The organism is Paracoccus sp. R12_2 (genome assembly GCF_017744015.1).
Taxonomy (GTDB): domain Bacteria; phylum Pseudomonadota; class Alphaproteobacteria; order Rhodobacterales; family Rhodobacteraceae; genus Paracoccus.
Genome location: NZ_JAGHRA010000016.1, coordinates 57,177 through 105,167 on the forward strand (window position 1 = coordinate 57,177; position 47,991 = coordinate 105,167).

48 protein-coding genes and 1 tRNA gene (1 of these 49 cut by a window edge) are annotated in these 47,991 nt (G+C 65.0%); 24 read left to right on the forward strand and 25 right to left on the reverse strand.

Annotated elements, in window-relative coordinates; translation table 11 throughout:
- Positions 1 to 1,552 carry the 3' portion of an exodeoxyribonuclease VII large subunit gene (gene xseA / locus J7359_RS16405; RefSeq protein ID WP_209058243.1) on the forward strand. Its footprint begins 5 nt before the window's first position, so only the last 1,552 of its 1,557 coding nucleotides appear in the window; the start codon falls outside the window, past its left edge; it ends in the stop codon at positions 1,550 to 1,552.
- 7 nt (positions 1,553 to 1,559) lie between these two features.
- Here xseA and J7359_RS16410 read toward each other — a convergent pair whose 3' ends face one another.
- The 3 genes from J7359_RS16410 to J7359_RS16420 form a co-directional block, all read right to left on the reverse strand.
- Positions 1,560 to 2,750: an MFS transporter gene (locus J7359_RS16410; protein WP_209058245.1), complete on the reverse strand. Its 1,191-nt coding sequence runs from the start codon at positions 2,748 to 2,750 to the stop codon at positions 1,560 to 1,562.
- Positions 2,751 to 2,764: 14 nt separating this feature from the next.
- Positions 2,765 to 3,409, reverse strand: a complete 645-nt coding sequence (gene eda, locus J7359_RS16415; RefSeq protein ID WP_209058327.1) for a bifunctional 4-hydroxy-2-oxoglutarate aldolase/2-dehydro-3-deoxy-phosphogluconate aldolase — start codon at positions 3,407 to 3,409, stop codon at positions 2,765 to 2,767.
- Between the two features lie 132 nt (positions 3,410 to 3,541).
- Positions 3,542 to 4,204 carry a hemolysin III family protein gene (locus tag J7359_RS16420; RefSeq protein WP_209058247.1) on the reverse strand — a complete coding sequence of 221 codons (663 nt, stop codon included), beginning with the start codon at positions 4,202 to 4,204 and terminating at the stop codon, positions 3,542 to 3,544.
- A 297-nt stretch (positions 4,205 to 4,501) separates the two neighbouring features.
- On the opposite strand from J7359_RS16420, the gene rpsB reads away from it, so the two are divergent.
- Positions 4,502 to 5,299 carry a 30S ribosomal protein S2 gene (gene rpsB / locus J7359_RS16425; RefSeq protein WP_209058329.1) on the forward strand — a complete coding sequence of 266 codons (798 nt, stop codon included), beginning with the start codon at positions 4,502 to 4,504 and terminating at the stop codon, positions 5,297 to 5,299.
- A 95-nt stretch (positions 5,300 to 5,394) separates the two neighbouring features.
- A complete protein-coding gene (tsf, locus tag J7359_RS16430; RefSeq protein ID WP_209058248.1) occupies positions 5,395 to 6,273 on the forward strand; it encodes a translation elongation factor Ts in 879 nt (292 codons plus the stop codon).
- 322 nt (positions 6,274 to 6,595) lie between these two features.
- Here the strand turns inward: tsf and J7359_RS16435 are convergent, their stop codons facing one another.
- Entirely contained in the window at positions 6,596 to 7,339 is a 744-nt protein-coding gene (locus J7359_RS16435; protein WP_209058249.1) for a helix-turn-helix transcriptional regulator, read from the reverse strand.
- Between the two features lie 175 nt (positions 7,340 to 7,514).
- On the opposite strand from J7359_RS16435, the gene J7359_RS16440 reads away from it, so the two are divergent.
- From J7359_RS16440 to J7359_RS16450, 3 genes are all read left to right on the forward strand, one after another.
- Positions 7,515 to 8,111 (forward strand): d(CMP) kinase, encoded by a 597-nt coding sequence (locus J7359_RS16440; RefSeq protein WP_209058331.1) that lies wholly within the window; start codon positions 7,515 to 7,517, stop codon positions 8,109 to 8,111.
- A 91-nt stretch (positions 8,112 to 8,202) separates the two neighbouring features.
- A complete protein-coding gene (locus tag J7359_RS16445; protein ID WP_209058250.1) occupies positions 8,203 to 9,324 on the forward strand; it encodes a Ppx/GppA phosphatase family protein in 1,122 nt (373 codons plus the stop codon).
- A gap of 1 nt (position 9,325) precedes the next feature.
- The gene (locus J7359_RS16450) at positions 9,326 to 10,081 is read left to right on the forward strand and encodes an RlmE family RNA methyltransferase (protein ID WP_209058251.1); all 756 of its coding nucleotides are present in this window, start codon (positions 9,326 to 9,328) and stop codon (positions 10,079 to 10,081) included.
- Here the strand turns inward: J7359_RS16450 and J7359_RS16455 are convergent.
- Together J7359_RS16455 and miaA are read right to left on the reverse strand one after the other, a co-directional pair.
- Positions 10,069 to 11,127 carry an AraC family transcriptional regulator gene (locus tag J7359_RS16455; RefSeq protein WP_209058253.1) on the reverse strand — a complete coding sequence of 353 codons (1,059 nt, stop codon included), beginning with the start codon at positions 11,125 to 11,127 and terminating at the stop codon, positions 10,069 to 10,071. The genes J7359_RS16450 and J7359_RS16455 overlap by 13 nt on opposite strands.
- Before the next feature lie 104 nt (positions 11,128 to 11,231).
- Positions 11,232 to 12,116 carry a tRNA (adenosine(37)-N6)-dimethylallyltransferase MiaA gene (gene miaA, locus J7359_RS16460; RefSeq protein WP_209058333.1) on the reverse strand — a complete coding sequence of 295 codons (885 nt, stop codon included), beginning with the start codon at positions 12,114 to 12,116 and terminating at the stop codon, positions 11,232 to 11,234.
- Positions 12,117 to 12,208: 92 nt separating this feature from the next.
- On the opposite strand from miaA, the gene pyrH reads away from it, so the two are divergent.
- The 9 genes from pyrH to J7359_RS16505 all read left to right on the forward strand — a co-directional run bounded on the left by pyrH (position 12,209) and on the right by J7359_RS16505 (position 21,750).
- Entirely contained in the window at positions 12,209 to 12,943 is a 735-nt protein-coding gene (gene pyrH, locus J7359_RS16465) for a UMP kinase (protein WP_209058256.1), read from the forward strand.
- A gap of 12 nt (positions 12,944 to 12,955) precedes the next feature.
- Positions 12,956 to 13,747: an ion transporter gene (locus J7359_RS16470; RefSeq protein ID WP_209058258.1), complete on the forward strand. Its 792-nt coding sequence runs from the start codon at positions 12,956 to 12,958 to the stop codon at positions 13,745 to 13,747.
- 196 nt (positions 13,748 to 13,943) lie between these two features.
- A complete protein-coding gene (frr, locus tag J7359_RS16475; protein ID WP_209058259.1) occupies positions 13,944 to 14,507 on the forward strand; it encodes a ribosome recycling factor in 564 nt (187 codons plus the stop codon).
- Positions 14,508 to 14,515: 8 nt separating this feature from the next.
- Positions 14,516 to 15,250 (forward strand): polyprenyl diphosphate synthase, encoded by a 735-nt coding sequence (gene uppS / locus J7359_RS16480; RefSeq protein WP_209058260.1) that lies wholly within the window; start codon positions 14,516 to 14,518, stop codon positions 15,248 to 15,250.
- A complete protein-coding gene (locus J7359_RS16485; RefSeq protein ID WP_209058263.1) occupies positions 15,247 to 16,098 on the forward strand; it encodes a phosphatidate cytidylyltransferase in 852 nt (283 codons plus the stop codon). Before uppS ends, J7359_RS16485 begins: the two co-directional genes overlap by 4 nt.
- Positions 16,099 to 16,101: 3 nt before the next feature.
- Positions 16,102 to 17,259, forward strand: a complete 1,158-nt coding sequence (gene dxr, locus J7359_RS16490) for a 1-deoxy-D-xylulose-5-phosphate reductoisomerase (RefSeq protein WP_209058264.1) — start codon at positions 16,102 to 16,104, stop codon at positions 17,257 to 17,259.
- The gene (gene rseP, locus J7359_RS16495; RefSeq protein WP_209058266.1) at positions 17,256 to 18,587 is read left to right on the forward strand and encodes an RIP metalloprotease RseP; all 1,332 of its coding nucleotides are present in this window, start codon (positions 17,256 to 17,258) and stop codon (positions 18,585 to 18,587) included. Before dxr ends, rseP begins: the two co-directional genes overlap by 4 nt.
- 137 nt (positions 18,588 to 18,724) lie before the next feature.
- Positions 18,725 to 20,992, forward strand: coding sequence for an outer membrane protein assembly factor BamA (gene bamA, locus J7359_RS16500; protein WP_247740485.1), 2,268 nt, complete (start codon positions 18,725 to 18,727; stop codon positions 20,990 to 20,992).
- A gap of 11 nt (positions 20,993 to 21,003) precedes the next feature.
- Complete coding sequence (locus tag J7359_RS16505; RefSeq protein ID WP_209058268.1) at positions 21,004 to 21,750, forward strand: OmpH family outer membrane protein; 747 nt, start codon at positions 21,004 to 21,006, stop codon at positions 21,748 to 21,750.
- On the opposite strand, the gene J7359_RS16510 is transcribed toward J7359_RS16505, so the two are convergent.
- Entirely contained in the window at positions 21,747 to 22,685 is a 939-nt protein-coding gene (locus J7359_RS16510; RefSeq protein WP_209058272.1) for a nucleoside hydrolase, read from the reverse strand. The genes J7359_RS16505 and J7359_RS16510 overlap by 4 nt on opposite strands.
- A 105-nt stretch (positions 22,686 to 22,790) precedes the next feature.
- Complete coding sequence (locus tag J7359_RS16515; RefSeq protein ID WP_209058274.1) at positions 22,791 to 23,840, reverse strand: Glu/Leu/Phe/Val dehydrogenase family protein; 1,050 nt, start codon at positions 23,838 to 23,840, stop codon at positions 22,791 to 22,793.
- Positions 23,841 to 24,461: 621 nt separating this feature from the next.
- Here J7359_RS16515 and J7359_RS16520 point away from each other — a divergent pair.
- Complete coding sequence (locus tag J7359_RS16520) at positions 24,462 to 24,944, forward strand: GNAT family N-acetyltransferase (protein WP_247740475.1); 483 nt, start codon at positions 24,462 to 24,464, stop codon at positions 24,942 to 24,944.
- Positions 24,945 to 24,993: 49 nt separating this feature from the next.
- On the opposite strand, the gene metK is transcribed toward J7359_RS16520, so the two are convergent.
- From metK to J7359_RS16560, 8 genes are all read right to left on the reverse strand, one after another.
- Positions 24,994 to 26,172, reverse strand: a complete 1,179-nt coding sequence (metK, locus tag J7359_RS16525; RefSeq protein WP_209058276.1) for a methionine adenosyltransferase — start codon at positions 26,170 to 26,172, stop codon at positions 24,994 to 24,996.
- 3 nt (positions 26,173 to 26,175) lie between these two features.
- Positions 26,176 to 27,567 carry an adenosylhomocysteinase gene (gene ahcY, locus J7359_RS16530; RefSeq protein ID WP_209058277.1) on the reverse strand — a complete coding sequence of 464 codons (1,392 nt, stop codon included), beginning with the start codon at positions 27,565 to 27,567 and terminating at the stop codon, positions 26,176 to 26,178.
- A 262-nt stretch (positions 27,568 to 27,829) separates the two neighbouring features.
- Positions 27,830 to 28,474, reverse strand: coding sequence for a TetR-like C-terminal domain-containing protein (locus J7359_RS16535; RefSeq protein WP_209058278.1), 645 nt, complete (start codon positions 28,472 to 28,474; stop codon positions 27,830 to 27,832).
- 415 nt (positions 28,475 to 28,889) lie between these two features.
- The gene (gene typA, locus J7359_RS16540; protein WP_209058285.1) at positions 28,890 to 30,710 is read right to left on the reverse strand and encodes a translational GTPase TypA; all 1,821 of its coding nucleotides are present in this window, start codon (positions 30,708 to 30,710) and stop codon (positions 28,890 to 28,892) included.
- A 111-nt stretch (positions 30,711 to 30,821) separates the two neighbouring features.
- Positions 30,822 to 31,745 (reverse strand): glutaminase, encoded by a 924-nt coding sequence (locus tag J7359_RS16545; protein WP_209058286.1) that lies wholly within the window; start codon positions 31,743 to 31,745, stop codon positions 30,822 to 30,824.
- A gap of 88 nt (positions 31,746 to 31,833) precedes the next feature.
- The gene (locus J7359_RS16550; protein WP_209058338.1) at positions 31,834 to 31,998 is read right to left on the reverse strand and encodes a hypothetical protein; all 165 of its coding nucleotides are present in this window, start codon (positions 31,996 to 31,998) and stop codon (positions 31,834 to 31,836) included.
- 15 nt (positions 31,999 to 32,013) lie between these two features.
- Entirely contained in the window at positions 32,014 to 32,769 is a 756-nt protein-coding gene (locus tag J7359_RS16555) for a TIM barrel protein (RefSeq protein WP_209058289.1), read from the reverse strand.
- 8 nt (positions 32,770 to 32,777) lie between these two features.
- Positions 32,778 to 33,326 carry a DUF1285 domain-containing protein gene (locus J7359_RS16560; protein ID WP_209058291.1) on the reverse strand — a complete coding sequence of 183 codons (549 nt, stop codon included), beginning with the start codon at positions 33,324 to 33,326 and terminating at the stop codon, positions 32,778 to 32,780.
- A 64-nt stretch (positions 33,327 to 33,390) separates the two neighbouring features.
- Here J7359_RS16560 and J7359_RS16565 point away from each other — a divergent pair, with 64 nt between their 5' ends.
- From J7359_RS16565 to lpxB, 8 genes are all read left to right on the forward strand, one after another.
- The gene (locus J7359_RS16565; protein ID WP_209058293.1) at positions 33,391 to 34,398 is read left to right on the forward strand and encodes a MoxR family ATPase; all 1,008 of its coding nucleotides are present in this window, start codon (positions 33,391 to 33,393) and stop codon (positions 34,396 to 34,398) included.
- A gap of 7 nt (positions 34,399 to 34,405) precedes the next feature.
- Positions 34,406 to 35,290: a DUF58 domain-containing protein gene (locus J7359_RS16570; RefSeq protein WP_247740477.1), complete on the forward strand. Its 885-nt coding sequence runs from the start codon at positions 34,406 to 34,408 to the stop codon at positions 35,288 to 35,290.
- Entirely contained in the window at positions 35,290 to 38,040 is a 2,751-nt protein-coding gene (locus J7359_RS16575) for a DUF4159 domain-containing protein (RefSeq protein WP_209058294.1), read from the forward strand. The genes J7359_RS16570 and J7359_RS16575 overlap by 1 nt, the downstream gene beginning before the upstream one ends.
- On the forward strand, positions 38,037 to 40,235 hold the full coding sequence (locus J7359_RS16580; protein WP_247740478.1) for a hypothetical protein: 2,199 nt from the start codon (positions 38,037 to 38,039) through the stop codon (positions 40,233 to 40,235). The genes J7359_RS16575 and J7359_RS16580 overlap by 4 nt, the downstream gene beginning before the upstream one ends.
- Positions 40,236 to 40,294: 59 nt before the next feature.
- Positions 40,295 to 40,774, forward strand: a complete 480-nt coding sequence (gene fabZ, locus J7359_RS16585) for a 3-hydroxyacyl-ACP dehydratase FabZ (RefSeq protein ID WP_209058295.1) — start codon at positions 40,295 to 40,297, stop codon at positions 40,772 to 40,774.
- Positions 40,774 to 41,562 carry an acyl-ACP--UDP-N-acetylglucosamine O-acyltransferase gene (lpxA, locus tag J7359_RS16590; protein ID WP_209058296.1) on the forward strand — a complete coding sequence of 263 codons (789 nt, stop codon included), beginning with the start codon at positions 40,774 to 40,776 and terminating at the stop codon, positions 41,560 to 41,562. The genes fabZ and lpxA overlap by 1 nt, the downstream gene beginning before the upstream one ends.
- Complete coding sequence (gene lpxI / locus J7359_RS16595; RefSeq protein WP_209058297.1) at positions 41,559 to 42,356, forward strand: UDP-2,3-diacylglucosamine diphosphatase LpxI; 798 nt, start codon at positions 41,559 to 41,561, stop codon at positions 42,354 to 42,356. Before lpxA ends, lpxI begins: the two co-directional genes overlap by 4 nt.
- An 85-nt stretch (positions 42,357 to 42,441) precedes the next feature.
- Positions 42,442 to 43,602 carry a lipid-A-disaccharide synthase gene (gene lpxB / locus J7359_RS16600; RefSeq protein WP_209058298.1) on the forward strand — a complete coding sequence of 387 codons (1,161 nt, stop codon included), beginning with the start codon at positions 42,442 to 42,444 and terminating at the stop codon, positions 43,600 to 43,602.
- On the opposite strand, the gene J7359_RS16605 is transcribed toward lpxB, so the two are convergent.
- From J7359_RS16605 to J7359_RS16645, 9 genes are all read right to left on the reverse strand, one after another.
- Positions 43,580 to 43,930 carry a RidA family protein gene (locus tag J7359_RS16605; RefSeq protein ID WP_209058299.1) on the reverse strand — a complete coding sequence of 117 codons (351 nt, stop codon included), beginning with the start codon at positions 43,928 to 43,930 and terminating at the stop codon, positions 43,580 to 43,582. The two genes, lpxB and J7359_RS16605, sit on opposite strands and share 23 nt — an antisense overlap.
- 4 nt (positions 43,931 to 43,934) lie before the next feature.
- The gene (locus J7359_RS16610) at positions 43,935 to 44,690 is read right to left on the reverse strand and encodes a sulfite exporter TauE/SafE family protein (protein ID WP_209058301.1); all 756 of its coding nucleotides are present in this window, start codon (positions 44,688 to 44,690) and stop codon (positions 43,935 to 43,937) included.
- A gap of 221 nt (positions 44,691 to 44,911) precedes the next feature.
- Positions 44,912 to 44,996, reverse strand: a tRNA-Leu gene (locus tag J7359_RS16615).
- Positions 44,997 to 45,096: 100 nt separating this feature from the next.
- A complete protein-coding gene (locus J7359_RS16620; RefSeq protein WP_247740479.1) occupies positions 45,097 to 46,017 on the reverse strand; it encodes a tyrosine-type recombinase/integrase in 921 nt (306 codons plus the stop codon).
- Between the two features lie 98 nt (positions 46,018 to 46,115).
- The gene (locus tag J7359_RS16625) at positions 46,116 to 46,319 is read right to left on the reverse strand and encodes a hypothetical protein (protein ID WP_209058305.1); all 204 of its coding nucleotides are present in this window, start codon (positions 46,317 to 46,319) and stop codon (positions 46,116 to 46,118) included.
- The gene (locus J7359_RS16630) at positions 46,319 to 46,891 is read right to left on the reverse strand and encodes an MT-A70 family methyltransferase (protein ID WP_209058307.1); all 573 of its coding nucleotides are present in this window, start codon (positions 46,889 to 46,891) and stop codon (positions 46,319 to 46,321) included. The genes J7359_RS16625 and J7359_RS16630 overlap by 1 nt, the downstream gene beginning before the upstream one ends.
- On the reverse strand, positions 46,888 to 47,526 hold the full coding sequence (locus J7359_RS16635) for an HNH endonuclease signature motif containing protein (protein ID WP_209058309.1): 639 nt from the start codon (positions 47,524 to 47,526) through the stop codon (positions 46,888 to 46,890). Before J7359_RS16635 ends, J7359_RS16630 begins: the two co-directional genes overlap by 4 nt.
- Entirely contained in the window at positions 47,523 to 47,762 is a 240-nt protein-coding gene (locus J7359_RS16640) for a hypothetical protein (protein ID WP_209058311.1), read from the reverse strand. Before J7359_RS16640 ends, J7359_RS16635 begins: the two co-directional genes overlap by 4 nt.
- A gap of 3 nt (positions 47,763 to 47,765) precedes the next feature.
- Positions 47,766 to 47,991 (reverse strand): hypothetical protein (locus tag J7359_RS16645; RefSeq protein WP_209058313.1); only part of this gene is annotated, 226 nt, incomplete at its 5' end.

Here is a 47,991-nt window from a genome sequence, read left to right on the forward strand (position 1 = left end):
TCTGCTGGAAGACGCGCCGGGCAGCAATGCCCATGAATTCACTGTCACGGAACTGTCGGGGGCGGTGAAACGCAGCATCGAGGACGGCTTCGGGCGTGTCCGGGTGCGCGGAGAGATCGGACGCGTGTCGCGGCCCGGCTCGGGGCATCTGTATTTCGATCTGAAGGATGATCGCGCCGTGCTTGCGGCGGTGACGTGGAAAGGTCAGGCGGCGCGTCTGACCCAACGACCCGAGGAGGGGATGGAAGTCATCGCGACAGGGCGCATGACGACGTTTCCCGGCCAGTCCAAATACCAGCTGATCGTCGATCAGATCGAACCCGCCGGTGTGGGCGCGCTGATGGCCATGCTGGAAAAACGCCGCAAGGCGCTGGCCGCCGAAGGTCTGTTCGATCAGGATCGCAAACGCGCCTTGCCATACCTGCCGAAGGTGATCGGGGTGGTGACCTCGCCTTCGGGGGCCGTGATCCGCGACATCCTGCATCGGCTGCGCGACCGGTTTCCGACCCGCGTGCTGATCTGGCCCGTTGCGGTTCAGGGCGAGGCATGCGCGGGCCAGGTGGCTGCGGCGATCCGGGGCTTCAACGACCTGCCGGAATCTGGCCCGCTGCCGCGCCCGGACCTGCTGATCGTGGCGCGTGGCGGCGGCAGCCTAGAGGATCTGTGGGGTTTCAACGAGGAGATCGTCGTTCGCGCCGCCGCCGACAGCCGAATTCCGCTGATCTCGGCGGTCGGTCACGAAACAGATACGACGCTGATCGATTTTGCCTCGGATCGCCGCGCGCCCACGCCCACCGCCGCAGCCGAGATCGCCGTGCCGGTGCGGTCCGATCTGGCCGCGCGACTGGTCGAGGCAGGTGCCCGAATGACCCGTGCCGGCGCCACGCGGATCGACCGGCCGCGTCAACGGATCCGGGATCTGGCCCGCGCGATGGGGCGCCCTTCCGCGTTGACCGAGGGCGCGCGGCAACGGCTGGACCTGTGGGGCACAAGGCTGGAACCGGCGTTGCGCGGTTTGGTCCGGGCGCGGCGGCAATATCTTCTGTCCCGGCCCATGCCCGCCGCGACGCTGCGCCAGTTCACCGCAGCGCGCCGTCACGATCTGGATCGCGCCGCCATGCGGCTGGACGTGGTGGGCGCGCGCCGACTGGACCGCCGCCGCGATCGCCTTTCGGGGCTGAACGAACGGCTTGAGGCGTCGTTGGCGCGGGCCGCCGGAACCTCGCGCAAGGCGTTGACCCAGCAGGCGGAACGGCTGGATCTGATCCTTCGCCGGTTGGAACATGCCGGAACGCGCATGGTTGCTGTCCGCCGCGATGCGCTGCACAGGCTGGATCGGACCCGCCAGACCCTTGGCTATCACGAGACGCTGAAACGCGGCTTCGCGGTCGTTCACGGTGCTGATGGGTTGCTGACCGCGGCCGAACAGGCGCGGACCGCTGCCCGGTTCGAGATTGAATTTGCCGATGGCCGTGTCGCGGCGTTGCCCGAAACCGCCCCGCCAAAGCCCGCGCGCAAGCGCAAGCCGCCCGAGCAGAAAACGCTGTTCTAGGCGCGCATCAGGCCTGCTGCGGGCGCATGGTCAGCCAGATCAGCGCCGCCCCGGCCAGGACCAGGAAGGGCAGCATCGCCAGGTTGACCGCGCTCCATCCGGCCTGGGCCGAACCGCCAAGGCAATTCATCAGCCCGCCCGACGACAGCGAGGCCAGAAACACGCCGCCGAACACGAACAGGTCGTTGACACCCTGCACGCGGCCGCGCTCTTCGGGGCGATGGGCGCGGGTCAGCATGGCCGTTGCGCCGATATAGCCGAAATTCCAACCGATCCCCAGCAGCACCAGCGCCCCGAAGAAATGGCCAAGCTGTACCCCGGACAGGGCCACGGCCCCGGCGCAGGCAAGAATGACAAGGCCTAGCCCGACGATCCGTTCGGCCCCAAACCGCGCGATCAGCGCGCCGGTGAAAAAGCTGGGCGCGAACATCGCCAGGACATGCGCGCTGACGATATCGGCGGCATTGTCGGGGGCGAAACCGCAGCCGACCACCGCCAGCGGGGTCGAGGTCATCACCAGGTTCATCAGCGCGTATGAAACCATCCCGCAGATCATCGCGACACCGATCTGGGGTGTCCGCAGCAGTTCCAGCATCGGACGTCCCGGCGATTGGCCCGGTTCCGGCGCTGGCGGCTTCGGGATGTCGAGGAACGCGAACAGGAATGGTCCCAGAAGGTTCAGACCGATGATCGCCAGATAGCTGGCCATGAAGGGAACTGCGGTCAGATTGTCGGTGGTCCGCACGATCATCGGCCCGATGATCGCAGAGGCAAGCCCGCCCGCCATCACCCAGGATATCGCGCGGGGGGCAAAGTCCTGGTCCGCCGTGTCGGTCGCGGCAAAGCGAAAGAACCCCTGCGCGGACATGTAAATGCCGCTCAGCAGTGATCCCAGCAGGAACAGGGCAAAGGATCCGTACCACAGCCCGGCGGCCGCGATGGCTGCGCCAAGTCCGCTGGCTGTCACGGCCAGCAGAAAACCCGCGCGGCGTCCATGATGCTGCATGAAGCGCGCCAGTGGTCGCGCGGCGATCGCCGAACCCAGCACGATCATCGAGATCGGCAGCGTGGCCAAGCATGCATTCGGCGCCAGAATCTGTCCGGCAAGGCCACCGATGATGAAATTGACGGGCATCTGCGCGCCCAGAATGGCTTGCGCCGCGACCAGAACCGCGACGTTGCGATGTGCCCTGTCCATGATCCTGCGCCCGTTCAGTCCCTGCGCAGCGCCGCCGCGGTGCGGGCCCGGCCTTCGATCGCGGACCAGTTGCCATCGGCCACGTCCTGATCGGTCACGATCCAGCTGCCGCCGACGCAGACCACGTTGGGCAGTGAAAGATAGCTGTGGGCATTGTCGGGCGATACACCGCCGGTCGGGCAGAAACTGATCGTCGGCAACGGACCTGCAAGGGATTTCAGTGCCGGCGCGCCGCCGACAGCCTCGGCGGGAAAGAATTTCAGCATGTCGAACCCGGCATCTGCCGCCCGCATCACCTCGGATGCGGTGACGGCGCCGGGCAGAAGCGGCAGTTCCAGATCGGCGCAGGCATCGATCAGCCGGTCGGTCAGCCCGGGCGAAACCGCGAACTTGGCGCCCGCGTCCTTGGCGCGCTTGGCGTCGTCGGGGGTCAGCACGGTGCCGGCCCCGACCTGGCCACCCTCGACCCCCGCCATCTGGCGGATCGCGTCCAGCGCGGCATCGGAACGCAGCGTCACCTCCAGCACAGGCAATCCGCCCGAAACCAGCGCACGGGCAAGATCCGCGGCTTTCGTGGCATCCTTGATCACGATGACCGGAATCACCGGAGCCATCTGGCACAAGGCGCGGGATTTCTGCGATTGTTGCTGCGGGGTCATGGCGGTGCCTCTGTCTTGCATGTCAGCCGCAACCTGACCCCACTCGACCTTGGATGCAAGAAGATTGCCAGTCTGCCGCCGTCCTGTGGTGAAATTTTGTTAACGCTATCGGCGGCGCGTCCGCTGGTCTGGTCAGAGCGGCATCTGGCGAAACACGGTCAGGACCGCACCGTAATGCGCGGCCGCCGCTGCAACCACGAAACCGTGCCAGATCGCGTTCTGAAAGCGCAGCCGTTCCCAGACGTGAAAGATCACCCCGGCGGAATAGATGACGCCGCCGACAACGATCAGGATCACGGAAAGCGGTGGCAGATGCGCCGCGATGGGGCCGATGGCGACCAGCCCGCTCCAACCCATCAGCAGATACAGAATGACTGCCAGCCGGTCATGGCGGCCGGGCAGGGCGCATTTCAGGGTGACGCCCAGCCCCGCCATCGTCCAGATCGCCACAAGCATCGCAAAGACCACCGGATGGCCGATCCCGGGCTGCAGGAACGGCGTATAGGTCGCGGCGATCAGGATGAAGATCGCCGAATGATCCAACCGGCGCATGATCCATTTGGCGCGTGAGGGCGGCAGCATGTTATAGATGAATGACACCGCCAGCGCGCCCACCAGCCCCAGCCCATAGACCCATGCGGCAAGCTGTGCGCCGGTGCTGCCCCAGGCGCTGGCCTGCAGGATCAGGACGGCTGTGCCGATCAGCGCCAGCAGCACGCCGATCGCATGAACGATGCCGTCGGCCAGAAGCTCTTGAAAGTCGTAATGTCTGCCGAATTTGAACTGGCTGCTCATCTGGGTCTGGGCCTGCAAGGCTGAAACTGCGTCATGAGGTGATGATGAAGGCGAGGTCGCCGGGGTTCAATTGGTTCTTTTGGTCAAGGCGCGTGCGGGCGCGCGAATGCCGCTTATCGCGCATCCTGCACCAGAATTCGCGGCGTTGCCCCTTGCATTGCGCGGCCGCAGGGTCTATCTGCGCGCTCACTTCACAGGCAGGGGAGGGCTTTGCGGACAGACATCCCGCAAGGTCCACCGGTTGAGGCAAAAGCCTTCAGAACCCCTGCCAAGGCGCAAACCGGAAAGGACATGGATATGGCGCTTCCCGAATTTTCCCTGCGTCAGCTTTTGGAAGCTGGCGTTCACTATGGTCACCAGACGCAACGCTGGAATCCGCGCATGGCGGAATTCATCTATGGCGACCGCAACGGCATCCACATCGTCGATTTGACGCAGACCGTCCAGATGCTGGACGCGGCACTGCAGGTCGTGCGTGACACCGTCGCCAAGGGCGGCCGCGTGCTGTTCGTCGGCACCAAGCGTCAGGCGCAGAAGCCGATCGCCGATGCGGCCGAACGTTCGGCGCAGTTCTACATGAACCATCGCTGGCTGGGTGGCACGCTGACCAACTGGAAAACGGTCAGCCAGTCGATCAATCGCCTGAAGGCGATCGACGAGACGATGGCCGCCGGTGCCGAAGGCATGACCAAGAAAGAGCGTCTTGGTCTGGAACGCGAGCAGGCCAAGCTGCAGGCCTCGCTGGGTGGTATCCGCGACATGGGCGGCCTGCCGGACCTGCTGTTCGTGATCGACGTGAACAAGGAAGACCTGGCGATCCTGGAAGCCAAGAAACTGGGTATCCCGGTCGTCGCTGTCGTCGATACCAACTGCTCGCCCGATGGCGTTGACTACATCATCCCGGGCAACGATGACGCTGCTCGTGCCATCTCGCTGTATTGCGATCTGGCCAGCCGCGCCGCCCTGGACGGCATGACCGCGCAGATGGGCGCGGCGGGCGTTGATGTCGGTGCTCTGGCAGAGACCGCCGAAGAAACGCTGGACGACGGCGAGGCGGAGGCAAAAGCCGACGAGCAGGCCACCGCCGACGCCTGATCCGGTTCACGGATCGAATTTTACCGTATGTTTACGGAATTGTCGTCAGGCGGGGATATTCCCCCGCCTGACGTGTCGAACAAAGGAGACGGATCATGGCTATCACCGCCGCGATGGTGAAAGAGCTGCGCGAAAGCACCGGCGCAGGGATGATGGATGCCAAGAAGGCGCTGACCGAAACGGACGGCGACATGCAGGCCGCGCAGGACTGGCTGCGCACCAAGGGTCTGGCGAAAGCCGCCAAGAAATCCGGACGCGTCGCCGCCGAGGGGCTGGTTGCCGTCGCCGTGCGTGATGGCAAGGGTGTCGCGGTCGAAGTGAACTCGGAAACCGACTTCGTTGCCAAGAACGAAGAATTCCAGAACATGGTCCGCAAGATCGCCGGTGCCGCGCTGGACGCCGGTGACGTCGAGGCGCTGAAGGCAGCGCCGCTGGACGGCAAGACCGTCGCCGATGTCGTGACCGATGCCATCGCCAAGATCGGCGAGAACATGACCCTGCGCCGGATGTCCACGGTCGAGGCGCCGCTGGTGGTGTCCTATGTCCACAACTCCGCTGCCGACGGCATGGGCAAGATCGGCGTGCTGGTCGGCCTGGACGGCGGCAACGAGGAAATCGGTCGCCAGATCGCGATGCATGTCGCAGCCACCGCGCCCGCCTCGCTTGGTCAGGACGACCTTGACCCGGCACTGGTCGAGCGTGAGAAGCAGGTTCTGACCGAACAGGCCCGCGAGTCCGGCAAGCCCGAGGCCGTGATCGAGAAGATGATCGAAGGCCGGATGAAGAAATTCTTCGAAGAGGTCACGCTGACCGGTCAGAAATTCGTCATCAATCCCGATATCACCGTCGAGGAGGCTGCGAAGGAAGCTGGCGCCAAGATCGTGGGCTTCGCCCGTGTCGAAGTCGGCGAAGGCATCGAGAAGCGCGAAGAGGATTTCGCGGCAGAGGTCGCCAAGACGCTTGGCGGTTCCTGATCCCGACAAGCTTTCGGGAACATCGTGAAACGAACAGGACGCCGGCCGGCAAGGCCGGCGTCTTTCCGTTTCAGGCGACCATGCGCGTAGCTGATGCCGGATCACACCCATTGATGACGCCGCCCCGCCGCGCGGCGCGAAGCCGGCGACAGAGCGGCCGGGACAAGCCCATGGTGCCGATCCGGGCAACAATCGGATCCTGCGGCACCGCGTTCCTGGCGCCCGAAAGCACCATCACTCATGGAACGGCACAGGTTAACGCCTTTCGCGCGGACGAATGAAAGTCGGGAAATCCATACCTGTGCTGGGGTTTCGGCCTTCCTTATGCGAAAAGCTGCTGCGTCAGATGCGCCGTCAGAATGGCTTGTCCGGTGTTTCTTGCGCCAACCGCGTCGCGGGCGAGGCGAAGATGCTTCTCGACGGTTGCGGCCGAGATGCCCAGGATGATCGCAGTTTCGGCCACGGTCTTGCCGGCCGAACTCCATTCCAGAACCTGAATCTGACGCTCGGTCAGACGTGGCACAAAAGTCGGGCGCCGGATCGAAGCCATCCGCATGTGCATCACGTTGCTCAGCACCATAACTTCGCGCTGATGCCGGGTCCAGACGCGGTCTTCGTCGTCGTGACTTGCGCCTGCATGCGGGTTCAGCACGACAGCGCCATGACTGCGCAACACGCAGTTCTTCAGGCTGACCAACCGTGCGGACAGAAGACCGTAATCGCGGGCCAGCGAAACGGACTGGGTGGCGGCGTCTTCGCTTGCCCGGTCTGACCCGCATGCCAGCAGATCGCGGGTCGAGATGCTGCCGGTATTCTGCCGCGACCAGCTGGCCCAGGGGGAGGCGAGGATCAGGTTGCGTGCCGTCAGCGTCTTGACGAAATCCTGCGGCATGGTGCTGAAAATTTCGATCCTTTCCTGAAGCACGGCGGGGGGCACGGCCATCATGAAGCGTGCCGCGTAGAAGATGTTCCGGAACCCGAGCCGCGCCATCGCGCGGCGATAGGATGCCTGAATCTCGGCGGTGGTGGTGGCGTTAACGACGGCTTCAAAACTGGATATCGGCATGGAAACGAACGGAAGTTGCTGAAATACCTGCAGATAAAACGGCACCATGGCTGGTTTTCCAAGGGCTAAATTCAGGGGCGGGCGGTGGTGCCATTGGCCCATCTGCGCTGGACCTTTCCCCGCCAGACATGCAATGAGGGTCGCACATCGCATCAGACAGCCCTTGACGACAGACATGCCTTTCATCATCGCCATCGACGGCCCGGCGGCATCGGGCAAGGGCACCATCGCCCGCGCGCTTGCATCGCATTTCGGGTTCCATCATCTGGATACAGGTCTGCTGTATCGCGCGACCGGCGCGAAAGGCGGAGATCCGATCGTCTCGGCGCGCGACCTGACGCCCGATGATCTTCAGCGCCCCGATCTGCGCAGCGCGGCGGCCGGCCAGGCGGCCAGCCGGGTGGCGGCGATCCCCGAGGTTCGTGCCGCGTTGCGTGATTTCCAGCACCGCTTTGCAAATCAGGAACCCGGTGCGGTCCTCGATGGTCGCGATATCGGCACGGTCATCTGCCCCGATGCGCAGGTAAAGCTGTATGTCATTGCCTCGGACGAGGTGCGCGCCACACGCCGCGCCGCCGAACTGGGGGCGGATGTCGCGGACATGCTGAACGAACTGCAGCAACGTGACCGTCGCGACAGCGAACGTGCAGCGGCACCGCTGCGTCCCGCGACGGACGCCATCGTCATAGATACGACCGATCTTGCGATCGAACAGGCCGTCGCGACGGCCATCGCTGCCGTGCAAAGCGCCCGCGAGCTGCAACCTCGCTGACGCCTCGGCGCACGATCCTGTGCAAGCGCCCTTGATCGTGCCGGTGCGGGACGTTACCTTTTGTTCAACTTGTCATCGGAGGGCGTGTGTCATGGCGCCCAAGCGTCCAGCGGGTGCGGACGCGTTCCCGAAACTACCGGTCGAGCCGTCGGACACCCGCCAATCCGAGGAGGGGGCGCTGTATGCTGCCCTCGATCTCGGCACGAATTCTTGCCGGATGCTGATTGCCCGTCCACGCGGCAATCAGTTCCAGGTCATCGACAGCTTCTCCAAGCCCGTGCAGCTTGGACTGGGGCTGGAGGCTTCGGGGCGACTGTCTCGTGGCTCGATGGCGCGTACCGTTCATGCATTGCAGGTCTGCCGGCGCAAGCTGGAACAGCACCGGGTGCGGAACATGCGCCTTGTCGCCACCGAGGCCTGCCGCCGCGCGCGCAACAGCCGTGATTTCCTGCGCACGATTCGCCGCGAGACCGGCCTGCCGGTCGAGATCATCGACGCCGAGGAAGAAGCGCGGCTTGCCGTGATCTCTTGCGCGCCGCTGGTCAGCCAGATGACCGAGACCCTGATGGTCGTCGATATCGGCGGAGGTTCGACCGAGCTGGTCTGGATCGACCTCGAGGATGTCGCGCCCAAGGAGCGGCCGCGCGCAATCATGCGCCTGTCGGACGGGTTCGCCAATCCGATCCCGGGTGGTGCGCGGGTGGTCGACTGGATCAGTGTTCCGTTGGGCGTCGCCACGCTGCGGGATCAGTTTGCCGATGTCGAGGACGATCAGGGGCGCTTTGCGCTGATGAGTTGGTATTTCGAGGAGTTGCTGGCCGATTTCGCACCCTACGCCGACGGTTCGCCCGATGAGGGGTTCCAGATCATCGGCACTTCTGGAACCGTCACCACGGTCGCGGCAAGCCATCTTGGGTTGCGACGCTATGATCGGACCAAGGTGGACGGGCTTGAAATGACCACCGAACAGATCGATCGGGTCATCCATTCCTATCTTGCGCTTGGTCCCGACGGGCGTCGCAGCGATCCCCGGATCGGGCGCGAACGCCATGCCCTGATCATGTCGGGCGCCGCGATCCTGCAGACGCTGATGCGGGTCTGGCCCACCAGTCGCCTCTCGGTCGCTGATCGCGGCCTGCGCGAGGGGTTGCTTTATGCCCAGATGGTGCGCGATGGGGTGCTGACACCCGATGGTGTGAACGGAGTGGCATGAGATGACGAAGAAACCGGCCAGCCGGGCGGGCAAGACCAGTGGACGCGGGCAGCGCGACCTGAAGGTTCGGGTCAAGACCGCCAAGGGGCGCAAGCTGTCCAGCAAGCTGTGGCTGGAACGGCAACTGAACGACCCCTATGTGGCGCGCGCGCGTCGCGAGGGCTATCGCGGCCGTGCGGCGTTCAAGATCCTTGAACTGGACGACAAGTACGGCTTTCTGGTCCCCGGCGCGCGTGTCGTCGATCTGGGATGCGCGCCGGGGGGATGGTGCCAGGTGGCCGTTTCGCGCGTGAACGCACTGGGCGAAAAATCGGGAAAGCCGGTCGGTCGCGTGGTGGGCGTGGATCTGCAAGTCGTCGATCCGATCCCGGGTGCCGAGATCCATCAGCTTGATTTCCTTGACGATGGTGCCGATGATCAGGTCAAGGCATGGCTTGGCGGGCCGGCGGATGTGGTGATGTCGGACATGGCGGCCTCGTCATCGGGGCACAAGGGGACCGACCATCTGCGGATCGTGGCGCTGGTCGAGGCGGCGGCGCAACTGGCCTTCGACGTGCTCGAACCCGGCGGAACCTTTGTCGCCAAGGTGCTGGCCGGCGGGGCCGAGGCCGAGATGCAGGCGATGCTGAAGCGGAATTTCGACAAGGTCGCAAATGTGAAGCCGCCGGCAAGCCGCAGCGATTCATCCGAGAAATTCGTGGTCGCAACCGGATTTCGCGGGCGTGGCCCCGAGGCAGGTCAGGATCAGCAGGGCTGAGCGCGGAACATTTCCGGCGTGCGGCCCGTGGCGGCCACGAAGGCGCGGGTGAAATGGGCGTGGCTGGAATAGCCCAGGTCCGACGCGATGCGCGACGGGCTGCGCTGGCTGTGCCGCAACAGATCGACGGCCCGTTCCAGTCGCAATTCGTGCAGCACCTCGACCGCGCGTCGTCCGCGTGCCGCAAGACATGCGCGATCCAGCGCGGCGACGGTGGTGCCCAACTCGTCAGCAAGATCGCCCAGTGAACCGTTCTGCCCCAGCCGCCTTCCGGCCAGGTCCAGGAAACCGTCCAGCAGCGCATGGCCGGTCTGCGCCTGCGGATCGCCCGCCTCGACTGGCCGCAGGCGGTCAAGCTGGCGCAGGCGCAGCGACAGCAGGTTCAGCAGGCAGCCGGTCGTCGCACTGTTTGGATCTGCCGATTCCGCAGCCAGATCCGACAGCACGGCCAGGATCTGTGTGCCGTGTCCACCGACGCTGGCGGTCAGACCGGCATCGGGCAGGAGAGGAATGGCAGCGGCAGCCATCTGCGGCGCGATCAGCGCGACATGCCCTGCGGCATCCGGCATCGGCAGGATCGCGAAGGCGGTGCCAGCGACGATCAGGCGCAGTTCGCCCGCCCTCAGATCATGGTGCTGGCGCGGGAAGGACAGTCGAACGCTGCCTGCGGTCACCCAGATCAGCATATGATCGGTGCGGGTCCGAGGTGAGGCGGCACGTCCATTGCCACCCTGAAACACATCGCGCAATTGAAACAGGCGCAGGCCGGCTGGCTGGGACGTTGCCTGGCGAAGGCGTGCCGGGCTGCGAAACGGCGCGGTGACCTTGCGTTCGGCGCCGCTATCTTGCGCACGATATCCCGCGCCTGACAGCGCGGGACCGGCGGATTGCCGCGCATGCCCCTGCGGAATGACGGCGCTTGTGACATTCGCGTGGCGCAGCCGGGCATCCTGTGCAGGCGTTGCGCCCGGCAGGGTGATGTGTTGCAACAGGCTGGTTCCGAACGGAAAGCCGTTGCGGATCTGGCCCTGCTGATACGCCGACATTATCCGTTACCTGCCCGCAAGAAGAATAAGCGAATTATCGCCTATCTCAGTGGGGGACTCAACTGAGATAACGTCCATTTGTGCAGGGAAATCTTAAAATGGCGTTAATCCGGGCCGGCCTGCCAGGTTTGCCAATCGCGCATCCTGCCACGGAACCAGATGCGTTGCGCCTTGGCATATTGGCGCGTCGCCACGATGCCGCGCTGTGTCGCGGTCGGCAGGTCGATCTGTCCCTGCAGATAGGCGATCAGGTCAGGCGCGCCGATGGCGCGGGCCCATTGGCGGGCGGGATCCCATTGCGGCAGCATCGCCCGCACCTCTTGGATCGCCCCGTCTTCAAGCATCTGGTGAAACCGGCGCGCGATACGGTCGGCCAGCCAGTCGCGATCGGCCTGGATCAGCACCCGCTGGCCATCATCCGGCCCGATCAGCGGCGGTGGCGTGTCGGCCTGCCAGTCGCGCAGCCCGCGCCCGGTGGCGCGCAGCACCTCCCACGCGCGCTGGACGCGGGCCGGGTTGCGGGTGTCGATATTGTCGCGGGTGGCTGCGTCCAGTTCGGCGGTCATCCGGGCCAGTCCGTCCGGTTCGGCGATCCTCAGATCGGCCTCGGACCGGATCTGCGTCGGGGTCGGTGGCACATAGGCCAATCCCTGCGTCACTGCGGTCAGATAAAGCCCCGTCCCCCCGACGATGATCAGGCGCCGGTCCATCAATCCACGCACCTCGCGCAGCCAGTCGCCGACCGAATAGCTGCGATCCGGTCCGACATGTCCATACAGCGCATGTGGCGCCGCCACTTCGTCCGCGGCCGGGGGGCGGGCCGTCAGCACCCGCCAGCACGACCAGATCTGCAGCGCATCGGCATTCACGATCAGCCCGCCCTGCGCCTGCGCGACGGCAAGCGCCAGCGCCGATTTGCCGCTGGCGGTCGGGCCGGCGATCAGCAGGTGGCGCGAGGCGTCGATCCGTGTCAGATCGGGGATATGCATGGGCAGTTCCGGCAGGTTGAACCTGACCGCCTTTTGCGACATTTTGCGCCGCGATGAAAGCTGCGGGCCGCCCGCCCAGGAAAGGACAGGACATGACCGATCAGAAGGGCGTCACGCCCGCGCAGTACAGCCGCGTGATGCTGAAGATCTCGGGCGAGGCGCTGATGGGGGACCAGGGTTACGGCCTGCATCCGCCGACCGTCGGTCGGATCGCCAACGAGGTCGAATCGGTCGCCACGATGGGCGTCGAGGTCTGCATGGTGATCGGCGGCGGCAACATCTTCCGCGGTCTTCAAGGCAGCGCCCAAGGGATGGAGCGGACAACCGCCGACTATATGGGCATGCTGGCGACGGTGATGAACGCGCTGGCGATGCAATCCGCGCTGGAGGCCAAGGGGCTGCATTGCCGCGTGATCAGCGCCATCCGCATGGACGAGGTCTGCGAACCCTATATCCGCCGCCGCGCCATTCGCCATCTGGAAAAGAAGCGGATCGTGATCTTCGCCGCCGGCACCGGCAACCCGTATTTCACCACCGACACCGCCGCCACCCTGCGCGCCAACGAGATGAACTGCGAGGCGATCTTCAAGGGCACAAAGGTCGATGGTGTCTATGACAAGGATCCCAAGAAACACGATGACGCCAAGCGCTATGGCAATGTCAGCTATGACGAGGTGCTGCAGAAACATCTTGGCGTCATGGACGCGTCGGCCATCGCACTTGCGCGCGACAATCGCCTGCCGATCATCGTCTTCTCGCTGGATGAGCCGGGCGGCTTCCGCACGATCCTGGAAGGCAACGGCACCTATACCCGCGTTCACGACTGAGACGGCAGGCACATGAACGGGCTGCGCGAACGCATCGACCGGCTGGTTCACGGCCGCATCATGCAGGGGCTGATCACCGCGGTGATCCTGTTCAACGCGCTCATCCTTGGGCTCGAGACATCGGCTGTGGTCATGGCGCGGCTGGGGCCGATGATCCTGTTTCTGGATGCCCTGTGCCTTGCGGTCTTCGTGATCGAGATCGCGGCCAAACTGTTCGCGCGCGGATGGCGTTTCTTTCGTGATGGCTGGAACATCTTCGATTTCGCGGTGGTCGGAATCGCGCTTGTGCCTGCCGCGCAGGGGCTTTCGGTGCTGCGCGCGCTGCGGATCCTGCGGCTGCTGCGAATCGTCTCGGTCACGCCGCGCCTGCGCCGCGTGGTCGAAGGGTTTCTGTCCGCGCTGCCGGGCATGGCCAGCGTGTTCCTGCTGATGGGCATCATCTTCTACATCGCAGCGGTCATCGCCACCAAGCTGTTCGGACAGGCATTCCCGGAATGGTTCGGCACGCTGGGGGATTCGGCCTATTCGCTGTTTCAGATCATGACGCTGGAAAGCTGGTCCATGGGCATCGTCCGCCCGGTGATGGAGGTCTATCCGAACGCCTGGGCGTTCTTTGTGCCGTTCATTCTGGTGACGACCTTCGCGGTGATGAACCTGGTGGTCGGTCTGATCGTGAATTCGATGCAGGATGCGCATCAGTCCGAGGAAAACGAGATCACCGGCGCCTATCGCGATCAGGTGCTGGCGCGACTGGAATCGATCGAACGTCGCCTGTCCGCGCAGGCGGACGACCGCTCTGATTGATCCGTGCGGGCTGGCGATGCCCTTCGCGAAATGCATTTAAGTTCTTGTCGTCACGCGGTCTCCGGGGTCTCACGTGCCTTTGAGGACCGGACGCAGTGTGGGTGGCGCAACCTCGCCCATTTTAGGGGCAAAGGCTTTGCCAAGCCTCGCCATTGCGGTTACAAGCGGTGAAAATTCAATTCAGAGGCAGTCCGACATGGCAGAGGACATCGAAATAGACATCGACGATCTTGAGCGCCGCATGAAAGGCGCGATGGAAAGCCTGCGCCACGAATTCGCTTCGCTGCGCACGGGCCGCGCCTCGGCCTCGATGGTCGAGCCGGTTCAGGTCGAAGCCTATGGCCAGATGACCCCGATCAACCAGCTTGGCACCGTCAACGTGCCAGAACCGCGCATGGTGACCGTCAACATCTGGGACAAGTCGATGGTCGGCAAGGTCGAGAAGGCGATCCGGGAAAGCGGTCTGGGCATCAACCCGCAGACCAATGGCACCATCATCATGCTGCCGATCCCGGAACTGAACGAGGAACGGCGCAGGGAACTGACCAAGGTCGCGGCGCAATATGCCGAAAGCGCGCGGGTCGCGATCCGCAACGTCCGCCGCGACGGCATGGACCAGGTCAAGAAGGGCAAGTCCAACGGCATGCCCGAGGATGACCAGAAATTCTGGGAAACCGCCGTTCAGGAACTGACCGACAAGATGATCGGCAATGTCGATGAGGCGCTAGAGGCCAAGCAGGCCGAAATCATGCAGGTCTGAGAGGGATCATGCCCGCCGATACCGCACAGGCCCTGACGACGGGCGGCGCCGATGGTCGGCCGCGCCACGTCGCGATCATCATGGACGGCAATGGCCGGTGGGCGACCGAGCGTGGCTGGCCGCGTCTGGTCGGTCATCGGCGCGGCGCCGAACGCGTCAAGCAGATCGTCCGCGCATGCCCCGATCTTGGCGTCAACTGGCTGACCGTCTATGCCTTCTCGACCGAGAACTGGAAGCGCTCGACCGAGGAAGTCCTGGGTCTGATGAAGATCTTCCGCCGCTATATCGAACGCGAGGCCGAAGAACTGTCGGCCGAGGGTGTGCGGCTGCGTTTCATCGGCGGACGCCACCGGCTTGATCCCAAGCTGCAGGCACTGATGGCCGCGATCGAGGCGCGCACGGCGGGCAATACCCGGCTGAACCTGACTGTCGCGATCAATTACGGCGGGCGCGACGAACTGGCGCGTGCTGCCGCGCGGCTGGCGGACAAGGTCGCCCGTGGCGAGGTCAGCGATCCCGGCGAGCAGGATCTGGAACGCTGCCTGGATACCGCCGGTCATCCTGACCCCGATCTGGTGATCCGCACATCGGGCGAGACGCGGACATCGAACTTCCTGCCGTGGCAGGCCGCCTATGCGGAGTACGAATTCACACCGACGCTGTGGCCGGACTTTACCCCCGATCACATGGCCTCGATCCTTGACCGCTTCGGCCTGCGCGAGCGTCGCTACGGGGGCGTATGAGGGCCAGCCCGCCCATAAGCCCAAGACCGCCCGCACCGTCCGGCAAATGGGCCGATCTGTCGCGTCGGCTTGCTTCGACCGCCGTGCTTCTGGGCATCGGCGTTCTGCTGGCCTTTGCCTCGGGCGTGTGGCTGCGGCTGGGAATGTCACTGATCGCCGCGATTACGTTCTGGGAACTGGCCGCGATGACCGGCTGGCGGCACCCCGAGATGCATCTGACCCCGTTCGGACGCTGGCGGCCGATCGCGTTGGCGGCTGTGGCCGCGCTGGGTCAGTTCGCGGCCTTGGTCAGTTTTGGCCAGTGGGGCTTCCTGTTCCTGCTGCTGCCGATCGTGGTCGGCTTGCCGGGCGCCGCGTCGCGCGATCGGGTTTCATATACGGTCTTCGGGCTTGCGATCCAGCTTGCCGTTTTCGGGCTGGTCGGCTTTCGCGAGGAACTTGGGCTGGCGTTCGTGCTGTGGCTGATGGGGATCGTGATCGTCTCGGACACGGCGGGCTATTTCTTTGGCCGTATTCTGGGCGGGCCGAAATTCTGGCCCGCGCTGAGTCCCAAGAAGACCTGGTCGGGCACGATCGCGGGGTGGGTCGGAGCGGCAATACTGGGTGCGCTTCTGTGGCTGTCCGGGCATGGCGACGCGACCTTGATCTGGGTGTCGCCGCTTGTCTGCCTGGCGGGGCAGTTGGGCGATATTGCCGAAAGTTGGTTGAAGCGCCGGGCCGGGGTCAAGGACAGCTCGAACCTCATCCCCGGTCATGGTGGGTTCATGGACCGGTTCGACGCGGTCACGGGCGCAGTGCTGGCAACATTGCTGATCGGCCTTTTGACCAGCCTTCCGGTGGTGAGCTGAGCCATGCGGCGCATATCGATCTTCGGCGCGACCGGTTCGGTCGGCGCGAATGGCGTTGACCTGATCCGCCGTGCGGGCGGGGCCGACGCTTACGATGTCGTCGCGCTGACCGGCGGGCGCAATATTGCGCGGCTGGCGGCGATGGCGCGGGAATTGCGCGCCGATATTGCCGTGACCGCACATGACGATCTTCTCGACGATCTGCGCGACGCGCTGTCCGGCAGCGGGGTCGAGGCAGCTTCGGGTGCCGGGGCGTTGCGTGACGCGGCGGCGCGGCCGACAGACTGGGTCTTGTCCGCGATAGTCGGCGCCGCAGGGCTGGTGCCGGGCCTGACGGCCCTGACGCAAGGCGGCGTTCTGGCCCTGGCGAACAAGGAATCGCTGGTCTGCGCCGGCCCTCTGATCCATGCGGCCGCCGACAGGGGCGGCGCGACGGTCCTGCCGGTCGATTCCGAACACTCCGCGATTTTTCAGGCACTTGGCGATGATGATCTGGCCAGTGTGCGCGACGTGACGATCACCGCCTCGGGCGGTGCCTTCCGCGACTGGCCGCTGGAACGTCTGGCGGCGGCGACCGTCGCCGAGGCCTCGACCCATCCGAACTGGGCGATGGGGCAGCGGATCACCATCGACAGCGCCTCGATGTTCAACAAGGCGATGGAAGTCATCGAGGCGAAAGAGTTCTTTGGTCTTCGCCCCGACCAGATCAAGGTGCTGGTCCACCCGGAATCGATCATCCATGCGATGGTGGGTCATCTGGATGGCGGCACGATCGCGCATCTCGGCGCACCCGATATGCGCCATGCCATCGGATACGCGCTGAACTGGCCGGACCGCGCCCCGCTGCCGGTCGCGCCGCTGGATCTGGCAAGGATCGGCAGCCTGACCTTTCGCGAACCCGATGAGACGCGGTGGCCCGCCCTGCGACTGGCCCGCGAGGTGATGGCGGCGGGCGGCATGGCCGGTGCCGTCTTCAACGCCGCCAAGGAACAGGCATTGGATGATTTCATCGCAGGCCGCATCCGCTTCACGCAGATGGCCCCGCAGGTCGAGGCGACATTGACACGGCTGGCCGGGCAGCCGGGCTTTGCCTACGCACCCGCCGATCTGGAGACCGTCCTTGCATGGGACGCAGCAGCACGACAGGAGACTGCCGCATGAGCGAACTGATCCCGCAATTCGGCGGTACGCTGTGGACACTGGCCGCATTCGTCGTCGCACTGGCGGTGATCGTGACTGTGCACGAGTACGGGCATTACATCGTCGGGCGATGGTCGGGGATCCGGGCCGAGGTCTTCTCGGTCGGGTTCGGCCCGCGTCTGGCCTCGCGGCGTGACCGGCGCGGCACGCTGTGGCAGGTCGCGGCGATCCCGTTGGGCGGCTATGTCCGCTTCATGGGTGACGCGAACGCGGCCAGCGCCGGTGTCGGGCGTCCGGTGGACCCGGCCCTGCGGCGCCAGACGCTGACCGGCGCCCCGCTTTGGGCGCGGTTCGCCACATTGCTGGCCGGTCCGGTCTTCAACTTCGTGCTGTCGATCCTGATCTTTGGTGGCTTCGCGATTGTTCAGGGCTTGCCCACGCAGGATGTCCGGATCGGGTCGATCGCACCCAGCCCGCCGGGCGTCGTGAACCAGTTGCAGCCCGGCGACAGGATTCTTGCGATCGGCGATCAGCCGGTCGAGACATGGGCCGATATCGGTCAGGCGGCGCAGACCCTGCCGGTTGCACCACAGCAGGACTGGCGGGTTCTGCGCGACGGGGCCGAGGCCACGGTTCAGGGCCCCGACCCGATGCCTGCGCGGATCACCGGCGTTGCGCCGCGCAGCGCCGCGGCCGAGGCGGGGCTGATGGCGGATGACGTGGTCACGGCGATCGACGATCAGCCAGTCACGCGCTTTACCCAGATGCGCGATCATGTCGAGGCCGCGCAGGGTCAGCCGCTGCTGCTGCAGGTCTGGCGGCCGGGGCAGGGTGTGGCAAGCTATACTCTGGTCCCCAAGGAGCAGGATCTGCCGGTCGCCAGCGGCGGCTTCGAGAAACGCTGGCTGATCGGCGTGACGGGCGGCGAAAGCTTCTTCACCCCGGCAACGCGCCGGGCCGGGCCGATCGAGGCGCTGTGGCTGGGTGTCGGGCAGACCTGGGGTATCATCGTGTCGTCGCTGACGGGCATGTGGGCGATGATCACGGGGCAGATCGGCAGTTGCAATCTGGGCGGCGCGATCAGCATCGCCGAAAGCACCGGGCAGGCGGCCAGCGCGGGCGGCGCCAGCTTCCTGTGGTGGATCGCCGTGTTGTCCGCGGCCATCGGTTTCCTGAACCTTCTGCCGATCCCGGTTCTGGATGGCGGGCACCTGATGTTCTATGCGTGGGAGGCGGTGACCGGGCGTCCGCCCTCGGACCGGGCGCTGAACCTGTTGACTGCGATCGGCATGGCCGCGGTGCTGACGCTGATGATTTTCGGACTCACCAACGATCTTTTCTGCCCCTGATGCGCGATGCGCTTTTGACAGGGAAGGACGTTTGAGGCACAAGCTTAACGCAAAAGAACGCGCCCCAAGGGCGCCGCAGGCTGGAACATGAAGGGGCGGCAATGACACGGAAACTGGGCAAGGGCGCGGTCGCTTTGATGGCGGCGCTGACGATTTCGGTGCCGGCGGGTCTGCTGACGGGGCAACCCGCGGCGGCCTATGTGTTCAACGATGTGCGGATCCAGGGGGCGCAGCGGATCGAACCCGCCACGATCCTGTCCTACGCCAATATCGCGCGCGGCCAGAATGTTTCGGCGGGCGAACTGAACGACGCCTTGCAGCGGCTGCAGGGGTCGGGCCTGTTCGAGACGGTCGAAATCACGCCCCAGGGCGGGGTTCTGGTGATCAATGTCGCCGAATACCCGACGATCAACCAGATCAGCTTCGAGGGTAATCGCCGGATCAAGGACGAGGAACTGTCCCAGATCGCGCAAAGCCAGCCGCGCCGGGTCTATCAGCCGAGCCGGGCGATCTCCGACGCGCGCAACATCGCCGAGGCCTATGCCACGCAGGGCCGTCTGGCTGCCCGCGTCGATCCCAAGATCATCCGCCGCAGCGACAATCGCGTCGATCTGGTCTTCGAGATCCGCGAAGGCGACGTGACCGAGATCGAGCGCATCAGCTTTACCGGCAACCGCGCGTTTTCCGACCGCCGTCTGCGGCAGGTGCTGGAAACGAAGCAGGCGGGCATCCTGCGGACCTTCATCCGGGCCGACACCTTCGCCCCCGAACGGATTCCGCTGGACGAACAGCTGCTGACCGATTTCTATCGTTCCCGCGGCTATGCTGATTTCAGGGTGCAGGCCGTCGCCCCCGAGATCGCGCGCGAACGCGACGCGTTCTATATCACCTTCAATATCCAGGAAGGTCCGCGCTATCGTTTTGGCAGCGTCAACACCGTGTCCGAGATCGCAAGCGTCGATGCCGGGCCGTTTGCGGCGCAGAATCGTGTCGATCGCGGCGATATCTATAATCCGGCCGCAATCGACAACACGATCCGGCGGATGGAGACGGTGGCGATCCAGCAGGGGCTGGACTTTGTCAGCATCGAGCCGCGCGTCACCCGCAACCCGTCGAACCAGACGCTGGACCTGACCTTCGCCCTGACCCGCGGACCGCGGATATTCGTCGAACGCATCGACATCGAGGGCAACACCACCACGCTCGACCAGGTGATCCGCCGTCAGTTCAACACGGTCGAGGGCGATCCCTTCAACCCCCGAGAGATCCGCAACGCGGCAGAGCGCATCCGCGCGCTGGGATATTTCGCGGACGCCCAGGTCGAAAGCCGTCAGGGCAGCAATCAGGAACAGGTCATCGTCGATGTGAACGTCGAGGAACAGCCGACCGGGTCGCTGTCCTTCGGTGCGTCCTATGGCGTGAATGCCGGCGTCGGGCTGAATGCCTCGCTGAACGAAAGCAACTTCCTTGGGCGCGGGCAGACGCTTGGCCTGACCATCTCGACCGCCGACGGCGATCGCGCCGGGGTGGTCAATTTTGCCGAACCCTATTTCCTGGGCCGCGATCTGAAATTCGGGTTCAGCGCGCGCTACAACGAAACCGAGAACCTCAATTCGGACTACGATACCCGCACGATCAGCATCCGCCCGTCGATCGAGTTTCCGATTTCGGCCAATGGCCGTCTGGAGTTGCGCTACAACATCTCGAAAGACAGGCTGTCGAATGTCGAGGATGAAAGCTCGATCATTCTTCAGGACGAGGAAGGCGAACGGACGACCTCGGCTTTGGGCTACAGCTATAACTGGGATACCCGTCTGACGGGGCTGGACCCGCTGACCAGCTACAAGCTGCGCTTTTCGCAGGACTTCGCGGGGCTTGGCGGAGACGTGAAGACCGTCACCACCACCGCGCTTGCCGGCGTCGAAAGCAACGCCTGGCGCGAGGAAGTGACGCTGCGGGCCGAGGTCGAGGCCGGGGCGCTGCATGCCTATGGCGACTATTCGACCTGGATTCTCGACCGTTTCCGGGGCGGCAACAAGATCCGCGGTTTCGAACCCAACGGCATCGGGCCGCGCGACCTGTCCGCCGCGAACCAGGACGGGTTGGGCGGCAACTATTTCTGGGCGGCGCGCGCCGAGGCGCAGTTCCCGCTTGGCCTGCCCGAGGAATACGGGATCACTGGCGGCCTGTTCGCCGATGTCGGGTCGGTCTGGGGGCTGGACAACACTGTGGGCAGCGACGGCACAGAAGTCGATGACGACATGTATGTGCGTGCGGCAGTCGGCGCGTCGATCTTCTGGACCACACCGATCGGTCCCTTGCGCTTCAATTTTTCCAAGGCGATCCGCAAGGAAGACTATGACGAGGATCAGAACTTCGACCTGACGATCTCGACCCGGTTCTGATGACGGATGCGATGGCCCGCATTGCGTCGCTTGGCCTGCTGCTGTTTCTGGCGGCAGTCTCGGGTGCGTCGGGTCAGCAATCTGACCCGGGAACCGCGGCGCCCGGCCTGACGCAGCCGGCATTGCCAGATCGGCCAGACGCAGCCCCCCCGTTCCGTGACGGGGCGGTGGGCGCTGATGCGATGCCCAATCGGACCATCACCTCGTCCGAGGACACGCCGCGCTATGTGATCGCGCCGGTCCTGACGGTCGATCAGGACAGGTTGTTCACGGATTCCGACTGGGGGCAGCGCACCCAGACGCAACTGGAAAACGCCGGGCAGCGTATCGCCGAGGAAAACGAGCGTCTTGCAGATCAGCTTGCCGATGAAGAGGCCGACCTGACGCGCCGCCGTGCGACCCTTGACCCGACCGAGTTCCGGCGTCTGGCCGAGGCCTTCGATGCCCGCGCGACGCGCGTGCGCAAGGAACGCGCGCAGGCGGTGCAGGATCTGAACGCCCGCGCCGAAGCGGACAGGACCGCGTTCTACAGGGCCGCCTTGCCGATCATGGGCGAAATGATGCAACAGCGCGGCGCCGTGGCCGTTCTGGATCGCCGCACAGTCTTCGTCTCGCTTGATTCCATCGACATCACCGGCGATCTGATCGTCCGGCTGGATGAGACGCTTGGCGATGGCGCCGATACGGAAGATGCGCTTGTGGCGCCGTCGGACGACGCCCCGGATGCGGCGCCCGATACCGACGGCGACGACAACTAGGGCAGGCGCGCCAGTCGCGTGGTCAGCAGATCGAACAGCGCGTCGCGGTTGACATGGCGCAGGAACAGCGCGTTTGCGGGCCTGCCACTGACGCGCCACCAGTCGGCAACCGTCATGCCGGTGGTAAAGCGTCCTTCGGTTTCGATTTCCACGTTGATGTCACGACCCTCGAACAGATCGGGCTGCAACAGCCACGCGATCGTGCAGGGATCGTGCAGCGGGGCACCCTGATTTCCGTATTTTTCCTTGTCGAACCGTTCGAAGAAATCGGTCCAGCTGGCGATGGCCGGGCCACAGCGTCCGGGCAGGGCGCGCATGGTCCGGACCCAGTCGCGGCTGGTCAGCGCCTCGTGGGTCGCGTCCAGTGGCAGGACCACCAACGGCGCCCCCGACGCAAACACCTCGGCCGCCGCTTCGGGATCGACATAGATGTTGAATTCGGCCGCTGGGGTGATGTTGCCGACCTCGAAATATGCGCCGCCCATCAGCACGATTCTGGCGACGCGGCCGATGATGTCGGGCGCGCGGCGAAACGCGGTGGCGATATTCGTCAGCGGCCCGATGGGCACCAGGGTGACGCTGCCAGAGGGCTGTGCGCGCAGCGTGTCGATGATGAAATCGACCGCATGCGTCGGCTGCAACGGCACCGATGGCGGTGGCAGTTCGACGCCGTCCAGGCCGGTCTTGCCGTGAACATGTTCGGCTGTCACCAGCTTGCGTGCCAGGGGCGCGTCGCATCCGGCGAAGACCGGAACATCCGTCCGCCCGGCCAGTTCGACGATCTTGCGCGCATTCAGTTCGGTCAGCGACAAGGGCACGTTTCCGGCGACCGCCGTGATCCCCATCACCTCGAATTCGGGACTGGCCAGGGCCAGTAGGATCGCCACGGCGTCGTCCTGTCCGGGATCGGTGTCGATGATGATCTTCTGGGTCACGCTGCTCTCCTGAAATCCGGAGGTCAGTTGTGAAACCTGTCGCGGAAACACGCAACCCCGTAGCTATGCCCGGTGGCGAAGCCGCTGGCCTGGTGGCACCCTTGATCAGGCGCTGACCGAGGCCTCGCGCAGCATGTTGTGGACCATCTGGTCTGCGACGTCGGTGGTGCTGCGGTCCTCGGTGTCGGCACGGTTCAGCATCTCTGCCACGCGACCGGCGATTCCGTCCAGACGTGCGCGCCGCCATGCATCGTCCCTGCCGTGGATCTCGCTGGCGACGCTGATGATGCCGCCGGCATTGACCACATAATCGGGCAGGTAGGTGATGTCCCGGGCACGCAGCGCATCCGCGATGTCATCGCTGGCCAGCTGGTTGTTGGCCGCCCCGCAGACCAGCCGTGCCGACAGCCTGGCGACGTTGGCGGGGTTCAGGATGCCGCCAAGCGCACAGGGTGCGAAGATGTCGAACTGCTGATCGAAGATCTCGTCGGGCTGGCAGATCCGGGCGTCCAGTTGCCGGCTTGCCGCGTCAAGCGCAGCCTCGTGAATGTCGGTCACGATCAGATCGGCGCCTGCCTCGTGCAGCTTTTCGGCCAGAGACATTCCGACATGCCCAAGCCCCTGAACCAGCACGCGACGGCCGATCAGCACGTCATCGCCAAAGACATGGGCCGCGCCGACACGCAGGCAGCGGAACACGCCTTCCGCGGTCCAGGGCGACGGGTCGCCCGACGCGCCGGACAGGCCGACGGCATAGGCCGTGTGTTCGGCGGCGTAGGCCATGTCCTGCGGCGAGATGCCGACATCCTCGGCGGTGAAGTAGCTGCCCTTCAACGTATCGACCGCCTGACCGAAGGCGTGCATCAGCGCAGGTGTCTTGTCCGTCCGGGCGTTGCCGATGATGACCGACTTGCCGCCGCCCAGGCCAAGGCCCGCCATCGCGTTCTTGAAGGTCATGCCGCGGGCAAGACGGGTGACATCGGCGATCGCCTCGGCGTCCGAGCCGTAATCCCACATCCGGCAGCCGCCCGCCGCGGGCCCCAGCACGGTCGAATGCACACAGATCAGTGCGTCCAGCCCCGCCTCCGTGTCGCGCGCGCGCACCAGGCGTTCGAACCCGTCGGGTGCGTCAAGATCCGTCAGTTCCAGTCCCATCTCGTGCTTCCTCCCTGCAGGACGGTCTGCCCATGTCGCCATGAAACACGGTCAGAAAGCCGCTCGCCGCAGGGTTTGCAAGCACAGGATCATTTGCGAAATCATTCGGTCCGGCGCGCAATTTGCGAAATCCGCAGGTCCACGGCCGCGCAATTAATCGTCGCGCACAAGGCTGGACCTACGCCAAATTCCCCCGTTGATTCGATTCGCCATGCCCGCGCCGCGAAGCATAGGCAATCTTGCCCCGGTGACGCGGCAGGCACGCCGCGATAGGGATGCGTCATTCGTTTTCGAGTGTTTCTCTCTGACGAAAACGGTCCCTGCCTTCTCCCCAGTTCTAAGGGCAGGGACCGATCCTATTTCATCAGTTTCGGCCCGCCGTTCAGGCGGGCTTTTTTCTTGCCTGCGACGACTGCCGCATAGGCAATGATGCGGATGGCGCGGGGTCCGGGCGCGTGGCAAAACCTTGTCCAAGGCAGTGTTCCCGCTGCCGATAATCAGACTTGAACTGACCTCGCAAGGCATTGTCTTGCGGGGTTCTTTTGTTTGTGCTGGCCTTCGACGCGCGGCTTGACCCCGGACCCGGATCCGGGTTTACAGATCGCCTGCCGGGGGAACCAGATGATGCAACAGACAGCTGACATCCGCATCGCGACCGAAAGCCCGCTCAGCACCGATCTGGCGCTGCTGTTTCAGCGACATGTCGAAGCGATGCACGCCGACACGCCGCCTGAATCGATCCACATGATGCCGCGCGAGGCATTGTTGTCACCTGCGATCGACTTCTTCGTGCTGCGCCGCGCGGGGGTTCCTGTCGCCATGGGGGCATTGAAGCGTTTCGGCGACGCGGACGGCGAACTGAAATCCATGCATGTCCTTGCGGAACAGCGCGGCCAAGGTCTGTCGCGGCGCATGCTGGACCATATGATCGAACATGCGCTTGCCGCAGGGCTGCGGCGTCTGTTCCTCGAGACCGGAGCGCAGGCAAGCTTTCGCGCGGCACGCGGGTTGTATGAACGGGCCGGGTTCACCGACTGCCCGCCCTTCGGTTCCTATCGCCCCGATCCGAACAGCGTCTTCATGCGACTGGATCTGATCGCGTGACCAGGCGGTGCCTGACCGCCGGGAAATCCCCGACGATCAGGCGTTCTGTTCAGGTCATCGCGGCTTTCAGCGCCTCGGCCTTGTCGGTCTTTTCCCAGCTGAAGGCGGTGGCGCCAGCCAGCGCATAAGGCTCTCGACCGAAATGGCCATAGCTGGCAGTCGGGCGATAGATCGGGTGCAGCAGGTCCAGATCGCGGATGATCGCAAAGGGGCGCAGGTCGAACACCTCGCGCACCGCCGCGACGATCTTCTCGTGCGGGACCGTTTCGGTCCCGAAGGTGTTGAGGCTGATCGAGGTGGGTTGCGCCTCGCCGATGGCATAGCTGACCTGAATTTCGCATCGGCTTGCCAGACCTGCCGCCACGATGTTCTTGGCGACCCACCGCCCGGCATAGGCGGCCGAGCGGTCCACCTTGCTGGGATCCTTGCCCGAAAACGCACCGCCGCCATGACGGGCCATGCCGCCATAGCTGTCGACGATGATCTTGCGCCCGGTCAGCCCGCAATCGCCCACCGGCCCGCCGATCACGAACTTGCCGGTCGGGTTGATGAAATACTTGGTCTCGGCCGACAGCCATTCGGCAGGCAGGACCGGCTTGATGATTTCCTCGATCACGGCTTCGCGCAGATCGGCCAGCGAGATTTCTGGATTGTGCTGCGTGGACAGAACCACCGCGTCGATCGCTTCGGGACGTCCATCGGCGCCATAGCGCAGGGTGACCTGCGACTTGGCGTCGGGACGCAGCCAGTCCAGCGTGCCATCACGGCGGACCTTCGACTGCCGTTCCACCAGCCGGTGTGCATAGGTGATGGGCGCAGGCATCAGAACGTCGGTCTCGTCGCTGGCATAGCCGAACATCAGGCCCTGATCGCCCGCGCCCTGTTCCTCCAGGTTTTCGCGGTCGACGCCCTGATTGATCTCTGGCGACTGCTTGCCGATGATGTTGATGACCGAACAGGTCGCGCCGTCGAATCCGACATCGGACGAGGTGTATCCGATGTCGTTGATGACGCCGCGCACGATCGATTCCAGATCGACCCAGGCATTGGTCGAGATCTCGCCCGAGATGATCGCGACACCGGTCTTGACCATGGTTTCGCAGGCGACGCGGGCGCGCGGATCCTCGGCCAGGATCGAATCAAGGATCGCATCGCTGATCTGGTCAGCGATCTTGTCGGGATGGCCCTCGGACACGGATTCCGAGGTGAACAGTGAATATTCGGTCATGGATCAATACCGGTAATGGTCGGACTTGAAGGGGCCTTCGGGCGTCACGCCGATATAGTCGGCCTGTTCGCGCGACAGTTGTGTCAGCCTGACCCCGATCTTGTCCAGATGCAGGCGGGCGACCTTTTCATCCAGCGCCTTCGGCAGGATATAGACGCCGGGCTGGTATTCATCGCCTTTGGTCCACAACTCGATCTGGGCCAGGACCTGATTGGTGAAGCTGGCCGACATCACGAAGGACGGGTGACCCGTCGCATTCCCCAGGTTCAGCAGGCGGCCCTGCGACAGCAGGATGATCCGATTGCCCGAGGGCATCTGGATCATGTCCACCTGATCCTTGACGTTGGTCCATTTGTGGTTCTTCAGCGCGGCGACCTGAATTTCATTGTCGAAATGGCCGATATTCCCGACGATCGCCATGTCCTTCATGGCGCGCATGTGTTCCAGCCGGATCACGTCCTTGTTGCCGGTGGTGGTGATGAAGATATCTGCGCTGTCGGCGACGTCTTCCAGCGTTACCACCTCGAATCCGTCCATCGCGGCCTGCAGGGCGCAGATCGGATCGACCTCGGTGACCTTGACGCGGGCACCGGCGCCGCTCAGGGACGCGGCACTGCCCTTGCCGACGTCGCCATAGCCGCAGACGACCGCCACCTTGCCGGCCATCATCACATCGGTGGCGCGGCGAATACCATCGACCAACGATTCCTTGCAGCCATACTTGTTGTCGAATTTCGACTTGGTGACGCTGTCGTTCACGTTGATCGCGGGGAAGGGCAGCAGCCCCTTGCGGTGCAGATCATAAAGGCGGTGAACGCCGGTGGTGGTTTCCTCGCTGACGCCCTTGATCGCGTCGCGCTGCGCGGTGAACCAGCCGGGGCTTGCGGCCAGCCGCTTGCGGATCTGCGCAAACAGCGCCTCTTCCTCTTCGCTGGTGGGCGTTGCGATCAGGTCGGTTTCACCCGCCTCGACCCGCGCACCCAGCAGGATATACAGCGTCGCGTCACCGCCATCGTCGAGGATCATGTTCGCGTGGCCATCCGCAAACTGGAAGATCTGGTCGGTATAGGACCAGTATTCCTCAAGCGTTTCGCCCTTGATCGCGAAAACGGGCACCCCGCTTGCGGCGATTGCGGCGGCGGCATGATCCTGGGTCGAATAGATGTTGCACGATGCCCAACGCACCTCGGCACCCAGCGCGGTCAACGTCTCGATCAGCACGGCGGTCTGCACGGTCATGTGCAGGCTGCCCGCGATGCGCGCCCCGGCAAGGGGTTTCGCCGCGCCGTATTCGGCGCGCAACGCCATCAGGCCGGGCATCTCGGTTTCTGCGATGTCCAGTTCCTTGCGGCCATACTGGGCAAGTTCGATGTCTCGGATGATGTAGTCGGTCACGGGATTCCGGCCTTTCGTCGGTCTGCGGTCAGGCCCGGTCATAGCGGAAGGCGCTGCGGACGAAAAGTCGGATCAGGCGGAGGGCAGTGGTTCAGGGAATGTTAAGGCTGCGGCAGAACCCCAGATCTGCCGCAGCCCGGAAAGAGGCGAAGTGCTGCCTCTTTCCAACCCGTTTCGCGGCAGTTCGGTCTTTTCCGTCGCGTGTCAGTCCGTACAAATGTTTGCAGTCGGTGTCAGGTGGCCGGTTCCCCTGGAGAATAGATCAGGGCGCCGTGCTGCGGCGCAGAGAGCCGCGCGCAAACCTGCGCACGAAATCCCGCATGGCAAGCTTTGCGGATTCAAGCGGCGGCATGTCCGGATACCATTCGCCCATCCGCTGATCGACGACCATCCGGGCAAGGCCATAGGCAAAGCTGCGCGACGACAGCACCATCAGCGCAATATTTTCGTCCTGAGGCAAATTTCCCGCTTCCTGTGCGCGCTCCAGCATCCGCGTCATCAATTCGGAAAGTGAATTCAGGTAGCGGCGCAGTTGCGGCGTGCCCAGAGTGTCAAGAAGCTGCTGATCAGACATCAGCCGGAAATGGACCGGATAGGTCTGGGCCCATTCCAGATACGCGTCGCCAAGCGCGCAGAATTGTGCGACGGCGTCGTCGGGGTCGACACGAACCACGGCCTTGGTGCAGTTGTCCATCAACCGGACAAGCGCCTGTTCGGCGGCTGCGATCAGCACGGCCTGCGGGTCGGGAAATATCTCTCTGATCTCATCAACCGGCCTGTCCAGCCTGGCTGCGATCTCATCCAGTTGTGGTCGTACCGCCTGATAATCCTGCAACAGATCCAGCGCGACGGCGATCGATCGACCGTGCAGTCCGCCGGTTTCGATTGCGGGGCGTCGCCTTACCATCGCCGCAACCGGTTCTGCGATGTGTTGAATGTCGGATTTGGACGGAATGCCCATAGACATGCGATGTCCTTTCCTGCTGGTCCGGGGTGCCGCGTCATGGATCTGGCGATTGCCGGACCTGGCGCGCGCACCAGCGGTCGGACGGAGTTTGGTTCGGAGATATATCCGGCGCCATTACGCTGGAAAAATACCGCTATGTCCGCGACGACATTGGAAAATGTCGTTGCAGGCAAATCGTGGCGGGATCTGCCAGTCTGTCGGGCCATTGCGATGCGTCTCCGACCTCTAAGACGATCAGTCTAGCACAGCATTGTGAAGAAGCGAACCAAGACAAATCGTCAGGTTCGCCTCGAATTCAGCCGAATTGCGTCAATTTTTCTTTTGTTTCTGGAAGGCGATTCGGCCTGGCCGGTCGTCAGCCTTCCGCGCGCGACTGCCGCTTGCGTTCATGCGGATCCAGATACCGCTTGCGCAGCCGGATGTTCTTCGGCGTGACCTCGACCAATTCATCGTCGTTGATATAGGCGATCGCCTCTTCCAGCGACAGGCGGACCGGGGGCGTCAGGCGGACGGCCTCGTCCGTGCCCGAGGCGCGGACGTTGGTCAGCTGCTTGCCCTTAAGCGGGTTCACTTCCAAGTCGTTGTCGCGGCTGTGTTCACCGATGATCATGCCTTGGTACAGTTCCTCCTGCGCGCCGATGAAAAACTTGCCGCGATCTTCCAGCTTCCACAGCGCATAGGACACCGAAACGCCGTTTTCCATGCTGATCAGCACGCCCTGGCGGCGTCCCTGGATCGAGCCCTTGTGCGGGGCCCAACTGTGGAAGATGCGGTTCAGGACGCCATTGCCGCGCGTGTCGGTCATGAATTCGCCCTGATAACCGATCAGACCGCGCGAGGGCACATGGGCCACGATTCGGGTCTTGCCGACACCTGCCGGACGCATCTCGACCAGGTCGCCGCGGCGTTCGCCGGTCAGCTTTTCGATGACGACGCCGGTATATTCGTCATCGACATCGATGATGGCTTCCTCGATCGGCTCAAGGCGGACGCCGTCCTCTTCGCGGAAGATGACGCGCGGACGGCTGATGGACAGCTCGAAGCCTTCGCGGCGCATGTTCTCGATCAGGACGCCCATCTGCAGTTCGCCACGACCCGAGACGACGAAGGCATCACCACCGGGCGTGTCTTCGACCTTGATCGCGACATTGACCTCGGCTTCCTTCATCAGCCGTTCACGAATGACGCGTGACTGGACCTTCTTGCCTTCCCTGCCGGCAAGGGGGCTGTCGTTGATGCCGAAGGTGACGCTGATGGTCGGGGGATCGATCGGCTGCGAGGGCAGGGCGGTTTCCACCTCGGGGGCGCACAGCGTGTCGGCGACGGTCGCCTTGGCCATGCCTGCGATGGTGACGATGTCGCCGGCCTCGGCCAGGTCGATGGGGGTCTGGGTCAGGCCGCGGAAAGCCAGGATCTTGTTGATGCGGAACTGCTCGATACGCTCGCCGTCGCGCGACAGCGCCTTCAGCGTGTCACCGGCGCGGGCGGTGCCGGCCTCGACGCGGCCGGTCAGCAGGCGGCCCAGGAAGTTGTCGGCGCCAAGCGTGGTCGCCAGCATCTGGAAGGGCTCGTCAGCGCGGCTGATCTGCTTGGGGGGATCGACATGCTTCAGGATCAGGTCGAACAGCGCCGACATGTCCTTGCGCTCGCCGTCCAGCGTCTCGTCGGCCCAGCCACCGATGCCCGAGGCATAGACATGCGGAAAATCCAGCTGGTCGTCAGTCGCACCAAGATTGGCGAAAAGGTCGAAAACATCGTTCAGCGCGTGGTCAGGTTCGGCGGCGGGCTTGTCCACCTTGTTCAGCACAACGATGGGACGCAGCCCCAGCGCCAGCGCCTTCGAAGTCACGAACTTGGTCTGCGGCATCGGGCCTTCGGCGGCATCGACCAGCAGGCAGACGCCATCGACCATCGACAGGATGCGTTCGACCTCGCCGCCGAAATCGGCGTGGCCGGGCGTGTCGACGATGTTGATGCGCGTGCCCTTCCATTCGACCGAGGTCGCCTTGGCAAGAATGGTGATGCCGCGTTCCCGTTCGATGTCGTTGCTGTCCATCGCGCGTTCGGCCACGGCCTGATTTTCGCGGAAGGAACCGGACTGCTTCAGCAGCTGGTCCACAAGCGTCGTCTTGCCGTGGTCGACATGGGCGATGATGGCGATGTTGCGGATATCCATGGAAGCCTTCCGTTCAAGTCGCGGCTGCCCTAGCGAAACGCGGGCCAAAAGGCCAGACGCAATCGCGTAGGTCACTGCGTCATCGGGTGATACCGGCGCGCGATCCGGGGCTCAGCGTCCGCCGAAAACCGACCAGCCCATGTGCTGGGCAAGCTTTTCCGCCGCCAGGGTCGCCATCTTCGAGTTGCCATAGGCATTCAAGCCAGGTGACCAGATCGCGACCGAGGCCTGGCCTGGCGCGATCAGCAGGATGCCGCCGCCAACGCCCGACTTGCCAGGCAGGCCGACACGGAACGCGAAATCGCCGGAGCCGTCGTAATGCCCGCACAGCATCATCAGCGCGTTCAATCGCCGCGCCTTCGCGGGCGAGATGATCGATGGTGCGCCGGGCAGCCCGGCGATGGCGCGTCCTGCGCGGGCCAGTTGCACGCATGTCATCTCGATGGCGCATTGGTGGATATAGGTCCCAAGCGCCAATTCGGGCGGATTCTTGAGATTGCCAAACGATTTGAGGTAATTGGCCAAGACTGCGTTGCGCCATCCGGTTTCCGTCTCGGATCGCGCCACTGTCTTGTCGATATGGATGTCGTCGTCGTCGGCTGCGGCGCGAACGAAGTTCACGATCTCGGACAAGGTGTCCTTGGGGCTGCGCCCGGTCAGAAGCTCGTCGGTGGTGACGATTGCGCCCGCATTGATGAAGGGATTGCGGGGACGGCCCTGTTCGCGTTCCAGCAGCAGAATGGAATCGAATCGCGCGCCGGACGATTCCCGTCCGACGCGCGTCCAGATCTGTTCGCCGATGCGTCCCAGAACGCAGGCCAGCGAAAACACCTTTGAAATCGACTGGATCGAGAAGCGCCGTTCCGCGTCGCCCGCGGTGACGATCGTGCCGTCCGCAAGTGCCACGGCGATGCCGAACTGCGCCGGATCGATTCGGGCAAGTTCGGGAATATAGTCCGCAGGCTTGCCCCAATCGCCCTCTGCACGAATCTCGCCATCGAGGCGTGTCAGAAATTCTTCAAGGTCTGTGTTCATCCGCCCGAGCCCGCCACCGTTTCGCGGGCATCTGGCTAGACTGATTTCATCGTCAAGTCACGCGGCAACGCACCGCCGACACAAACGGTCAGCGCAGTCCGAGGAACGACAGGATGAACAGCACGATGACGATCAGGCCGACGATATAGATGATGGAATTCATGTGGTATTCTCCTTGTTGGTAACATCCGACCGCAAGGGCCAAATTTGCTGACTTGTTAACGATTGGCCCCGCCTTGGGTTCCCGCTGCATGCCAAGGTTGGGGCTTCAATCCCGCGGCAGCCATGCCAGACCGTGTTCGGTATGCCGGGTTGGATTGTACTCTGCGCTGACCCAGCCGCGATAGCCCGACTGGTCCAGCGCCGCGAAGAACGCCGGATAGTCGATCTGTCCGTCCTGCGGCTCGTGCCGGCCGGGATAGCCTGCAATCTGCACATGCCGGGCATGTGAAGCCACCCGTTGCCAGGTGCCGATCACGTCGCCGGTGATGATCTGCGCGTGATAGGCATCGAACTGCAGGCCCAGATTGGCGGCGCCGACCTCGGCGATGATCCGGGAGGCAAGGTCGAAATCCGACAGGTAATAGCCGGGCATGTCGGTTCTGTTGATCGGTTCGATTGTTAGGCTGGCATGGGGCGCGCGCTTGGTGGCCCAACGCAGGTTCTCAAGGAATGTCGCGTGTGCCTTTTGTCCCTCGGCGACGCCTGCCATGACATGGATGTGCCGCGCCCTGAGAGCCTGGGCAAAGCGCAGCGCCCGGTCGAAATCGTGACGGAACCGGTCCTCGCGTCCGGGTTCGGCGGCAAAGCCCCGCGGGCCGCCCGCCCAGTTCGGCGGCGGCGTGTTGATCAGCACGATCTCAAGCCCCGCCGAGATCGCGGCGCGCGACAGATCGCGTGCCGGGATGTCATATGGAAACAGGATCTCGGCGCCCTGGAACCCGGCGTCGGCGGCCGCCGCAAAGCGATCCTGCATCGGCAGTTCCGTGAACAGCATCGTCAGGTTGGCGGCAAAGCGCGGCATCTTGGCTGTCAGACCTCCAGCGGAAAGAACTGGCCTTCGGACCGCACGCCCGCGCGTCCCCCGGCGTCGTCCTCGGCGGCCGCGGCCAGCCGATAGAACGTCTTGCGGTCGATCAGCGCCTCGAGGCCCGCGCGCACATGCACATAGGGGCGCGGCTCGGCACTGTCGCCGCGAATGATGATCGGATGTTCCGCGTCGGCCAGAACCTCATCGCCGACATTGGTCGTGAAGATGATCCGGTCGGGACCGATCTCGGCGTCGACGGCGACAAAGGGCGCGTCCTCGACCTGAATACCCACCTTCTCGACCGGGGTGACAAGGAAATACCGTCCGTCCTCGCGCTTGAGGATGGTCGAGAACAGCCGCACCATTGCCGGCCGTCCGATCGGCGTGCCCTGATAGAACCATGTCCCGTCGGCGCGGATCTGCATGTCCAGATCGCCGCAGAACGGCGGGTTCCACAGATGCACCGGCGGAAGCCCGCCATCGTTCGCAGCCTTGCTGGCGGCTTCGGCGATACCTTCGGCACTCACGTTATTGTCACTGTGATCGGCCATTCGATATGGTCGCTCCGTCCTGACTTCCCTATGCTCGGGTCTAAAGCAGCGGAAGGGCATTGTCATGGCTTCGGATGAAATTCTGGTGCAGCAGGTCGAGGCGCTGGCCGAACGGCTGACCGACGCACGCGTCAGCGTCGAGAGGCGCTTTGTCGGGCAGCATGCGGTCGTCGAACAGGTGCTGGCGTCGATCCTCTCCGGGGGGCACGCGCTGCTGGTCGGCCAGCCCGGTCTGGGCAAGACGCTGCTGGTCGATGTGCTGGCCACCGTGATGGGGCTTCACAGCCAGCGCATCCAGTTCACGCCCGACCTGATGCCCGCCGATATCCTTGGCTCGGAGGTGCTGGACGTGCTGCCCGACGGCAGCCGCGCCTTTCGCTTCATCGAGGGGCCGGTCTTCACCCAGCTACTGATGGCGGACGAGATCAACCGCGCCTCGCCCCGCACCCAGTCCGCGCTGCTGCAGGCGATGCAGGAACGCGAGGTCACGGTCAGCGGGCAGCACCGCCCCCTGGGACGCCCGTTCCACGTGCTGGCAACGCAGAACCCGATCGAGCAGGAAGGCACCTATCCGCTGCCCGAAGCGCAGCTGGACCGGTTCCTGCTGCAGATCGACGTGGACTATCCCGACCGCGATACCGAACGCGACATCCTGCTGGCCACGACCGGGATCGAGGAAGGCGCCGCCCACGCGGCCTTCGACCCCGAGGGATTGATCGCGGCGCAACGCCTGATCCGGCAGATGCCGGTCGGGGATGCGGTGGTCGAATCTATTCTTGATCTGGTGCGCGCCTTCCGGCCCGGCGCCGATGAGGCGGCGTCCTTCGTTGCCGATACGCTGGTCTGGGGGCCGGGCCCGCGCGCGGCGCAGGCGCTGATGCTGGTCACCCGTGCGCGCGCGGTGCTGAACGGCCGCTTTGCGCCGACGCTGGAGGATGTCGAGGCGATGGCCGCGCCGGTGCTGCGGCATCGCATGGCCTTGTCCTTTGCCGCCCGGGCGCGGGGCGAGACGGTCGATGACGTGATCGGCCGGGTGTCGGCCGACCGCTTTGGCAGCCAGCAGGCGGCATGAGGCGATCTTGACGCCCAATCCCGCCGCACTCAGTCCCGCCGAACTTCGCGCCCGCGCAGACGCGGCCAGCGCCCATCTGCCCGGCCTGATCCTGTCGGCCGAACGGCTGGCGGCGATGGTCGCGCCCGGCGCGCACGGGCTGCGCCGGGCCGGACCGGGCGAGGATTTCTGGCAGTACCGTCCCGCGCATCCCGGCGATACCGCGCGCAGCATCGACTGGCGCCGCTCGGCCCGGTCCGACGCGCAGTTCGTCCGCGACCGCGAGGCGCAGACCGCGCAATCGATCGGACTGTGGGTCTCGGCCGGGCAGGGCATGGGATATGGCGGCGGCGCAGACAGGCCGACCAAGGGGCATCGGGCGCAGGTGCTGGCGCTGGCGCTGGCGATGGTCTTGCTGCGGGGCGGTGAAAAGGTTGGCTTGCTGGGCCAGCCGGCACGGGCGGGCCGCGTGCAGGCCGATCGCATCGCCGAGGCCTTCGCGATGGCGGCGACGGCTGCCGATGACAGCGATGCGCCCACCCCCGATCTGCTGCGCCCAAACCGGCGGCTGGTGATCCTGTCGGATTTCCTGACCGATCCCGCATGGGTTCAGGCCCTGCTGGCGCGGGCGGGGGCGTTGGGTGTGCGCGGCGTCCTGATGCAGGTGCTGGACCCGGACGAAGAGAATTTTCCCTATTCCGGCGCGGTCGTATTCCGGTCGCTCTCGGGCCGTGTGCGTCATGACAGCCGCGACGCGGCCGGGCTGCGCCAGGCCTATCTGACGCGGCTTGCGGAACGCCGCGACTGGCTGCGTGCGCAGGCCGACGGCGCGGGCTGGCATTTCGGCCATCACAGCACCGATCACGCCCCGGCGGTCGCGCTTGGCTGGCTGTACCGGGTTCTGGGGGGCTGATGCTGGTTCTGGGTCCCCTTGGTTTCGCGGCCCCCTGGGTGCTGACCGCTTTGATCGCGCTGCCGGTCCTGTGGCTGATCCTGCGGGCGATGCCGCCGTCGCCGCGTCGTGTGGCGTTTCCCGGCGTCGCGCTGCTGCTGGGTCTGGCCGACAAGCGACCCGAGGCACGGCGCACGCCGTGGTGGTTGCTGCTGCTGCGTCTGTTGGCAATCGCGGCGCTGATCCTGGCCTTTGCGGGGCCGGTCTGGAAGCCGGTCGTGCAGGGACCGGCCAGCGGGCCGCTGCTGGTTGTGATGGACGCGGGCTGGTCGGCCGCGCCCGACTGGGCCGCCCGCCAGACCCGCGTGGAACGCGCCCTGACCGAGGCTGCGGCGCAGGGTCGTCCAGCCGCGCTGCTGCTGGCCGACGGTCAGGCCGATCCCGGCCCGCTGCGCTTTGCCCCGGCAGATACGCTGCTGGCCGGGCTTCGCGCTGCGCAGCCGGTGTCGTGGCCGACCACGCTGCCCGAAGACCCGCAGGCCGCGCTGGCCGAGATTCCCGAAGGCCGCCTGTCGACCCTGTGGCTGGCGGACGGGCTAGACCATCCGAACCGGGTGGACTGGCTGTCGGCGTTGTCCGCGCGCGGGGCGGTCACGGTCGTGCCACCGCAGCGCGCGCTTCGGGTGCTGAGCCTGCATGACGGTGACACGCCGTCATTGACGCTGACGGCGACCGACGATGGCGCGCCGGGCATTCTGGCCATCGGACCCGATCCGCAGGGGATCGAACGCGAACTGGCGCGGCTGGCGCCCGGCGAGGGCGTTTCCGACGGCGGCATCCTGACCCGTCCGGTCGCCATCGACCTGCCGCCCGAACTGCGCAACCGCGTCACCCGCTTCCAGATCGAGGGCGAGACCCATGCAGGCGCCGTCGTGCTGGCCGATGATCGGGTCAAGCGTCGCAAGGTCGGGCTGGTCGGTGACGCCGACCGGCAGGCCGAAGGGCAACAGCTTCTGTCGCAGCTGTATTATCTGCGCCGGGCGCTGGCGCCGACGACCGACCTTGTCGAAGGGGGCTTGGGCGATGTCCTGAGCGCGGCCCCAGATGTCATCATCGTCGCCGATCAGGTCGAGATGGCCGAGGTAGGCGAGTTGGCCGAATGGGTGAATGAGGGCGGTCTGCTGATCCGGTTCGCGGGGCCGCGCATGGCTGCGTTCGACCGGCTGATCGACGAGCCGCTGCTGCCGGTAATGCTGCGGCAGGGCGGGCGCGACATCGGCGGCGCGCTGAGTTGGGGCGATCCGCGTGGGCTGGCGCCCTTTGCCGGCGACGGCGTCTTCGCGGGGCTGCGCGCGCCCGACGATGTCGCGGTCCGCGCGCAATTGATGGCACAACCCGCGCCCGACCTGACCGACAGGACGATCGCCGCCTTGTCCGACAATACGCCTCTGGTTACGCGCGACCGGCTGGGGCAGGGGCAGGTGGTGCTGTTCCACGTCACCGCCAATGCCGAATGGTCCAGCCTGCCGCTGTCCGGCCTGTTCGTCGAGATGCTGGACAGGCTGATCGCGACGGCGCGCGTCTCGCCCGCCGACGAAGCCGCCGACGACCGCGATCAACCCTTCTGGACTCCTGAAATGGTGCTGGACGGTTTTGGGAATGCCGCGCCCGCGGAAGGGCTGGCCCCGGTGCCGGCGACCGATCTTGCGCAGGGGCCGGGCGTCGGTCGGCCTGCGGGCATCTATGCCGCCGGCGACCGGCGCGTCGCGTTGAACGCGGCCGGGCCGCTTGCCCTGGCCACATGGCCCGGCGCCACCGTTGAAAGCGCGGCGCAGACGGCGGGCCGCGATCTGAAGGGTCTGCTGATCGCCGCCGCCGCGCTGATCCTTGCGCTGGATGCGCTGGGATCGGCGGCCCTGGCGCGGGGCGGGCGCGTCGCTGCGATGTTGCTGGTGGCGATCTTCGGCATGACCGGCACGCGGGCGGATGCCCAGGACCTGAACGCCGAACTGATGCGCGCCGCCGACGAGGTCGCGCTGGCCTATGTCGAGACGGGCGACGACGAGGTGGACCAGACCTCTTACGAGGGGTTGCGCGGCCTGTCCCTGTCGCTGCGCCAGCGCACATCGGTCGAACCCGGCGAACCGGTGGCGATCGATCTGGACCGCGACGAACTGTCTGTGCTGACCTTTCTCTACTGGCCGGTTACTGCCGACCAGTCGCCGCCTTCGCCGCAGGCCTATCTGCGTCTGAACCATTTCCTGCGTTCCGGCGGCATGATCCTGTTCGACACCCGCGACGGCGACGTGGCGGGCGTCGGCGGACCCGACATGTCCGAGGCGCTGCGCAGCCTTGCCGCGCCGCTGGAGATCCCGCCCCTGGCGCCGGTGCCTGAAGATCACGTCCTGACACGCAGCTTCTATCTGCTGGGGGATTTCCCCGGCCGCTGGAAGGGCAACCCTGTCTGGGTCGAGGCCCCGCCCGCCGGTGCCGAGGCCGCCGAGGGTGTGCCGTTCCGGCAGCTGAACGATGGGGTCAGCCCGGTTGTGATCGGCGCAAACAGTTGGGCCGAGGCCTGGGCCGTCGATGACGACGGTTTTCCGACATTTCCGATCGGTCGGGGATGGGAGGGCGAACAGCAGCGCGAGATGGCCTATCGCTTTGGCATCAACCTGATGATGTATGTGCTGACCGGTAACTACAAATCCGATCAGGTCCATGTGCCGGCATTGCTGGACCGCCTGCGCGTGGAAGAGGAGCTTGGCCCATGATAGGCGATGCGACCGCGCTGCGTTTCGACCCGATCCTGCCATGGTGGGTGGTCGCCGCCTTGGCGGGCCTTGCGCTGCTGGTCGCGGGGTTTGCGTTGTGGCGCGGCTTGCGGGGATGGGCATGGCGCGGGTTGGCCGGGCTGGCCGCGGCGCTGGCGCTGGCCGGACCCGCGCTGGAAATCGGCAGCCGTGCGGGCCTGAGCGACATCGTGATCCTTGTGGACGACCGCTCGGCCAGCCAGGGTCTGCCGGAACGCGGCGACCAGACGGATGCCGCCATCGACGGGCTGTCCCGGCAAATCGCCGCGCTGCCCGATACGGAATTGCGGCGTGTGACCGTCGGCGATGATCCCGACGGCACGCTGCTGGGGACCGCCATCACCCGCGCCGTCGCGGCGGAACCCGACGCGCGGCTGGCCGGGGTGATCGCCGTCACCGACGGCCAGATCCATGATCCGGCCATTCTGCCCCAGAACATGCCCGCGCCGTTTCATGTCCTGCTGACCGGACGCGAGCAGGACTGGGATCGCCGTCTGGTGATCGAGGAAGCCCCGGCCTTCGGTCTGATCGATCAGGAAGTGTCCATCCGCCTGCGGATCGAGGATCAGGGCAATGTCCCGGCAGGCATGCAGGGCCGGTCGGCCAATCTGCGCATCAGCGTCGATGGCGAGGAGGAACAGTCTTTCGCCGTGCCGGTCGGCCAGTCCCTGACCCTGCCGCTGACGCTGACCCATGCCGGGCAGAATGTCGTTCAGATCGGATTCGATGCGCCCGACCCGGCGCAAGGCGATGCCGAGTTGACCGACCGCAACAACAGCGCCGCCATCAGCATCAACGGCGTGCGCGACCGGCTGCGCGTGCTGCTGGTGTCCGGAGAGCCGCATGCCGGCGAACGCACCTGGCGCAATCTGCTGAAATCCGATGCGGCGGTCGATCTGATCCACTTCACCATCCTGCGCCCGCCGGACAAGTCCGACGGCGTGCCGGTGAACGAATTGTCGTTGATCGCCTTTCCGACGCGCGAGTTGTTCCTGCAGCGGATCGACGATTTCGATCTGATCATCTTCGACCGTTACCGCGTCCGCGGCATCCTGCCGCCGGATTATTTCCAGAACATCACCCGCTATGTCCGCGACGGCGGCGCGATTTTGGTTGCCGCCGGTCCCGAAATGGCCAGCGTCGAAAGCCTGAACCTGTCGCCTCTGGGTTCGGTCCTGCCGGCGCGTCCCACGGGACGGATCATCGACCAGCCCTTCACGCCCGAACTGACCGAGGACGGTCGTCGTCATCCCGTCACCGCCGGTCTGCCGGGCGCGCCCGACGGCGATGCCGGCAGCGCGGGTGACGGGGGCGATGGCTGGGGACGCTGGCTGCGCATGGCCGAGGTCGAACCTGACCCGCAGGCACAGGTCGCCATGACGGGGGCCGAGGACAAGCCGCTTCTGATCCTCAGGCGCGAGGGCGAAGGGCGCGTGGCGATGCTGACCTCGGATCAGGTTTGGCTGTGGGGCCGGGGATTCGAGGGCGGCGGGCCGCAGCTGGAAATGCTGCGCCGCATCGCGCACTGGTCGATGAAGGAGCCCGAGCTTGAGGAAGAGGCGCTGCTGGCCGATGTCTCGGGCGGGATGGATGTCCGCTTTACCCGGCGCACCATGCAGGACAGCGCCGGGCCGCTGACCATCACCCGCCCCGACGGAGAGACCGAGGAACTGCCCCTGGCCGAAGCCGGTCCCGGCCGGTTTGTCGCCGATTGGACCGCGCCCCAGCCGGGGCTGTATCGCCTGCAGGACGGCGACTTGCGCCGGGTGCTTGCCCTGGGTCCGGCGGCGCCGCGCGAATTCGAACAGACGGTCGCCAGTGCCGATACGCTGTCGCCGCTGGTCCAGAAGACCGATGGCGGCGTGGCTCGTCTGTCCGACGGCGTCCCCGACCTGCGCACCGTGGCATCCGGCCGCAGCGCGCATGGTCGTGGCGTGGCGCGCGACTGGATCGCGATCACCCCGCGAGAGGCGGCGACGGTCACCGGGCTGCAACGGCGGCCCGTCCTGCCGGGCTGGGCCTGGCTGTTGCTGATCGCGGGGCTGATCCTTGCGGGATGGCTGTCCGAGGGGCGCGCGGGGCGCGGCAGCCCGGGCGGCGGATCGGGCGGCGGCGGCCTGCCGAACGATGCCGCAGGCGCGGGCGGGCGCGGCTGAGAAGCTTGCCAAGCCGTGGCCGCGTTGCTAACCCGACAGAAATCGCCGAAGGACCGCAAATGGCTGACGCACCGCGCACCCCCGCCCCCCATACCGAGGCCGATCTGTCGCTGATCAAGCGTATCATCCCTCATCGCTATCCGTTCCTGTTCATCGACAGGGTCCGCGACATCGTCCCGCATGAAGGCGGTGTCGGCATCAAGAACGTTACCTGCAACGAGCCGCATTTCCAGGGTCATTTCCCGGACGAGCCGGTGATGCCCGGGGTCACCATCATCGAAGCCATGGCGCAGACATCCGCGGTGGTGGTGGGCATCAGCATGAACATCATCGACCGGCCGCTGGCGACCTATTTCATGGGCATCGACAAGTGCAAGTTCCGCCGCATGGTGGTGCCTGGCGATGTCCTGGAACTGCACTGCAAGGCGCTGCGCGGCGGTGGCAGGATCTGGAAATTCGAGGGGCGTGCGCTGGTGGACGGCCAGCTTTGCGCGTCGGCCGAATTCACCGCGATGATGGCCCTGAAGGCCGATGGCTGATGGCTGAGACCCACATCCATCCGACTGCCGTGATCGAGGACGGGGCGCAACTGGGCGCCGGGGTCCGGATCGGACCGTTCTGCGTGGTCGGCCCGCAGGTGCGGCTGGATGACGGGGTAGAGCTGAAATCGCATGTCGTCGTCACCGGCGACACCTCGATCGGCGCCGAAACGACGATCTTCCCGTTTGCTTCGATCGGCGAGGTTCCCCAGGATCTGAAGTTTCGCGGCGAACATGTGCGGCTGCAGATCGGCGCGCGCAACCGGATCCGCGAATACGTCACCATCAATCCCGGCACCGAGGGCGGCGGCGGTGTGACCGTGATCGGCGACGACGGTCTGTTCATGGCGGGCAGCCATGTCGCGCATGACTGCCGGATCGGCAACGGCGTGATCCTGGTCAACAATGCCTCGGTCGCAGGACACTGCCATCTTGAAGAAGACGTGATCATCGGCGGGCTCTCGGGCGTTCACCAATGGGTCCGCATCGGGCGCGGCGCGATGATCGGCGCGGTGACGATGGTGACCGCGGATGTGATCCCCTACGGGCTTGTGCAGGGACCGCGCGGTCATCTGGACGGTCTGAATCTGGTCGGACTGAAACGCAGGGGCGCCAGCCGCGCCGAGATCCTTGCGCTGCGCGATCTGCTTGCCGCGCTTGGGCAGGGATCGTTCCGGGACACCGCACGCGCACGCTCCGGAACCGAGGTGACCGGGATGGAGCGTGACGTGCTGGATTTCATCCTTGGACCGTCGGACAGATCCTTCCTTGCCCCGAGGCCCGCATGAGCCGCATCGCAGTCATCGCCGGTCAGGGCCGGCTGGCCCCGGCCGTGATCGCGGCGCTGGATGATCCGCTGGTCTATGCGCTGGACGGTTTCGCCCCGGATGTCGCGGCGACACCGTTCCGGCTGGAACGGCTGGTGCCGTTTCTGGACAGCCTGATCGAGGCCGGTGTCGAACGGGTGGTCTTTGCGGGCGCGATCCGCCGCCCCCGGCTGGACCCCGAGGCATTCGATCCGCGCACCGCGCAGCTTGTCCCGCGCATCCTTGGCGCGATGCAGTCGGGCGATGATGCCGCGCTGCGCGAAGTCCTGAAGGTCTTCGAGGAAAACGACCTGACGATCTGCGGCGTCGATGAGCTGATCCCCGACCTGATCCCGTCCGAAGGCGTTCTGGCTGGAACCGTGTCCGATGCGGACCGGCGCGACGCCGACCGCGCCGCCGCGATCCTGACGGGCCTTGGCCCGTTCGATATCGGGCAGGGCGCGGTGGTGGCGCAAGGCCTGTGCCTTGCCATCGAGACGCTTCCGGGCACTGCCGCGATGCTGGAATTTGCCGCTGCCCATGCCGGGCTGCGTCCCAATCCGAACGGCGCAAGAGGGGTCTTCTACAAGGCGCCCAAGCCCGATCAGGATCGCCGGGTCGATCTGCCCACGATCGGGCCGGACACGGTCACCCAGGCGGCCGCGGCCGGCCTTGCGGGCATCGTCTGGCAGGCCGGCGGCGTCATCCTTCTGGATCGCGACGAGGTCGTGCGACGCGCCGATGCGGCCGGGCTGTTTCTTTGGGCACGCGCCTGAGCGGATATCCTTGCAGCGAAGAAAAGCTGGCGTCTTCTTCTTTGCTCAAATACCCAGAACGCAACGCAGCAACCGGAAAGCACGCATGAAGTTCTTCCTGATCGCGGGCGAGGTTTCGGGCGACCAACTGGGCGCGGCCCTGATGGCCGGGCTGAAGATCTTGCTGCCCGAGGCACGGTTCTGTGGTGTCGGCGGACCGTTGATGCAGGCTCAGGGAATGGAAAGCCTGTTCCCGATGGACGAGCTGAGCCTGATGGGGATCTGGGAGGTTCTGCCGAAATACCGGCATCTGAAACGTCGCATCGCCCAGACCGCTCAGGCCGTCACTGACGCGGCGCCGGATGCGCTGATCACCATCGACAGCCCGGATTTCTGCCTGCGGGTGGCCCGCGCCGCGCGCGCCATCAATCCCGATCTTCGCACCATCCACTATGTCGCGCCGTCGGTCTGGGCATGGCGACCCGGGCGCGCGCTGAAGATGGCGCAGGTGATCGACCATGTGCTGGCGATCCTGCCGTTCGAACCGCCCTACATGCAGGCGGCGGGAATGAGCTGCGATTTCGTCGGCCACCCGGTCGCCACGGCCGATATCGGCGGCCCGGATCAGGCGGGGCTTTTCCGCGCCGCGCATGGCATCGCGCCCGATGCGCCGGTGGTTCTGTGCCTGCCCGGATCGCGCAAGTCCGAGGTCCAGCGACTGGCCGGGCGATTCGACGAGGCGCTGATGCGCCTGCGCGACCGCGTGCCCGAGATCCGGGTCGTTCTGCCGACCGTGCCGGGCGTCGCCGCGATGGTGCGCGACATGGCCCGCCGCTGGCCCACATCGCCCATCGTGGTCGAAGAACCCGACGAAAAGATCGCGGCCTTCGCGGCGGCCGACCTGGCGCTTGCCGCGTCGGGCACGGTCAGTCTTGAACTGGCGGCGAACCGGATCCCGATGGTGATCGGCTATGACATGGCGCCGCTAAGCCGCCTGATCCTGAAAATGCTGCTGCGAACCGACACGGTCACGCTGGTCAATCTGGTCAGCGACACGCGGGCTGTGCCTGAATTTCTGGGCAGCGCCTGCCAGCCCGGCCCGCTTTCGCACGCACTTCAGGATGTGCTGGAGGACATGGCGACGCGCAAGGCGCAGCTGGACGCGATGGATCTGACGATGGACCGCCTTGGCAAGGGAGGTGAGGCGCCGGGCCTGCGCGCGGCGCGCTCGGTCCTGGGGGCGGTTACAGCACCGCGGTCACGATGATCTCGACCTTGTAGTCGGGCGTCGCCAGCTTTGCCTCTCCGGTGGCGCGTGCGGGCGCGTGACCCGGCGCGACCCAGGCGTCCCAGACCTTGTTCATCGCCGCGAAATCGGCGGCCATGTCGGCCACCCAGATCTGCGCCGAGACGATCCTGGTCTTGTCGGTCCCGGCCTTCTTCAGCAGCGTGTCGATCTGCGACAGGATCGCGCGGGTCTGGTCCTCGGCCGATTTGCCGGGTTCGCCCACCTGGCCTGCCAGCCAGACCATGCCACCCGCGACAACCGCCTGGCTCATGCGCTGGCCGCTTTCGATGCGTTTGATGTCGGTCATGTCGTCATACTCCTTTGAAAAGACGCCAGAAGAAAATCGCGGTCATGCCGAAACCGACCGCCGCGATCAACAATCTCAGGGCAGGGCGCGGGATGCGCCGTGCAACCGGTGCCCCGGCATATCCGCCGATGATCGTGCCCGCCGACATGATGGCGGCGGGGCCCCAGGCGATCTTGCCACCGATCGCGAAGACCACAAAGGCAATGACGGACAGCGCAAAGGACAGCCAGCTTTTCAGCCCGTTCATCTGATGCAGGTCGGTCATGCCCCACATCGCGAACACCGCCAGCATGACGATCCCCAGCCCGCCGTTGAAATAGCCGCCATAGATCGACATCGGCAGCAGGACGCCCAGCCCGAACGGCGTGACCACCGACCGCCAGCGCGCGGCAACGCGGCGCACGGTATCGGCCCAGTAGAAGACGATCGTGGCCAGCAGCAGCAGGAACGGCACCAGCGCCGAGAATGCCTCATTGGAACTGATCAACAGCAGGCCGCAGCCAGCGGCGCCCCCGATCATCGTCCACGCGGTCAGCTTCAGCATCGGCGCGCCGGGCATCCGGGCGATGTCGCGGCGAAACCCGACCGTCGCCGCCAGATATCCCGGCAATGCCGCGACCGTCGCGGTCGCGTTCGCGGCGACCGGCGGAATTCCGGTGAAGACCAGCGCCGGAAACGTGATGAACGTCCCGCCACCTGCGACGGCGTTCAGCACGCCCCCTATGACACCTGCCAGAAACAGCAAGGCCAGCTCAGCCATCCCGACCTCTCGGAACTGCGGGGGTCGGATGCCCGGGTCCTGTCGCCATTCCGCAACGGGTCTGGAAAGGCCGTGGCCGCGATTCGGTGAAATTCATGTCGATACGGGTCCACGCCAGAAGGGTCTGTGGCGCTGATCGCCAATTCACGATCATCTAGCGCAATTCGACCGGCGCCGTCCAGAACGCGCCGCGCCTGTCTGGTTAGCCTTCTGAGGGAAAATGGTGCGGGTGGAGGGACTTGAACCCCCACGCCTTGCGGCGCCAGAACCTAAATCTGGTGCGTCTGCCAATTTCGCCACACCCGCAGATGGCTGTTTTATCATAGTATAACAGCGCGTTAGGGTCGTTATCATATCTCTCTGAAAGATGCGAGTGCGAAAGTGTTTTACAGATCGGTTTTCACTTTCACGATCCGTTTCTGTTCTGTTCGACTCTGGTTTGTGCTTGCCTCGAGGTGCGCTTCTGGTTCGCCGCGCCTCGATACTTCTGCACCATAGCCAGCGTTCTGTGGCCCGTTACGGACTGGATCTCTGCATCCGAACAGCCGGCTTCCGCGAGGCGAACTGCAGCAGTATAGCGCCAGCCGTGAATAACCAGGCGGCCTTTGCCGCTGAGGACTCCAATGCCGTCTCTGACATCTTCGACGGCCTTCTGGACCGCCCGCTTTCCGATCGGCTGCGTCAGGTTGCGAGCGAGGATGTGGCGCCCCCGCTTTGGCAGGTTGGCGAGATAGTCGCGTAGTCTCTGGGGACAGTAGACCGAGATTTTGGCGCCGGTCTTCTCCTGCACGACGTTCATGAACTCGCCGTCGAAATCATCCCACGTCATCGCGCAGCAGTCGCCAATTCTCTGGCCGGTGCCGACCGCAATTTCATATGCTGTCCGAGCGAGCGAGTTCCCGGTCTTCTCGCAGTAGATCTCGAACGCACGCAGCTTTTCTTCTGGCCAAGGCTGGTATTCGCCACCCTTCAGCTTCTCGATGTTGATGACAGGGTTGCGATCAATCCATTCTAGGTCGACTGCATGACGGCACAACATGGAGAGGACTGCCACCCGTTCGTTCGCCTTGGACCACGAGGCGGCCAGCTTGTCCCGGGCATCAATGGCGTGTTTGCGCCGGAGAGTCCGCATGTCCTTCGATCCGTTCTTCTCGCGGATCTCTTCACAATGTCGGCGATAATTGGCCTTCGTGCCATCTGCCAGTTTGGCGAATCCCGGGCTTTTGTAGTAGCTGATGATCAAATCGTTCCAGCTATGGCGGCTTTGAGCTTTCGCCTTTCCAGACCGACAATCCCAATAGGCGTCAGAGAATTCCTTGCTGTCCATGTTGTCCGGAAGCCGCCGTCGGACGCTACCCTTCCGGAAATAGACATATGTCCGCTGTCCTCGTTTGACGAACTGCAGATACGGTAAGCTTGTCTTCTTCATGTCTCGAAATCGCCATCGTCCGCCGCTTCGCCAGAAATAATGCGACGTAGGGTGCTGGTTTCCCAGCGAGGCAGTCCGCCTATGGATTTTGGCGGCGGTAGATGTCCGCCATCGACAAGCCGACGAAACTCTGCCGGGGTCATGTCCAGCATCGCTGCGGCCGTCCTCTCGCGCACCGCAATCTGTTCGTGCCGTCGCATCAGCCTTTCTCCTCGAACTTGTCGGCCTCGTTTCCCCAGTTTGACCAGCCTGGTCTGCGCTGCCGGCTGAAGACCTCGATGCGCCGTCCGTCCGGCATCATCTGCTCGGCCGCCGCGAAGGCCTCTTCAGGCTTCCGGCTGTGTTCGCGGATCTTGCCCATGATGACCGACCGGACCGAGCGTGTGGTCTTCGGCTGCCCGCGCGTGCCGACCAGGAAAGGCTCGCCCGCGCATCGCAGGATGTAGCCGGTGCCGAAGGCCTGCTTGCCGGTGCGGGTCAGCTTGGCCCAGTGGCCGGCCGTCTTGAATTCGAAGCCCCAGGCGTGCAGCACCTCGATCGCCTGGGGCAGCATCGGGTTGGTCGCCCAGAGCCACAGGACGCAATCGTCTGCCGCCAGTGCGCTGACGGGCAGGGCGGCGATGTCGGCCAGCGACATGCAGCCATATTGCGCCTGCGGAGCCTTTCCTTCGCCTTTCTCGGAGCGCAGTTCGTACGACCGGGGCGGATCCGCCATGATCAGGTCGAAGCCGCCGAAGGGCCGCAGGGCGATGAATTGATGCAGCGGGCTCATTTCTTTCGCCTGCGCGCCTCGCGCGCCTGGTTGTCGAGGCGGGCGATCGCCATCAGGGTTGGCTTCACCTCGGCCGGTGCGTCGTCGAATTTCAGCCCGTTCCAGCGGCCATTCAGCCTGGGCAGCATGCCCCGCGGGACGGGCTCCCAGTTCGACGGATCGGTATTGGTCTTGTCGCCGTCCAGGCATTTCAGGGCATGGCCCTCGGGTACCGGACCGTTGGCCTTTTCCCATAGATAGCGATGCTTGTGGACGGGCCGCGTCGCCGCGCCTGACCACGGGTTCGGCTCTTCGATGATCATCACGACATAGCCGTCCTTGCCGTCGATCCGCTCGTGACCTGGTCCGCGACTATTGTGCGGCCTGTTGCCTTTCTTGAAACGGGTCGCCGCACTGTTGGGATGAAACGGCATGGACTTGCCCTTGTTTTCGGGCTCTCGGTCGGGTTCATAGCGACCCGTCCTGCCGGTCATCCATCCTCTGCGCTTGCACAGGGCGTTCAGGTTGCTGAGCGAAACATCGTCACGTTCAAACCGCGCACAGAACAGCGCATGCATTTCACGGCGCGGCATGCGGCACCTGGCTTCGATCCAGTCCAGCTCGTCCTGGTCATAGGTGATGGATCGACCCTTCATCCGTCGCTGCCCCCGATCTTCGGCAGCATCGGCATGATCTGCGATCCGTGCTGGGCCCACAGCTTCGCGGCGTTCAGCTGCAGGTTCGCGTTGCCGACGATCTGGTCGGCAACCGCCACGATGGCATCGGTGCGCTTGATCTCGGCCTCGAGGCTGTCGCCCTCGATGGCTTCATCGGAAAGCCGTTCGAGCTGCGCGAACAGATGGTTGTTCAGGTCGGATAGCTTGTTCTTCATGATTCAGGGTTCCTGCTGCAATTGACTGGGGCAGACGTCGCCGTTCTCACGCAGCATTGAGGGCGCAGAGGGTTTCGCGATCTGCCCGACCATGAGAGACTTTCGGAGGTTTTGATAAAAGGTATTGAAGTGACTGGACGAAATTGGCTTCGGGCCTATCTCTTCATCTTCGTCATGTCGGCTTTGGCGATCTACTTTGCGCATGCCGCCATCAACGGGCCCTACGGTG

What these genes read in the sequence shown, in the direction of transcription:
- J7359_RS16410 (WP_209058245.1), bottom strand. Translation starts at nt 2,750, where the DNA reads ATGGACAGGGCACATCGCAACGTCGCGGTTCTGGTCGCGGCGCAAGCC.
- eda (WP_209058327.1), bottom strand. Translation starts at nt 3,409, where the DNA reads ATGACCCCGCAGCAACAATCGCAGAAATCCCGCGCCTTGTGCCAGATG.
- J7359_RS16420 (WP_209058247.1), bottom strand. Translation starts at nt 4,204, where the DNA reads ATGAGCAGCCAGTTCAAATTCGGCAGACATTACGACTTTCAAGAGCTT.
- rpsB (WP_209058329.1), top strand. Translation starts at nt 4,502, where the DNA reads ATGGCGCTTCCCGAATTTTCCCTGCGTCAGCTTTTGGAAGCTGGCGTT.
- tsf (WP_209058248.1), top strand. Translation starts at nt 5,395, where the DNA reads ATGGCTATCACCGCCGCGATGGTGAAAGAGCTGCGCGAAAGCACCGGC.
- J7359_RS16435 (WP_209058249.1), bottom strand. Translation starts at nt 7,339, where the DNA reads ATGCCGATATCCAGTTTTGAAGCCGTCGTTAACGCCACCACCACCGCC.
- J7359_RS16440 (WP_209058331.1), top strand. Translation starts at nt 7,515, where the DNA reads ATGCCTTTCATCATCGCCATCGACGGCCCGGCGGCATCGGGCAAGGGC.
- J7359_RS16445 (WP_209058250.1), top strand. Translation starts at nt 8,203, where the DNA reads ATGGCGCCCAAGCGTCCAGCGGGTGCGGACGCGTTCCCGAAACTACCG.
- J7359_RS16450 (WP_209058251.1), top strand. Translation starts at nt 9,326, where the DNA reads ATGACGAAGAAACCGGCCAGCCGGGCGGGCAAGACCAGTGGACGCGGG.
- J7359_RS16455 (WP_209058253.1), bottom strand. Translation starts at nt 11,127, where the DNA reads ATGTCGGCGTATCAGCAGGGCCAGATCCGCAACGGCTTTCCGTTCGGA.
- miaA (WP_209058333.1), bottom strand. Translation starts at nt 12,116, where the DNA reads ATGCATATCCCCGATCTGACACGGATCGACGCCTCGCGCCACCTGCTG.
- pyrH (WP_209058256.1), top strand. Translation starts at nt 12,209, where the DNA reads ATGACCGATCAGAAGGGCGTCACGCCCGCGCAGTACAGCCGCGTGATG.
- J7359_RS16470 (WP_209058258.1), top strand. Translation starts at nt 12,956, where the DNA reads ATGAACGGGCTGCGCGAACGCATCGACCGGCTGGTTCACGGCCGCATC.
- frr (WP_209058259.1), top strand. Translation starts at nt 13,944, where the DNA reads ATGGCAGAGGACATCGAAATAGACATCGACGATCTTGAGCGCCGCATG.
- uppS (WP_209058260.1), top strand. Translation starts at nt 14,516, where the DNA reads ATGCCCGCCGATACCGCACAGGCCCTGACGACGGGCGGCGCCGATGGT.
- J7359_RS16485 (WP_209058263.1), top strand. Translation starts at nt 15,247, where the DNA reads ATGAGGGCCAGCCCGCCCATAAGCCCAAGACCGCCCGCACCGTCCGGC.
- dxr (WP_209058264.1), top strand. Translation starts at nt 16,102, where the DNA reads ATGCGGCGCATATCGATCTTCGGCGCGACCGGTTCGGTCGGCGCGAAT.
- rseP (WP_209058266.1), top strand. Translation starts at nt 17,256, where the DNA reads ATGAGCGAACTGATCCCGCAATTCGGCGGTACGCTGTGGACACTGGCC.
- bamA (WP_247740485.1), top strand. Translation starts at nt 18,725, where the DNA reads ATGGCGGCGCTGACGATTTCGGTGCCGGCGGGTCTGCTGACGGGGCAA.
- J7359_RS16505 (WP_209058268.1), top strand. Translation starts at nt 21,004, where the DNA reads ATGGCCCGCATTGCGTCGCTTGGCCTGCTGCTGTTTCTGGCGGCAGTC.
- J7359_RS16515 (WP_209058274.1), bottom strand. Translation starts at nt 23,840, where the DNA reads ATGGGACTGGAACTGACGGATCTTGACGCACCCGACGGGTTCGAACGC.
- J7359_RS16520 (WP_247740475.1), top strand. Translation starts at nt 24,462, where the DNA reads ATGATGCAACAGACAGCTGACATCCGCATCGCGACCGAAAGCCCGCTC.
- metK (WP_209058276.1), bottom strand. Translation starts at nt 26,172, where the DNA reads ATGACCGAATATTCACTGTTCACCTCGGAATCCGTGTCCGAGGGCCAT.
- J7359_RS16535 (WP_209058278.1), bottom strand. Translation starts at nt 28,474, where the DNA reads ATGGTAAGGCGACGCCCCGCAATCGAAACCGGCGGACTGCACGGTCGA.
- typA (WP_209058285.1), bottom strand. Translation starts at nt 30,710, where the DNA reads ATGGATATCCGCAACATCGCCATCATCGCCCATGTCGACCACGGCAAG.
- J7359_RS16545 (WP_209058286.1), bottom strand. Translation starts at nt 31,745, where the DNA reads ATGAACACAGACCTTGAAGAATTTCTGACACGCCTCGATGGCGAGATT.
- J7359_RS16550 (WP_209058338.1), bottom strand. Translation starts at nt 31,998, where the DNA reads ATGCAGCGGGAACCCAAGGCGGGGCCAATCGTTAACAAGTCAGCAAAT.
- J7359_RS16555 (WP_209058289.1), bottom strand. Translation starts at nt 32,769, where the DNA reads ATGCCGCGCTTTGCCGCCAACCTGACGATGCTGTTCACGGAACTGCCG.
- J7359_RS16560 (WP_209058291.1), bottom strand. Translation starts at nt 33,326, where the DNA reads ATGGCCGATCACAGTGACAATAACGTGAGTGCCGAAGGTATCGCCGAA.
- J7359_RS16565 (WP_209058293.1), top strand. Translation starts at nt 33,391, where the DNA reads ATGGCTTCGGATGAAATTCTGGTGCAGCAGGTCGAGGCGCTGGCCGAA.
- J7359_RS16575 (WP_209058294.1), top strand. Translation starts at nt 35,290, where the DNA reads ATGCTGGTTCTGGGTCCCCTTGGTTTCGCGGCCCCCTGGGTGCTGACC.
- J7359_RS16580 (WP_247740478.1), top strand. Translation starts at nt 38,037, where the DNA reads ATGATAGGCGATGCGACCGCGCTGCGTTTCGACCCGATCCTGCCATGG.
- fabZ (WP_209058295.1), top strand. Translation starts at nt 40,295, where the DNA reads ATGGCTGACGCACCGCGCACCCCCGCCCCCCATACCGAGGCCGATCTG.
- lpxA (WP_209058296.1), top strand. Translation starts at nt 40,774, where the DNA reads ATGGCTGAGACCCACATCCATCCGACTGCCGTGATCGAGGACGGGGCG.
- lpxI (WP_209058297.1), top strand. Translation starts at nt 41,559, where the DNA reads ATGAGCCGCATCGCAGTCATCGCCGGTCAGGGCCGGCTGGCCCCGGCC.
- lpxB (WP_209058298.1), top strand. Translation starts at nt 42,442, where the DNA reads ATGAAGTTCTTCCTGATCGCGGGCGAGGTTTCGGGCGACCAACTGGGC.
- J7359_RS16605 (WP_209058299.1), bottom strand. Translation starts at nt 43,930, where the DNA reads ATGACCGACATCAAACGCATCGAAAGCGGCCAGCGCATGAGCCAGGCG.
- J7359_RS16610 (WP_209058301.1), bottom strand. Translation starts at nt 44,690, where the DNA reads ATGGCTGAGCTGGCCTTGCTGTTTCTGGCAGGTGTCATAGGGGGCGTG.
- J7359_RS16620 (WP_247740479.1), bottom strand. Translation starts at nt 46,017, where the DNA reads ATGGACAGCAAGGAATTCTCTGACGCCTATTGGGATTGTCGGTCTGGA.
- J7359_RS16625 (WP_209058305.1), bottom strand. Translation starts at nt 46,319, where the DNA reads ATGCGACGGCACGAACAGATTGCGGTGCGCGAGAGGACGGCCGCAGCG.
- J7359_RS16630 (WP_209058307.1), bottom strand. Translation starts at nt 46,891, where the DNA reads ATGAGCCCGCTGCATCAATTCATCGCCCTGCGGCCCTTCGGCGGCTTC.
- J7359_RS16635 (WP_209058309.1), bottom strand. Translation starts at nt 47,526, where the DNA reads ATGAAGGGTCGATCCATCACCTATGACCAGGACGAGCTGGACTGGATC.
- J7359_RS16640 (WP_209058311.1), bottom strand. Translation starts at nt 47,762, where the DNA reads ATGAAGAACAAGCTATCCGACCTGAACAACCATCTGTTCGCGCAGCTC.